This window comes from Oceanobacillus bengalensis (assembly GCF_003628445.1).
GTDB lineage: Bacteria > Bacillota > Bacilli > Bacillales > Amphibacillaceae > Oceanobacillus > Oceanobacillus bengalensis.
Genome location: NZ_RBZO01000032.1, coordinates 1 through 44,418, shown reverse-complemented (window position 1 = coordinate 44,418; position 44,418 = coordinate 1). Strand labels below are relative to the sequence as shown.

38 protein-coding genes and 1 pseudogene are annotated in these 44,418 nt (G+C 35.8%); 6 read left to right on the top strand and 33 right to left on the bottom strand.

Annotated elements, in window-relative coordinates; translation table 11 throughout:
• Positions 1-692: 692 nt before the first annotated feature.
• From D8M05_RS16555 to D8M05_RS16530, 6 genes are all read right to left on the bottom strand, one after another.
• On the bottom strand, positions 693-1,592 hold the full coding sequence (locus tag D8M05_RS16555) for a sensor histidine kinase (RefSeq protein WP_121133800.1): 900 nt from the start codon (positions 1,590-1,592) through the stop codon (positions 693-695).
• Between the two features lie 24 nt (positions 1,593-1,616).
• The gene (locus D8M05_RS16550) at positions 1,617-2,384 is read right to left on the bottom strand and encodes an ABC transporter permease (RefSeq protein ID WP_121133798.1); all 768 of its coding nucleotides are present in this window, start codon (positions 2,382-2,384) and stop codon (positions 1,617-1,619) included.
• The gene (locus D8M05_RS16545) at positions 2,377-3,300 is read right to left on the bottom strand and encodes an ABC transporter ATP-binding protein (protein WP_121133796.1); all 924 of its coding nucleotides are present in this window, start codon (positions 3,298-3,300) and stop codon (positions 2,377-2,379) included. The genes D8M05_RS16550 and D8M05_RS16545 overlap by 8 nt, the downstream gene beginning before the upstream one ends.
• 83 nt (positions 3,301-3,383) lie before the next feature.
• Positions 3,384-4,076 (bottom strand): response regulator transcription factor, encoded by a 693-nt coding sequence (locus tag D8M05_RS16540; protein ID WP_121133794.1) that lies wholly within the window; start codon positions 4,074-4,076, stop codon positions 3,384-3,386.
• A gap of 41 nt (positions 4,077-4,117) precedes the next feature.
• The gene (locus D8M05_RS16535) at positions 4,118-4,696 is read right to left on the bottom strand and encodes a hypothetical protein (RefSeq protein ID WP_121133792.1); all 579 of its coding nucleotides are present in this window, start codon (positions 4,694-4,696) and stop codon (positions 4,118-4,120) included.
• Between the two features lie 190 nt (positions 4,697-4,886).
• The gene (locus D8M05_RS16530; protein ID WP_121133790.1) at positions 4,887-5,780 is read right to left on the bottom strand and encodes a 3-hydroxyacyl-CoA dehydrogenase; all 894 of its coding nucleotides are present in this window, start codon (positions 5,778-5,780) and stop codon (positions 4,887-4,889) included.
• 513 nt (positions 5,781-6,293) lie between these two features.
• Here D8M05_RS16530 and D8M05_RS16525 point away from each other — a divergent pair.
• A complete protein-coding gene (locus D8M05_RS16525) occupies positions 6,294-7,499 on the top strand; it encodes an Nramp family divalent metal transporter (protein WP_121133788.1) in 1,206 nt (401 codons plus the stop codon).
• Between the two features lie 90 nt (positions 7,500-7,589).
• Here D8M05_RS16525 and D8M05_RS16520 read toward each other — a convergent pair whose 3' ends face one another.
• The 4 genes and pseudogenes from D8M05_RS16520 to D8M05_RS16505 form a co-directional block, all read right to left on the bottom strand.
• Positions 7,590-8,543 carry a tRNA dihydrouridine synthase gene (locus D8M05_RS16520; RefSeq protein ID WP_121133785.1) on the bottom strand — a complete coding sequence of 318 codons (954 nt, stop codon included), beginning with the start codon at positions 8,541-8,543 and terminating at the stop codon, positions 7,590-7,592.
• 230 nt (positions 8,544-8,773) lie between these two features.
• A pseudogene (locus tag D8M05_RS16515) lies at positions 8,774-9,523 on the bottom strand (SDR family NAD(P)-dependent oxidoreductase).
• A 206-nt stretch (positions 9,524-9,729) separates the two neighbouring features.
• A complete protein-coding gene (locus tag D8M05_RS16510) occupies positions 9,730-10,152 on the bottom strand; it encodes a GNAT family N-acetyltransferase (protein WP_121133783.1) in 423 nt (140 codons plus the stop codon).
• Positions 10,153-10,185: 33 nt separating this feature from the next.
• Positions 10,186-10,944: a TrmB family transcriptional regulator gene (locus D8M05_RS16505; RefSeq protein ID WP_121133781.1), complete on the bottom strand. Its 759-nt coding sequence runs from the start codon at positions 10,942-10,944 to the stop codon at positions 10,186-10,188.
• 153 nt (positions 10,945-11,097) lie between these two features.
• On the opposite strand from D8M05_RS16505, the gene D8M05_RS16500 reads away from it, so the two are divergent.
• Positions 11,098-12,276, top strand: coding sequence for an MFS transporter (locus D8M05_RS16500; RefSeq protein WP_121133779.1), 1,179 nt, complete (start codon positions 11,098-11,100; stop codon positions 12,274-12,276).
• 239 nt (positions 12,277-12,515) lie between these two features.
• On the opposite strand, the gene D8M05_RS16495 is transcribed toward D8M05_RS16500, so the two are convergent.
• The 13 genes from D8M05_RS16495 to D8M05_RS16440 all read right to left on the bottom strand — a co-directional run bounded on the left by D8M05_RS16495 (position 12,516) and on the right by D8M05_RS16440 (position 25,623).
• Positions 12,516-12,755, bottom strand: a complete 240-nt coding sequence (locus tag D8M05_RS16495) for a hypothetical protein (protein ID WP_121133777.1) — start codon at positions 12,753-12,755, stop codon at positions 12,516-12,518.
• A 46-nt stretch (positions 12,756-12,801) separates the two neighbouring features.
• Positions 12,802-13,371 (bottom strand): hypothetical protein, encoded by a 570-nt coding sequence (locus D8M05_RS16490; RefSeq protein WP_121133775.1) that lies wholly within the window; start codon positions 13,369-13,371, stop codon positions 12,802-12,804.
• Between the two features lie 131 nt (positions 13,372-13,502).
• Positions 13,503-15,194 (bottom strand): methyl-accepting chemotaxis protein, encoded by a 1,692-nt coding sequence (locus D8M05_RS16485; protein ID WP_121133773.1) that lies wholly within the window; start codon positions 15,192-15,194, stop codon positions 13,503-13,505.
• Positions 15,195-16,017: 823 nt separating this feature from the next.
• The gene (locus D8M05_RS16480; protein ID WP_121133771.1) at positions 16,018-16,923 is read right to left on the bottom strand and encodes an AbiJ-NTD4 domain-containing protein; all 906 of its coding nucleotides are present in this window, start codon (positions 16,921-16,923) and stop codon (positions 16,018-16,020) included.
• A 70-nt stretch (positions 16,924-16,993) separates the two neighbouring features.
• Entirely contained in the window at positions 16,994-18,061 is a 1,068-nt protein-coding gene (locus D8M05_RS16475) for a hypothetical protein (RefSeq protein WP_121133769.1), read from the bottom strand.
• A gap of 168 nt (positions 18,062-18,229) precedes the next feature.
• Complete coding sequence (locus tag D8M05_RS16470) at positions 18,230-18,730, bottom strand: hypothetical protein (RefSeq protein WP_121133767.1); 501 nt, start codon at positions 18,728-18,730, stop codon at positions 18,230-18,232.
• A 12-nt stretch (positions 18,731-18,742) separates the two neighbouring features.
• Positions 18,743-19,720: a hypothetical protein gene (locus D8M05_RS20425; RefSeq protein WP_220667596.1), complete on the bottom strand. Its 978-nt coding sequence runs from the start codon at positions 19,718-19,720 to the stop codon at positions 18,743-18,745.
• Between the two features lie 280 nt (positions 19,721-20,000).
• Positions 20,001-20,387 carry a DUF262 domain-containing protein gene (locus tag D8M05_RS20420; RefSeq protein ID WP_281271927.1) on the bottom strand — a complete coding sequence of 129 codons (387 nt, stop codon included), beginning with the start codon at positions 20,385-20,387 and terminating at the stop codon, positions 20,001-20,003.
• A gap of 110 nt (positions 20,388-20,497) precedes the next feature.
• Positions 20,498-21,253 (bottom strand): HNH endonuclease, encoded by a 756-nt coding sequence (locus tag D8M05_RS16460; protein WP_121133766.1) that lies wholly within the window; start codon positions 21,251-21,253, stop codon positions 20,498-20,500.
• Positions 21,254-21,258: 5 nt separating this feature from the next.
• Positions 21,259-21,774: a hypothetical protein gene (locus tag D8M05_RS16455; RefSeq protein WP_121133764.1), complete on the bottom strand. Its 516-nt coding sequence runs from the start codon at positions 21,772-21,774 to the stop codon at positions 21,259-21,261.
• 212 nt (positions 21,775-21,986) lie between these two features.
• Positions 21,987-23,186, bottom strand: a complete 1,200-nt coding sequence (locus tag D8M05_RS16450; RefSeq protein WP_121133762.1) for a hypothetical protein — start codon at positions 23,184-23,186, stop codon at positions 21,987-21,989.
• Between the two features lie 111 nt (positions 23,187-23,297).
• On the bottom strand, positions 23,298-23,873 hold the full coding sequence (locus tag D8M05_RS16445; protein ID WP_281271928.1) for a recombinase zinc ribbon domain-containing protein: 576 nt from the start codon (positions 23,871-23,873) through the stop codon (positions 23,298-23,300).
• Positions 23,874-24,954: 1,081 nt separating this feature from the next.
• Positions 24,955-25,623, bottom strand: a complete 669-nt coding sequence (locus tag D8M05_RS16440; RefSeq protein WP_121133758.1) for a hypothetical protein — start codon at positions 25,621-25,623, stop codon at positions 24,955-24,957.
• 699 nt (positions 25,624-26,322) lie between these two features.
• Here D8M05_RS16440 and D8M05_RS16435 point away from each other — a divergent pair.
• The 4 genes from D8M05_RS16435 to D8M05_RS16420 all read left to right on the top strand — a co-directional run bounded on the left by D8M05_RS16435 (position 26,323) and on the right by D8M05_RS16420 (position 29,655).
• On the top strand, positions 26,323-26,871 hold the full coding sequence (locus tag D8M05_RS16435; RefSeq protein ID WP_121133756.1) for a hypothetical protein: 549 nt from the start codon (positions 26,323-26,325) through the stop codon (positions 26,869-26,871).
• A gap of 24 nt (positions 26,872-26,895) precedes the next feature.
• On the top strand, positions 26,896-28,059 hold the full coding sequence (locus D8M05_RS16430; protein WP_121133754.1) for a hypothetical protein: 1,164 nt from the start codon (positions 26,896-26,898) through the stop codon (positions 28,057-28,059).
• A 49-nt stretch (positions 28,060-28,108) separates the two neighbouring features.
• Complete coding sequence (locus D8M05_RS16425; RefSeq protein ID WP_121133752.1) at positions 28,109-28,312, top strand: hypothetical protein; 204 nt, start codon at positions 28,109-28,111, stop codon at positions 28,310-28,312.
• A 287-nt stretch (positions 28,313-28,599) separates the two neighbouring features.
• Positions 28,600-29,655: a hypothetical protein gene (locus D8M05_RS16420; protein WP_121133750.1), complete on the top strand. Its 1,056-nt coding sequence runs from the start codon at positions 28,600-28,602 to the stop codon at positions 29,653-29,655.
• A 654-nt stretch (positions 29,656-30,309) separates the two neighbouring features.
• Here D8M05_RS16420 and rlmD read toward each other — a convergent pair.
• The 10 genes from rlmD to pcrB all read right to left on the bottom strand — a co-directional run bounded on the left by rlmD (position 30,310) and on the right by pcrB (position 43,778).
• A complete protein-coding gene (rlmD, locus tag D8M05_RS16415; RefSeq protein WP_121133748.1) occupies positions 30,310-31,686 on the bottom strand; it encodes a 23S rRNA (uracil(1939)-C(5))-methyltransferase RlmD in 1,377 nt (458 codons plus the stop codon).
• Positions 31,687-31,820: 134 nt separating this feature from the next.
• Positions 31,821-33,038, bottom strand: coding sequence for a DUF819 family protein (locus D8M05_RS16410; protein ID WP_121133746.1), 1,218 nt, complete (start codon positions 33,036-33,038; stop codon positions 31,821-31,823).
• Positions 33,039-33,221: 183 nt separating this feature from the next.
• Positions 33,222-34,142, bottom strand: coding sequence for a diacylglycerol kinase (locus tag D8M05_RS16405; RefSeq protein WP_121133744.1), 921 nt, complete (start codon positions 34,140-34,142; stop codon positions 33,222-33,224).
• A gap of 148 nt (positions 34,143-34,290) precedes the next feature.
• Entirely contained in the window at positions 34,291-35,721 is a 1,431-nt protein-coding gene (gatB, locus tag D8M05_RS16400; RefSeq protein WP_121133742.1) for an Asp-tRNA(Asn)/Glu-tRNA(Gln) amidotransferase subunit GatB, read from the bottom strand.
• Entirely contained in the window at positions 35,721-37,187 is a 1,467-nt protein-coding gene (gene gatA, locus D8M05_RS16395; RefSeq protein ID WP_121133740.1) for an Asp-tRNA(Asn)/Glu-tRNA(Gln) amidotransferase subunit GatA, read from the bottom strand. The genes gatB and gatA overlap by 1 nt, the downstream gene beginning before the upstream one ends.
• A gap of 15 nt (positions 37,188-37,202) precedes the next feature.
• Positions 37,203-37,493 (bottom strand): Asp-tRNA(Asn)/Glu-tRNA(Gln) amidotransferase subunit GatC, encoded by a 291-nt coding sequence (gatC, locus tag D8M05_RS16390; RefSeq protein ID WP_121133738.1) that lies wholly within the window; start codon positions 37,491-37,493, stop codon positions 37,203-37,205.
• Between the two features lie 183 nt (positions 37,494-37,676).
• Complete coding sequence (locus D8M05_RS16385; RefSeq protein ID WP_121133737.1) at positions 37,677-38,825, bottom strand: CamS family sex pheromone protein; 1,149 nt, start codon at positions 38,823-38,825, stop codon at positions 37,677-37,679.
• Position 38,826: 1 nt separating this feature from the next.
• Positions 38,827-40,842 carry an NAD-dependent DNA ligase LigA gene (ligA, locus tag D8M05_RS16380; RefSeq protein WP_121133735.1) on the bottom strand — a complete coding sequence of 672 codons (2,016 nt, stop codon included), beginning with the start codon at positions 40,840-40,842 and terminating at the stop codon, positions 38,827-38,829.
• A gap of 13 nt (positions 40,843-40,855) precedes the next feature.
• Positions 40,856-43,081, bottom strand: coding sequence for a DNA helicase PcrA (pcrA, locus tag D8M05_RS16375; RefSeq protein WP_121133733.1), 2,226 nt, complete (start codon positions 43,079-43,081; stop codon positions 40,856-40,858).
• Positions 43,082-43,097: 16 nt separating this feature from the next.
• The gene (gene pcrB, locus D8M05_RS16370) at positions 43,098-43,778 is read right to left on the bottom strand and encodes a heptaprenylglyceryl phosphate synthase (RefSeq protein ID WP_379542955.1); all 681 of its coding nucleotides are present in this window, start codon (positions 43,776-43,778) and stop codon (positions 43,098-43,100) included.
• Positions 43,779-44,418: the final 640 nt, after the last annotated feature.

Below are 44,418 nucleotides of genomic sequence, written 5' to 3'. Positions count from 1 at the left end.
TCCATGTTTATATTTACTTGGATGTACACAATATCACCTCTAGAATATTATGTGATTATTCATCCAAATTGTACATTCTTAAACAATCATTTCTGTACATTCTTAGACTAGCATTTATACCTTTGCTCTCCATTTCCTCTTCCTTTCGTCGTTGACAGCCTTTATCAACTACCTTTTTACTCTATTTCCTGTTCCTTCCGTCGTTGACAACCTCTATCAACTACCTTTGCTCTCCATTTCCTCTTCCTTCCGTCGTTGACAGCCTTTATCAACTACCTTTTTACTCTATTTCCTCTTCCTTCCGTCGTTGACAGCCTTTATCAACTACCTTTGCACCCTATTTCCTCTTCCTTCCGTCGTTGACAGCCTTTATCAACTACCTTTTTACTCTATTTCCTGTTCCTTCCGTCGTTGACAGCCTCTATCAACTACCTTTTTACTCTATTTCCTGTTCCTTCCGTCGTTGACAGCCTCTATCAACTACCTTTGCACCCTATTTCCTCTTCCTCCCGTCGTTGACAACCTCTATCAACTACCTTTGCACCCTATTTCCTCTTCCTTCCGTCGTTGACAGCCTTTATCAACTACCTTTTTACTCTATTTCCTGTTCCTTCCGTCGCCTGACAGCCTTTATCAACTACCTTTGCTCTCCATTTCCTCTTCCTTCCGTCGGCTGACAATCTCTTCTCCATTCAGGACAACCATTCACACACAATCAACAACTGCCCATCTTTTAATTCACTAGTTATATTCCCATCCATTTTCTCCATAAAACGCTTCACAATGGACAAGCCTAATCCAGTATTTTTACCTGAACGGGATTCATCTGCCATATAAAACCTGTCAAAAAGGAGTGCTACATCCTTTTCCGTTAATGCATGTGCTTCATTTTGGACAATAAGTCGAACCACTTGCTTTTTCTCCTCAAGGCGAACAGTAACTTTATTTCCACTTGAATGTTTGATTGCATTAGAAATCAAATTTTCAATCACTCTCGTTACAGCTGATTGATCAGCTGTAATGAATACATTATGCTCTGGTATATTGATAATTAGTTCCATATCCTTATCATTAAAACGGTCGAAAAAACTCATTAACACATCTATGGTTACATTCTTTATATTAAATCTCTCTGGCTTAAGCTGATAATCAGCAGATTCAATTACTGACAGCTCAAAGAAATCATTTAATAAGGCTTCAAGCCTTTTCGCTCGATTCTTTGCAATCGATACATATTCTCTTCGCTCATCATCCGGTAATTCGTTTGATTCTGCCATTTGGATATATCCTAAAATAGAAGTTAGTGGCGTTCTCAAATCATGTGACATATTAGCAATGGTCTGTTTCAACTCATTTTCAGAGCGTATTCTTTCTCGTTTTTCTTTTACATGCATATCAATAAGTTGATTTATCTCTATCCCTAGGTTTTCAATACTCTGATCCAAAAGAGCCATATCTATTTTTTTGTTTGTTTTTTGTTGATTATACGCTTGCAGTTGTCTACCTATTTTCTTCACTTCATTCTTTATAGAAAATAAGCGAGTGGAAAGATAAACAACTATCAGGGATACAATAATTAATAGATAGACCACTTTTTTCACCTACTCCGTTAAACGTTATTTGATTTCCTTTTTATTAAAAACAATAACGCCACATAATGTTATGATGATTAACGTTACCAATGCTATTAAAATAGACTTTAGTATTTCTCCACTTGTCATGGAAAACGTAAAAACTTCGCTAAATTGATTAAAAATCGAGTTATTATAAATCATACTTACAATTGGTATATTAGGTAGTTTTTCAATTACAAACATCACTATTGTTAATACAATAGAGAAAATAATGGTTTTCCCACTATCTTCGGTAATAATCGCAATCAATATAAGAATTGCTGTATAGCCTAAATATTGAAGGGTAAATAAACTATAGGCTCTACCTAAATAAAGCATGGTAGAAGGGGTCAAAATATCTCCATGTCCTAACAAAATAACCTCAATGATTGCAGTCATTATTGGAATAATAATCGTTAATACAATTGATCCTATAGTAAATACGAGATACTTCGACAGGAAGATATGACTTCTTTTGCTACCGCTTATTATTTGATTTTTAATGACGCTACTATTCGAAAATTCATTCGAGATATAAAAGCCTGCTAACGGACTGATTATTAAGTTAAAGAATAATGGTACTGTAAAGGTAGATATGGCATTAAATTCACTCAGCCCAGCACGATCAAAAGCTGTATTCTGCATTTGCCACCACTCAATAATCACTAAATAATGTAGCAATGCGCTTATGCCTGTAGAAATTAGTACTAATACCCAAAACGTCTTATTTCTTTGTAATTTAAATAATTCTGCCCTAATCTGATTACTCATCTTCCACCCCTCCAACTAGCTCCCTAAAATAACTTTCGAGGCTGTCACCATTTTGCGAAAGATGTTCGATTACAAGATCATTGTCTGTTAAAGCCTTTGATACCTTTCGAACATCATCAAGATAAGCATAAAGCTTCATCGTACCATCTGGCATTACCTCAAAGTCAGTAGTAGATAAAGTAGATTCAAGTATGGTGGCGCCTTTCGCTTGTTGGTCCACTTTAATCCGCAAATGTTGTCTGCATTTCTCATCCAACTCTTTTGCTGAGATTTCTTCTAAAAGTTTTCCTTGATGGATAATCCCGTAACGACTTGCTAGTTGATGCAGTTCACTTAAGATATGACTGGATATTAAAATCGTCAGTCCCTTCTCACGGTTTAACTTTTTAATTAATTCCCTAAGCCACGCGATCCCCATTGGATCAAGTCCATTTGTCGGTTCATCGAGGATCAATAATTCTGGATCACTTAATAGTGCAATTGCAAGACCAAGCCTTTGCTTCATTCCAAGTGAAAAGTTTTTCACTTTCTTATTTCCTGTTTCACTAAGTCCAACAAGCTCCAAGGTTTTGTTGATAGATTCTCTTCCTGGTATACCTTTTTGCAAGCGATGAACTTCTAAATTATCATGTGCTGTCATATTTGGGAAAAGTGCAGGACTTTCAATGATGGCTCCTGTTCTTTTCTGTGCATCTGATAACATACTTGGATTGTTCTCACCAAATAACTCAATGGAGCCTTTTGACGAAAAAGATAACCCCGTCACGATGCGTAACAACGTGGACTTACCCGCTCCATTTTGACCAATAAATCCATATATTTCTCCCTTTTTAACCGATATATTAACATCATCAAGGGCTAAAGTATTTTTGTATTTTTTTGAAAGTTGACTGGTTCTTAAGATATATTCGCTCATTCAGCTTGCCTCCCCTTAATTACTATAATGTTATTATGGAGCCTAAATCATAAGAAAGACTTAAGACAAAACTTAAGAAAAGCTTAAGTTTTAAGACGATAGCCCATTCCCCAAATCGTTTCGATATATTCCACATCAGGGTTTGCTTTAGAGAGCTTATTTCTTAAATTGCTCATATGAACATTCACTGTATTGTCATCCCCATGAAAAGGTTCATTCCAGACACTTTCGAATAAGTTCGATTTGGAAAATACCTTATTAGGTGATGTCATCAGTAGCACAAGAATCGCATATTCACGAACTGTCAATGTAATTTCTACCCCATTCACGTAAACGACCTTTGCTTCCAAATCAATCTCAATATCTTTATGCGTAAGCACTTCTTGTTTTGTCGGTTCATTCGTATGGTTGTATCTTCGTAGTAGTGAATCAATACGAGCAGATACCTCTTCCACGTCAAATGGCTTGGAAATGAAGTCATCTGCGCCAGATCGTAAAGTATTTATTTTTGTTTGTTGTTCATTTTTAGCTGATATGATAATTACTGGAATAGATCCTTTTTCACTTAGCTTTTGAAGAATCTCCTCTCCAGTCATACCCGGTAGCATTAAATCAAGTAGAACTAAATCCCACTTCTGGTTTTCCAAATACATCATTGCTTCTGTACCAGAATAAGCAGGTTGTGCTTGGTACTCGCTCTTTTTGATAATTTTACATAACAATTGGTTTATATCATTGTCATCTTCAACAACTAAAATATTAATCGCCTGATTCACATTAAATTCTCCCTTATCTAAAATTGTAAAAGGAAAATGTTTCACATTCCAACTGGGATGAAATGAGTTGGAACAGCCATTTCTTCACTTACGTCTTTATTATGATAAGCCTTTACCTTTCCTTCATACACGAATTGGAAATTTGTTATGTCCTCAAAGTCATTTGGTGCTATTAGTGCCGTTGATTTTTCAAAATGAATCCTGTTACTTTCCTTTAGCACGGATGCAACAAACTCTGAACAAAAGAATGCATTTTTTCTTTTTATTGGCTTATTTAATAGAAACCCAAATAATCCTAAGAAATTATAGCGATAGGATTCCTTATTTTCTTCCATTCCCATTACATATCTTCTCATTCGTCCCATTTCTTCTGCTGTAACGGTAAAAGAATATATCGCACAGTCTGCTTGTTTAAACAAACCATTCGTAACATCTTCTTTTACAAATCCACCATTAAATGGATTATTAATCTTTTTCCTTCCGAAGCTATAGACCTCTGATAACTCAGAATCGAAGGATATCGACGCGTGATTATAGGCCTTCTTTGTATATAGCTTTATCAATTTCGTTAATAGTGAACCCGTGTCTGTTAAAAGAATATAAACCTTTTTTTCTGCCATAAACCTTCTCCCCTTCTGTTATCAAAGTAACAATTCTATTCTCAATATACTTTGGATATCTTAAGAAGAGCTTAATAGATTCCTTAAGAAAACATTAAGATTTGTTCATTGGCGAAAAAAATGACTAGACCCCTATTGGATCTAGTCATTTTTTGTTTTAAATCTTAGATTCTAATGCATTGTTCAACGATTATTTCAGAAAATCAGGATCTTCAAATTTAGGATTTGGATAGTCATAAAATCCCTTTCCATTCTGTTTCCCAAGTCTTCCTTTATCTAAGAACTCCGTTTTCAAATATTCTGCAACCTCAGCAGCATCCTTATCTCCAGCTTTAGCTTTTGCAAGAGAAAGGTTATAAGGTGTGTTAATGCCAACCACATCTAAAATAGCAAATGGACCTTTTGGTGCTCCAGTTGCAATCATCCAGGTTTTATCAATAGTTTCTGGGTCGGCAACTCCTTTCACTAATAGTTGCTGTCCAGCATCTAAAAATGGAACAAGTAAAGAATTTAAGATATATCCTGGTTGTTCTTTATGGAGTGGTAAAGCGACCATTCCGATTGCTTTTGCAAATTCAAGAACCTCTTCAAAAACTTTCGAATCTGTTCCAGAATGCCCCATTACTTCAGCTGTATTATTTTTCCAAATTTCATTAGCAAAGTGTAAATTTAAGAACTTTTCAGGACGACCTGTTACTTCTGCAAATTGACTTGGCAACAATGTGGATGAATTTGATGCAAATACTGTTTTTTCTGGTGCTACTTTTGCCAAACTTGTGTAAAATTCATTTTTTATTTTAACAACTTCAGGCACAGCTTCAATTACTAGATCTGCCCCTTCTACTGCTTGTTTTAAATCGGAATAAAAAGACAGGCGATTATAAGCAGCATTCACATCTTCTTTTGTAGCGCCTAAGTCTTCTTGATACACCGGCTTTAATTGATGAAATCTCTCTTTTGCCTTTTCTAATGCTTCATCATTAATATCGTATACAGATACATTAAATCCTTTATAAGCAGTTTGGAAAGCAATTTGACTTCCTAAAACGCCACTACCTGCTACAGTAATATGTTTATAATCCATAGAAATTCTCCTATCTAATTTGGAATCACTTTAACTTTATACCTATTATAACTGTACTTAAAGAAACTTATCCTATATTGTCGAAAGATCTAAATTCCCTTTTTTTGTTTAACTGGTAACTCGCATCTATCTATTGTGTCCCCAGCTTTAAACAACAAACCATCCGCCACCATTATTATTTTTTATATAAATTCGAATTAGCTTGAAGTATTAAACTTTTATTCTTAGAGCAATTTTAGCTAATTAACAAGTGACAAGTATCATTTTACGATGTTATTATGTGAGTTATGTGTTTTTAGGGAGAAATAGCGTTTCCCATAAAAACAGTAAAATCCATTACAGGGGTCCCAAAGTAATTCCCAATAAATAGTTAATACTAATGAGACCGCTCATTATATTATTTGTTATTTAAGCTAATTGCATTGGTTCCTGTAAATAAAGGAGTTGTTATTACGGAAAGGATTGGACAAGCAACTTAGAATGAGAAAAATTATCACATAACAGGAGGGAAATATGCATAAAAAAGGATTTTTAGAAAAATTAAAAAATGTTGGACCGGGAGCAATTGTTGCAGCTGCGATTGTTGGACCTGGGACAATTGCTACAGCATCACAAACTGGTGCAGAATTTGGCTATGCTCTTATATGGGCTGTTGTCTTTTCCATTATTGCAACAATGTTCTTACAAGAGATGTCTACCAGACTAGGTGTCGTATCACGTATCGATTTAGGTACTGCCTTTCGTCGGCAGTTCACAAACCCAGTATTAAAGACGGTAATCATTGTACTAATTATTTCAGCTGTTACCATTGGTAATGCCGCATATGAAGCAGGTAATATTACTGGTGGTGCGATTGGCTTAGCAACGATCACAAACATCCCCGTTAATATATGGGGAATAGTTGTAGGTCTTGTTTCTGGATTGCTTCTTTGGTTTGGAAATTATAAAACAATTGAAAGAATATTTGTTGTCCTAATACTAATAATAAGTCTAAGCTTTTTCCTAACAGCTATCGTAGTTAGGCCTGACTTAAGTGAGATGTTAACTGGTTTTGTACCAACAATTCCAGACGGGACAACATTACTTGTCGTTTCCTTAATCGGGACAACGATTGTACCGTACACCTTATTTTTACAGTCATCTACCGTACAGGAACGATGGAAAGATAAATCAGGATTAGGAGAAAGTCGTTTTGACATTATCTTCTCCCTTCTAATTGTTATGGTAATTACTGTTTCGATTATGGTATCTGCTGCTGTTGCTTTCCCATATGGTACAGGTATAAGTGATCCAACTGAAATGGCCGTACAATTAGAACCATTATTAGGTTCATGGGCTAAGTATGTATTTTCAATCGGGATATTTGCTGCGGGAGTAACATCTGCTATGACTGCACCATTAGCAGCTGCATATGCGACAACTGGTGTCCTTGGTTGGAGTAGTGATCTTAAATCTCGTGGATTCCGTTTTATTTGGATAACCATTTTAGCAATCGGAATTATATTTTCAGCAATTGGCTACAGTCCAATTGAACTTATATTATTCTCTCAATATGCAAATGGACTCATCTTACCTGTAATTGTTTTATTATTAATGTTCGTTATGAATAATAAACGTTTACTTGGCGAGAATACGAATCCATTATGGGTTAACATTGCTGGGTGGGCAATTTTTGCTGTTACGTTACTACTATCACTTAACTCTTTCGGGATATTGTAAAGTAAAAAAGCAAAAAGTAGCAGGGTAATCTAGGTACCCTGCTACTTTTTTTCAGTTAGTATCTACATTTCATTTCTCACAACATTTCTCTTACTCAAAGTTATCGAGCAATGCACGTACTTCATCTGTTGTCTCTGTACTCATCAATTCATTTCTTAATTCACTTGCTCCTCGAAACCCTTTTACATATATCTTAAAAAAGCGACGAAGCGGTTTGAATTGTCGGGGTTCTATTTTTGAATATTTGTCAAAAAGATCCAGCTGCAATCTCAAGAGATCAAGCAATTCCTCACTACTGTGTTCTTTTGGCTCTTTTTCAAAGGCAAATGGATTTTTAAAAATACCACGACCAATCATAACCCCATCAACACCATATTTATTAACAAGCTCCATGCCAGTTTGCCTATCAGGGATGTCTCCATTGATTGTAAGAAGTGTATCTGGTGCCACTTGATCACGTAGTTTTTTTATCTCTGGAATCACTTCCCAATGCGCATCGACTTTACTCATTTCCTTTCTTGTACGCAGATGAATGGAAAGGTTAGCAATGTCTTGCTTCAATATATGTGTCAGCCAATCACGCCATTCGTCTACATCCGTGTAACCGAGTCTTGTCTTCACACTTACGGGCAGTCCTCCTGCTTTTGCTGCTTCGATCAATTCAGCTGCTACTTCAGGATAACGAATTAGACCCGCGCCCTTCCCTTTTGATGCTACATTAGGTACAGGGCATCCCATATTAATATCCACACCTTTAAATCCTTCTTCTGCCATACCAATACTCATTTCACGAAAATATTCAGGCTTATCCCCCCATATATGAGCCACAATTGGTTGTTCATCTTCTGTAAAAGTCAAACGTCCACGCACACTTTGCTTTCCTTCTGGGTGACAATAACTCACTGTATTTGTAAACTCTGTGAAAAACACATCAGGTCTAGCTGCTTCGCTCACGACATGACGAAAGACAACATCCGTCACATCTTCCATTGGTGCTAGTATAAAAAACGGTCGTGGTAGATCACGCCAAAAATTATCTGTCATATTTAAATTCAAATCCTCTCATGATGGGACCCTAGTTCAAATTCCTGTCCCAAAATTAAAAGTAAAAATATCTCCGTTACTTTTACACTTATATCATGCTTCAGTACTTTTTATCAAACTATAGTAAGTTTTGTCATTAAAAACGATTAAAAAACACAAAAAATCCCGGGTTATTATTGAAAAACCCGAGAAATATTGTCAAACCTCAAAATAAAAATACTCACTTTAAATTATTTTGTATTTGTAAATCCACCATCAATACGAATAACTTCTCCATTGATGTATTGTGCTTTAGAAGTTAATAGGAATGTTACAAGTTCAGCTACTTCTTCAGGTGTACCTAAACGTTTTTGTGGTATACCGCTTGTTGCATTAGCTTTCATTTCAGGATTATCTTCATAAAACTTTTTAACCATTGGTGTTTCAGTTGGCCCTGGAGCAATCGCATTTACACGTAATCCGTCTTTCGCATACTCGGCAACCATACTCTTCGTTAAACCAACAATGCCATGTTTTGTAGCTGAATAAGTCACCACAGAGTCTTGTCCTATCACACCAGCACTGGAAGCTGTATTAACAATAGAACCTCCACCATTTTTTAACATTACTTATGAAACATAACGGACACCGTATAAAGCTCCAAGCAAGTTAATACCAACGATTTGGTCAATTTCTTCTACTTTCGTATTCAAGAAGAATTGCCCACTACCAGAGATCCCCGCATTATTAAAGAAATAATCGATTGTACCAAAGTGTTCAACTGTTTTATCAACATAATTCTTCACTTCTTCTGCTTTTGATACATCGGCTTTAATGAAAATAGCATCTGCTCCCGATTTTTTCACCATTTCTACCGTTTCGTTTCCGCCTTTTTCGCTAACATCGACTACAGCAATGTTAACTCCCTTTTCTGCTAATTGAACTGCAGTAGCTTGTCCTAAGCCACTTCCAGCACCTGTAATAATAGCAACTTTATTCATGTAAAATGCCTCCCATGATGTTATTTAAGAATAAAACCCTTCTTTTACATTATATACCTTAAAGTTACAAATCAAAAAAAATCCGTATTAATCTATTTCTTATCTATTTTCACACTGTTCCCCAAACGATTCGATTATCATACCTTTTTCCATGATTCTACAAATTGCTCTATTTAGATCCTAAGAACGAGGTGATCCAATCTTTTTCATTTATCATATCTTTTCTGTAAGAAATATTGATTAAATCCCTTTGGATGATTTTCAATCGTACCGAAAACTTCATATCCATTTTTTTTATAAAATTCAGGAGCTTGGAAGCTAAACGTATCTAAATGTATAAGTCGACATGCTTTGTCTTGTGCGAAGTCTTCCATTTTCCTTAGCAATTTACTTCCATAACCCTCATTTCTAACACTTTCATCTACCCATAAGAAATCAACGTGCAAGCTATGCCAATACATATTGCCTGTAATTCCACCTACTATTCTTCCTTCAACATCTTTCAAAACAAAACTAATAGCTTCATTGGGAGTTTTAAGCTCATCAGGAAGTTGTTCCATATTATACTCGATTAATTTCTTCCTGATAAATTCACTATCATCTTTTTTCCACTGCTGAATTATCTCCATTTCTTCATCCCCTTTGCTTTTATTTGTACACCTTTAATAACGAAGTTTCAGAAGCATTTTTTTAATGTCTTCATCTTCCATCACAATATTATGATAGCGCTCCGTGATTTTAGTTAGAACAACATCATGATAGAAAAATTCCGTAAAAAACTTTACGAGTGGTGGCGATTGTGTCCGAATGGCTTGCCAACTTCCCTCTTCCATTCCCGCAAATAACATTTCACGATCATCAACAATCAAAATTCTGCCTCGTTCTAGCATATTATGGCTTTGATTAGGAATCAGCGTGTAAACCGTTGGGATAATGGTATTAATTTTTCCAATTACGTGAATAACCACTTCCAAACCACCCTGATATTTTTTTTCAAGTAAAGGCAAGTAATTTTGTAAATCATCTGCCCATGCGGAGATAAAAATTGATTTTGTCGCTTCCTTTGACAATTCCTTTATTACAGAGGTGATTGATTGATTATCTTTTAATGTCCAAACTCGATCATCCACTTCCACTTCCTCTACTTCTATTTTCCTCAGTTCTTCTATATTTAGCTCAAAATCTGTTTTTAATTTCTCAATCAACATCTCCATCGGCAGTGCCGTGTATTGGCGCTTCTTCTCAACAGTCGCCTCTAACACAATACCCCTAACTACAAGTCTATTTAAAACCTCATAGACTTTTGAACGAGGAACGCCAGACCGCTTTACAATAGCTGTTGCATCAAGAGCCTGATTAATCGTAATAAGCGATGTATACACTTGACTTTCATATTGTGTAAAACCAAATTGTTGAAGCATTGAATCCCCTCATTTGTAAATTGATATAGTCTCTTCACTTAGCATAACCAAACTATATGTTTATTTCCACTTGTTTTTCTAAATGCAAAATGTTATTCTGATAAACGTTACCCTTTTAGTGGTAACTATACATTATTAATAATGAGGTGTTTTATGGATAAGCGTGTGTACCTACTGACAATTGTTTCTTTTGTTGTTGGTTTAGTAGAATTAATTTTAGGGGGTATTCTCCACTTAGTTGCCCACGATCTCAATGTCTCACTTGGAAAAGTAGGCATGTTAATTTCAATTTTTTCCTTTGCGTATGCCATTTCTGGCCCAATTCTTTTATCGATAACTTCTAAGGTAGAAAGGAAAAAGCTCATCCTATTCACATTGCTCGTGTTTCTTTTTGCGAACGTTTTAGCCATGCTAAGTCCAGGCTATACGATTCTTTTACTTGCTCGAGTGTTATCGGGGATGAGCGCATCATTACTTATTTCATTATGTGTGACTATTGCATCAAATATTGTATCGGAATCCTATCGTGCTCGGGCAATTGGAGTCGTATTTATGGGAGTAACTGCATCACTAGTACTTGGTGTCCCGTTGGGTTTAGTGCTCGGTAATGTCTTTGGCTGGCGTGCTCCATTCTTACTAATCGTTATTCTTACCGTTCTGTCCATTACTTGCATCTATTTCTTCATGGGCAAAATGGAGCCTAAACCAGGCATTCCATTAAAAGAACAGTTGCGGTCATTGAAAAGTAGAAAAATTATATTGATACAGCTAACGTCCCTTTTATTCCTATCAGGACATTTAACGCTATATGCTTATCTCACACCGTACTTGCAAACGACTTTTGGACTAGAAGGAAATTGGATTAGCATCATCTTATTATTGTTTGGAGTAGCAGCAATCATCGGCGGCGGTTTTGGAGGATTCTTATCGGATCGCTTCGGTCCGCAAAAAACAATAATTGGGGTAATCATTATTTTCACAATATCGATTTCTTCCATTCCATTTACGTTAGACTTTTTCCCTGCATTTATCATTGTTATGATGATTTGGAGTATGCTGAGCTGGGCAGTCACACCAGCCATACAAAGCTACCTAATCGACTCTGCACCAGAAACTTCTGATATTCAACAGAGCATAAATAATTCCGCACAGCATTTTGGAATTGCATTTGGTTCTATGATCGGCGGAGTTGTCATTGAGCGTGCTGGTATCGAGATGAATCCCATAGTTGGTGGGGTATTTGCATTATTTGCCCTTTTTGTTGTGTCTTTATCCATGGTTAATAGAAAAGAATCTCGAAAAAACATTAACAGTGCTAATATTGCAAAATAAGTTAAATAAACAATTAGAAATGTGAAAATCGCAGTGGTTGATTGCGCTGGTAGGAAATTAACAGGAAGATTTAAGAAAGACTGAATTACGAGGGGCTTATTTTACAGCTAAGAAGGTGGGGTATTTAATCGCTCTGATTAGCGAGTCTCCTCCCTTATAGGGGGATTGCACAAATCGTAACAGACTGATCTGGATGACTATACCCTTTCACCTCCACTTTGCTTCTATCTATATATCTCCTATTGACTACAACTACACTCATATTCATTAAATTTATATTCTCTATACAATCTGAACGCTTTAAAGTCACTTGTATCTGATACATAAACCTTTATTAAGGGGGCAACATCCATTTTCGCGAATTCCCTTATTTGCTTATCTATATCTATAGACATATCTAAAGGATATTCATTCAAATCTTCATATAGATTATTATGATTGCAAACATCATACGTCACTGCAATATAATTTCGTGTCATCCTATCACCCCAAAATTCAAATAAACGCTATTAAGTCCCTCTTGGATTACTTTTTAGAATGTTTATACTTTAATCGCTTTATAAACAATGTAAACCAGTAGGATATAAAGACTACTGCAAGGTCAACAAGGAATATATGGAAATTATTTGCTCCCTTATGAAACTCTAGTAAGCCCATCCATTCTTCTATCATTGCAAAACCAAATGCAAATACTGCACTTAACAGAATGGAATACATATAAAAATTCCTCTTATGTTTTGTTGTATACTGATATAAAAGCAAAAATCCCACAGGAAGTACGGATGCCGTTATATTCAAAGAATATGGCAGAGTAGGTAAAAGAAAGTATGTATGATTCATGAAATTCATTCTTTCAAGAAACATACTGGCGTAAGTCCATAAGATATGTACCGTATAGCCAAAGAAAAGGACTTCAAATATCCTATCTCGATCAACTGTAAAGAAAAGTAAAACCAATGGAAGAACAAAAAACAGCAAAGTTACCCAAAACTGCCATGTACCAATATTGGAATAAGTATTCCAATAGGCTGATATTAGCTCATTAAATTGCTCTGTTTTCACATAAATTTCATCCCAATATTCTCTATAATCCACAAAATGGCCTCCTAATATATTTAGTCTTATTTTGTGGATAAATGATTAATTTATGTAGCTTTATTTAGGAAGGAGATTAAAGCAACAGTAGTGTAAAATTAGCAAGAAAAATTCACTATATCACTACAACCTTATAATTTAAACAGTCTTACCAGTTCATTTAGTTCCTCTGCCAACTTTGCAAGATGCTCAGAACTTCCTGCTACTTCTTCCATCGAGCCACTAGTTTGCTGTGCAGATGCTGCTGTTTGTTCCACACCTGCCGCTGCTTCTTCAGAAACAGAAGCTATTTCTTCGACAGAACTACTCATCTCTTGACTACCTGCCGCAATTTCAGAGAGATTCTCAGATACGAAACGAATGCTTTGTACCATCTCTGTAACGGCTGAACTAATTTCATTAAATGTTTCACCTGTTGTTTCAATTCGAGATGTTCCTAGTTCTACTTCAGAATATCCATTTTTTAGTGAGTCAACTACAATACTAGATCCAGTTTGTATATTATTAACAATTCCAGTAATTTCGTTAATGGATGAAGCAACCTGCTCAGCTAATTTCCTTACTTCATCTGCAACAACAGCAAAGCCTTTCCCATGTTCACCTGCTCTTGCGGCTTCAATTGCCGCATTTAGAGCCAAAAGATTTGTCTGATCTGCAACATTTTTTATAACAGAGACAAGTGTAGAAATTTCCTGTGAATGTTTATCTAAACTTTGCACTTTCTCTACAGCATCTTTAACTATATGATTTATCTTATTCATTTGTTCGGTTGAGGAGTTCATTAGTTGACTTCCCTTAGTTGTCATCTCTAATACTTTTCCTGAATTCTCTTGAATACGTTCCCCATTTTCATTTGCTTCTTCAACTCTATTAGCAAATGTTCCCATAATAGTTGTCAATTCACTTGCACTATTGGCCTGTGTTTCAGACCCTGTTGCTAGTTCCTCCATTGTGGTTGCAACCTGTTCTGTTCCAGCTTTCACCTCGCTAGCTGCCTGGGTTAGCTCTTCACTTTGACTTGAGACAGATTCTGATACTTCAGCAATTCTACTTAGAAGGTTTCTATTATTGTCACTCATTGTATTCGTTGCTTTAGCAAGTTGTGCTATCTCATCTTCAGCTTCGGTTTTTAACAGTTCTTTACTTAAATCACCTTTTGCCAAATCATTCATTCGTTTCATAATTGCCAAAATAGGATTTGTAAGAGACTTTGTAGTTTTAAAAGCAATAACAATACCAATTATTAAAACTAAACCGGAAATGATTAAAATAAAAATAACGGTTGATTTACCATACGAAACAATTTCTTCGCCTTGTTCCTTCAAGTTATCCTCTCTACTTGAAGACAATTTTTCACTACTATTCATTATTTCATCGGAAAGTGACATGGATTCTAATAATATTTCTTTAGCCTTTTCACTGTTACCAAATTCATATTCGTTTATTGAGTCGATTACTAAATCTTCCCATTTTGCTTTTTTGTCTAATAGAGATTTTATATTTTCTGAATCACTTCTACTCAACATTTCCTTTTCTATTTCTTCACCTTTTTCCATATTAGCCTCTAATCGTTCCTTTATCTCCTTATCATCATATAGAAAATAACCACGAACCATTGATAAACTCTGCGACATATTATAAGTAAAATTTTCATCAATAATTAGTAATGGCACTTCTTTTTCAATAATTTCTTTTGTATTATTATTCAATTTGTCAATAGCTAGATAGCTTAACGTACTTAATATAAATGTTAATACGATAAGTAATCCAAAACCAAACATTATTCTTGTACTAATTCTTTTAAATTTTAATAGTCTTTTCATGCTAGTCCTCTCCTGTCAGTTAAAATATTGAAATAAATAGGTATGTATTGACCCCCTAAATTTATAATTCCTTTTATAAAATCAGACTGTTCTGATGCACATCAATCTCAAACATTTGACCTCTTAGCTTAAGAATTAAATTTTTTAACATTCTGTATTTGTTCTCCTCCCTAGCAAGATTCCAACTTTTATGTTCGAACACTAATATCATCGGTAAATTACATCGATTTGTTAGCAAATTGAGGGATTTATAACTGTCAAAATTATGTAAAAACATTCTCCAGAATTATTGTCAGACTTGAACAAATTTAATATTCCCATTAAACCCTTGCAGTTCTTGACCTTTCCAACTTTTCTCTTCTTCCTAGATGAGCAAGTCTAGGGGAGGCATGAAAAGACCCCGAATTCGCAAATGATTATTTTAGCGAAATCAGGGTTGGATTAGCAAATGTTTATTTTAACAGCCAAGGGTTATTTTAGTTAGACAATTTTCTCTCCAACAATACGACCGTCTCCACATGGCTCGAGAGGACAGAATGAATGTCATTTGAGTATGCCCATTCTCGGAAACATATCCACTGAGTTTTTGGCACTATCGGTAGACGGGAACATATCCACTATATCCGTAACAAAACACATTATGCTCATAAATTCATCGACAAATTGGAATTTATCTAAAGAATTTCCTTTCCAATCTTTCGTAATGTCATCACATTGTAAATGTAAGAATATGTAGTTTGATTTTCATTTCAGCCTAACAACACATCTACGGTTTTGCCGAATTTTCCTTTATCAAATGAATATTACATAATCAGTATTTCTTTTACTTCAAATATTGTATAGCAAGTGCAATTAGTGATAAACAACGATTGAAAAGATAGTCGTAATAACGGACATCAGTTATATCAATCCTATTAGTTTCATGATGCCGTATACGATATTTATTTCCAATATCCGTCAACATCTTAAATTCATTATTAAACAAATCGGCAAAATCATCATTTCCTTTTGCCATATCATTTACTATTTTTTCTGATGAATGTTTCTTATCTAATGTTGTATAGTAAGTTTTTAGACGTTCTAACGCATCCCATATCTTTTCCACTGAATCTTGTCGTGCTGTAGGATTTGGTGTCTTATATAATGCAACAGCATCTTTCAACAACTCTCTTGTGCCTACCTCATGTACTGCTGCTAAATTATTTTCAATTTCCGTTGTAAGTGGACTGTTCTCAACAATTCTTTCTATAATCTTTTCACCCGTTAGTTCATAAAGTAATCCCGACTCAGTAAATATTTCATTTATTGCCTCTTGGAAATTCTTAAATATATCTGAAGAATTAAGGCAGTCTATCGTTTGGTAGTTTCGGTATCTCTCATTATTCCATCGTTCAGAGATATCCTTAATATTTTGTGCAAAGAACTCAATAAGGTCTAAAAGTGCATACTGATCATATTCATCGTCATATGCCGGCGTGCAAATCCTATCATACTCATTCCGAAAAAGAGACGGGATTCTTATTTTAATTCTAGTTATAAATCCTTTTTCATCAAATGCAACATAGTCACTATCTGTAAAGTCATGGTGACAATTTAGAGTGAAAATATGTGTTAAGTTTTTTTGATATCTTTTACAGCAATCTAAAAATAATGAATACATATCTCTGTTAATAGAATATGTCTTTTCCAGTGGTGCTCTTATACCATGTCTTTCAGAATATAATTTCATAAGCCATCTCCTTAAATTCCAATTTATCATTTATTAAATAGGTAACTTTCATTTCGGCGATTTAATACATCTACACATATGGATCTAAAAGGAGTTTCTTTGTCCCTTTTTTATTTTCCTCATCAATAATTAATTCACAAGTCAATTTATCTATATCACTAAAATCCATATCTGGTTTAAACCCTTTATCTGGTTTTAACCAATGATTCATCATCAATCTGTCAAACGTTGCTTCACAACTTCTTCTAGGACATCTTCCTATTGTTGTTGTGAAAAAATTGGAATGGTATGAATAATGATGCGTATGAATAAAATCATCCCACGATTGGATAACCCCATCTTCATCACGCAAATCAACTATTTCTATTTCTTCAAGATTTCTATCTTTCACCGCACCCCATGCTTTTTTCAACATGGCTATAGCTTCAACATCACTTTTTGGTGCGCTATATCCAAAAATAGTAACCATATATGCTACCTCTAACGCATTATTCAATGATTTCCATGACTTTGATATAGCTGTATCACTAGAATAATCTTTATTCTTTATTGGAAATAAGAGTTTTGTTGGAGCAAGGGGTTCACCGCATCTACACGGCATCCCTACATTGCCCATGACATTATCCTCTACACAATATCCTACTGCGACATTTCCATGTAAAAAGGCTAACTGTGGCAAATTGGTAGTATAAGCCATAGCACGAGCATAAGCCTGCACTAATAGTGGATCCCAATTAAAGGTTGCAATTAAATCCTTTGAAGTTAGTCCCATAATCAAATAATCATACACCGTAGGACTATCAGGCAACTTGAAGTCTAACATGTAATCACGGATGACTTCCTCTAATTTTTGCTTGGCATCCATGCAATTGGGTTCTGCTTTACTACGCTCATCAAGCTCCATATAAATATCTTCTAAATTGTTAGAAGAAGTATGTAGTGTTATTTTTTCTAGTATATCTTTCAATCCAAGCTTTTCAATGAAACCATTCATTGCGGATATTTTCCTACCATACTTGTCACCATTTGGGATAGTGGCACAACTCGCACCTGCGCCCAGTATAACAACGTGTGGTCTACTTTTCATGTAATACTCATAATCATGCAAATCCTTTGCTGTTGGATAATCTTCCTCCATTCTCCATTCCATCCCCCTTAAGTTAAATTTCTATTATGTAATATTAACGACCCACGCTTAAGTCCTGCCAGATGAAATCGTATATGCCAAAAAAAGCAAGTAAAAAACAGTATGACTATTGGGAGTTCTTGAGTCAAAATTATACATTTAACTGACCTTCTGTTAGAATCATAGCTTTGATTTTGGCAACTTGATACTAGTGTTACCGCCAAGAATGCTTGCCCCTATACCAACAACCGTAAAGACAGCCACTGTACCTAATGAAATCATTTTCCAGTTGAATCCCTTGTTTTCTGTATCCTTACTTTCGGCCATTTTTGCAATTTCCATCATTTTTTCGATGTAATACTTTTTCTCCTCAAAAGGCAAATCATCTTTCGCTAGGCAACTCTTTAGGGCATCCATCACTTCATTGTATATGTCATAGCACTGCTTGCTACTCACTGAATTTTCATCCAGAGTTTTTTCCATGATCCCTTTATAATCTTTCAATACTTCCAAAGTCATTTTTGCAAACTCTGGGAATTGCTCTAATGCTTTCTTTGCAACTTCTGGGTCCATATTCTGCAACATAGTTGCAAAAGTCATAACTTTATCTTTTGTAATATAACGAAAGTCAGGAATATTCAACTGTTGTAATACTTCTTGCTCTGTTAATTGGTTGCTCATTATGTTATCCTCCTATCCCAATAAAGCACGAATTTTCTCTGTTAAAATAGCTTTTCGCATTTCATAGAATTCATCAAAATTCTCTAATTCCAAAGAAACACCATCCGGGATAATTGCCTCCTTGCAGAATTTTGCCTTTTGTTCATTATTCATATCATTATAATAATCTACCAGACGCATATCATTTTTACTGCCGTTAGCTCTCCCTTCGAGAAGTTGTAAATTCGAGAGTCTATTGCGGTTGCCTCTCCATCGTCTCCAATCTTCCATAGAAGCGGATATCGGCTTACTGCCATCAAATCTATCAAACGGATGGAGATGGTCTTGTTCATACTTGAAATTTTTATTTCTCCAATCAAGACTCAAATAGTATAAAGCCTCTCCTGCAACTCTGCTTCCTTTTTCTGCATTCAGAATATCTTCTATTTTGCCATCTGTTACTCTGAGGTCATTCATCTGCTCAAGCATATCAACCGTGATTTCCTGATCATTACTGTTGATGTTGCTCTTCATCTGCTGCAGTTTCCCTGTTGTGCCGGATTGGAAATAGGTGAACAGCACTGCTCTAACCAAGTAGGCACGGATACCCTCAAGATTGTTATTATAATCAGGATTGTAATAAATGAAATAGACGATTGGAAGTAGTACGTTCCAGCTACTAGAAAAGCGGCTGACCTCAATCTTCATGCCTTTCAGCACAATTTCCAAGGTCTTAAATGCTTTTTTGAAATCACTCCAGTTATTTTTAAGTTCCTCTGCTATCTGCTTACTAATATTAGATTTTACAACATCACCATAAAGCATAAGGGCAGAACGTATAATAAAATCGGATCCAAATCTGGCATAGGAATCAGTAAGCAGTTTCCCAAACTCAGTCTTAGCACTTGGCCAGTAAGCCTCAAGAATAGACATCGTTATTTCAGATTTACGGAGTGCTTTACCACCGCTGTTAAATCTTACGAACATTTCCAGAGCATCATCCTGCTTCATATCCTGAATTTCTGTATAGCGAATCAGCTTTTCCACAAATATTTTATTGTACTGCTTATTCAGAATTTCCCTTGCATACTCTTTGCTGTCTGCCAGAACATTAACTATGGCCGTCTCGATAGCTTGTGGTCTTGTTGTTTCATCCTTAAATTTCTTATCCAGGATGTTTTTAATTTCAAACTATGTCGGACTCAACTTGCCAACTTTCTCACTGAACTTGATATCATATTTTTTACTATTGTATTCCTCTTCATCAACAGTCAACTTATTCTTATTCAGTTCAATCAGTAATTTTGTAACCACCGTTATTATTTCTTCTTGCAAATTTTTGACGGATATATGCATTTCCCAAAAGGGAAAGGAACAGGGATGTTAATCTTTGTTGTCCATCAAGTACTGCTGTATCTGTAATCTTTACATCAATATTACTTAGTTCATAATTTACGCTATCCGCCTGTTTTCTACTATCAAAGGTTACCTCAGACAGGAAGTTGCAGAAGTATGTATCCCAAGTCACATTATCATCGTCCACATGCCAGAACAGGAATGTGGCAATTGGGTAATCAAGTAGAATAGAGTCCCACAACTTTTCTATCTGCTCCATACTCCAAACATACTGTCTTTGAAATGCTGGCATAACAAACTTGCCGTTTTTGATATTTTGCAATGCCTCGTATATCGTTATGCTATCATCAATCAGCTTACTAATCGTGATTCCTCCAAACTATACTTAGGTAGTTTTCCGTTGTTTCTACATAACATTGTTTCTATCAATATTTAATACGCACTTTGATACAATGTGCTTGTTTTACTGCTATCTGATTTTTTTAAATTACAATCTTGACATGATAATTGAATGTTACACACGTCATTTATTCCACCCTCATTTAATGATACAATATGGTCAAAATGTTTTTCATTATCTTCTAACAATGAATATAATCCCGTTAAATCCCTTTTACAGAAAACACAACAGCCCTTGTCCCTAAATAGTGTTGCACGCTTTACCCATTCTGGAATATACACCCTTTTTCTTGGGTTGTCCTCAAATGCAACAGCCTGCTGATTATTAAATCTTAGTAGGAAATCTCTGTTTTGAAACAAGATATATTCCACTTCAATGGCAATATCATAGATGACACTAGTAAACATCCCATCTTCATGTCTATTAAGGTATTCTATATATTCATTGTATGTTTCCAGAAAATCCTCATGGTCAATTTTAAAATCATTGCTCAAAGAAATATCTATCCCTCTATATTTTAGAATAGCTTGATTAATCCAAGAGATAGGATTAAACTCCACAATTTCTCCTGAATTTGCTATATAATTTGCCTGCTCATAAAAAACCCTATCAATAAGCCATGAACAATATTCCCTCAATACAGATACTTTCGGAAACTCTTCTGGCTCTATTTCAAACTGCTGTTCCATAAATTCAGCATTAGTGGTAACGTATTCAAACTTCCCCATACTTTCATTAGCAAGATGACAAAAATAGTACACATTAAAAAATTTCATATCTATAGTCATGATCGCTACACCTCTTCGTTATAAAAACTTGATTTGTATTTCATCAGTGTATTTTCAACCTCGTGCCAAATTGTTACCGTTTCACCGTCATCCTCAAATACTTTACCGTGGCTCTTAGGTCCATCCAACTTCATCTGTGAGTAATTATTCTTAAAAGTAGGCACATACAGCTCAGGGGTGTTTTCGTCACTGCATAAACGTTCCATCATATCTATGGTAGCATGACCTGTGGCAGCAACCGCTTTAAAATAAGCACGGATGATTTTGTGGTTATATTGATTCGGCTTTAAAGCCCATACCGGGATTCGTTGATTTGCTTTTCCGTAAAAATCCCTGTTTGCATCCTCATTCTGTCTTGTTTTTGGGTTATAGGCTTGTGATGCTTTTTCAAAAGTTTTTGCAATATACCAACGCATACAGCTTTCCACTGCGGTGTCTTGTGTTTCACTTGTTAAATTCAATGCGATGCAAAATTTCTCATACACATCTGCATCCACTGTAAAGGTAACGCTCTTATTCACCGTTTATACCTCCATAATTTACTCTATAAAAAAATCATATCACTAATTTGTATTTTGTAAATACTAATAAACTAATTTACATTGACTCATCGAAATAAATATGAAAACACCCTGCATTTCAGCAAGGTGTTAGACCCTAATAACATTTTCTTTTCAATTTCAATATCTCTACTAATGAACGACTTAAATTCCACCTCATAACTTAGCTCGTTTCACAAAATATATTTGTTTGGCATTTTTCTATCGAGTAATTCCCTTTTTTCATTTTCTGTTAATAGATCATCCGGGTGTTTACTAGAGTCTTGAATCCAATTCGCTTTATTCATAGCCCACTGATATTCATCTGTTGATTCATCTAATTCACTAGAAATATATTCTTTTATAATTTTTGAATAAAAATAGTTCATCGAATTATTCAGCAAATCCTGTGTTCTTTTATACTCATTTTCTTGCCGCTCTCTGAGTAATATCCGCTCCTTTTCTTCCTTTAGTCTTTTCTCTTCCGCTATTATATGAGCCTTTTCTTCTTCGTCAATGATTTGTGTCAGTGAAAAGATATAAATAAATACCTTTCTTAACAAATCTTCAACTGACATAGTTTTAGTTTGATTGATCACCTTTTCATTTCTACTCCAACGATACCAATAAGCTTTATACCCAACTTCAACATTAATCGTTCCTTTTGTTTCATATTCAAATGTATGATAAGTTGAATAATTTTTATCTTCTGGAGTAAGGTTTACTTTTTTACAAGGTAGCTTGAAATTTAATGTGAAAGTATACTTCTTAAATATTACCTCCGTTTCATCAAACTTACATATAATCTTTGCTCCAGCTTTTTCAAGTGCTTTAAATAAACTATCAATGAAAGGTAATACTTCAGGAAAGATTTCACCTGATGCGGATTTAATTCTTAGTCTATCTTCCCTGTAAGATTTTGTTTTTTTACGGTATTTTAATATTTCCTTATGTGGCTTAGTAGATAAATTTTCATTAATTTTTAATGAATTATAAATAACAGTCAAATTTTTTTGTTCAGATTCTAAATAAGAAAAATAATGAAGTTCTTTCATTTCAATTGGTAAATTCTGAGCATTAACCTTTGTAATTTCATTATCACCTTTATTACTATCAGTTGTAATGATTTTTTTTGGTGCAGTGGTCACACGTTGTTTCTTCGCTTTTTCAATAGAAACTATACGGTTATCTTCTGACCTTGGTAACGGTGGTTGAACTGGTTTTTCATTTCCCATATGTAACTTGCTCCAATAGGAGGCTGTTGGTAGTGGTATGTCATTATTAACACACGCTTTTTTTAATTTATTATAAGGTGCGTTTAAATCATTTGCTGTTTTTGTTATTCCTATTGACCAGAGCCTATCATATAAATCTTTTCTAGAGATTGATATCATCCTTACACGCTCCTCAGCATTTACTCCATTTTATATCTCCAGTAATTTTCAGTCAATTTAACACAAAATAAGCCCATGCCTTAATTGACATGAGCACGTAAATACTATAATTTATATTAATTTTTTGATTGCAATTCCCGACTTAAATTCAATTGTTAATTTCCTACCATGAATCGTTATCTTTTCAATCAACCTTCTAACAAGCAAGTCATCATATACTTCAATCTGCTGCGGTTGCTCTATTGAAAACTTTGTCATTTCTTCGACCCGTTGTCGCATTCCCTCACGTTCTGCATTTTTCAATAAGACATCTTGTTTCAATTCCCGCAGTCTATAAATCTCTTCTGCCACTTCATCATAATCTGCTTTTGAGTTAGCAAGTCTGAGCAGTTCCATTTGTAGTTCTTTTAGCTTTTCATCAATGTCAGCTGTGGGTTTATCTGCATTTTCATTTAAAACTGTTTCAATATTTTCTACCAATATACTTAAATAACTATCTTTACTGCCCAGCACTTCATTTATTGCTAGTACAATTGCATTTTGCAAATCATCTTCTCTGATGGTTTCTGCATTACATAGATGTGTTTTTCTCTCCAATCTGCTAACGCATCTCCAAACAATTGATCTGTAACCTCTGTTGTTCCAATGCACCCTTCGAAAAACATCTTCACATTCCGCACAAAACACAATGCTCGATAATGCGTATTTACTGCTATACACTCGTTTCTTTCCAGTTTTTCCGTTTCTAATATTTGACAGTAAAGCTATTGCATAAAAAGTAAAAGATATATTTCCTTTTATTTACCTTTGCCATTTTCCACGCAAGTTGCTCAAATGTCATAGCTTCCCCCCCTAAAACCATTTTGAAAACTGTATTTTAGTACTATTGTAACAAACAAATGGTGTTAATTGGTATTTCCCAAATGGGTATTAAGGTAAAATTGATGATTTATTTTGGTATAATTTTTAAGTAGATTACCTTTAATGGAATAATGAGATTGGGGAGTTAGTAAAATGGAATCCGACATTGTAACTGAGTTGGTAGCGATAATGGAGAGAAGAAAAAGCCCCGAAGAACTCTGGATTTATATTGTGTGGAAAACAACTGAATAGCAATTGGATGTCCACCGGACCCCGAACCCCAGTACTGACAAGGGATTGGGAGGTTGTTGAACAAAGGAAAAAGACTGAATCCTTATAGATCCAGCCTGAATTCTTATTGATTTTTGATTGGCAAAACCGATTGGTTAACAATTGAAAACCATCGGGATACATATTCGTTTTCCCGTTCTTCTCTCCGTTCTCTTCCCGCTTAGAAACCAACTTAGTTCCAACACAGGGAAGAACAAAGTTACGTGGGGAAGAAGCGAGTTATAGGGAGATACTTGCTTAGTCTAGCCCTGGAGCGTTTTTTTATCAACATGGCTTTGATAATTATGAAAATCTTGTAGAGCAAGGGAAAACAGAAGAGAAATGATGTAACGAAGGCCCTAGGTCTTCGTTATTTTATTTGTAGTGTGGTTCCACTCCCTATAAGGTTACAGACAGCAAAACGGAAATATTGTACGTTAAGACTGAAACCATTGATATAAAAGGAATGTTCCAATAACGACCGTTTATGGTCCAACTTCATTTTGAAATAAAATGATACAAAATAGTAGCACCAAAATGTGTTCCAAAATCAAAGTGTCAGTAAAAACCTTTTTGAAACTTTCTTAACGTACAGAAATAGCCTTTTTTTCACTTCAAAACTTGCTTAGGTACATAATTATAAGTTTCGTGCTCTCTTCGCAGCTTCATTAGCCTTGATTTGCTTTGAATCTGCCCTATTAAGTCTGCTTTTAAAATGAGGCGATTTGATATTATATTGAGCTTGTTTTTCTGCATGTTTATAAGCGTAATCAGCTTCTTTTTGCAATTGTCTTGCTTTCCATTCTGATTTCTTTTTTAATTCCTCTCTACTATTCGAATTGTTTGAAACTCCGCCAGAAGCTCCCCCACTAGAATGATAACTACCTCCACCAGAAGAAGAACGGCCACCACCATCAGAAAATAAACTTGCGATAATAAATGCGAGATATACTACACCAGCCCCTAAAAGGGATACAGCTTTCCATAGCAATTTGATCAATTTTAGCAGGAATACTATGACCTTATATGTAGTCAATCTTGGGAAAAACCTGTCTCTTGTTTTGACCAACACTATTACAATCAATAAACTAAGTAATGCTGCGGGAATCACAAGTATGAGACCCGTGGCACCAAATGAATAGTTGTATGTATAAATTGTTTCATTATTAGCATTCAACAGTTTGGTTAACTCTTTATCTGCAATGTTATTAAAAATGGTAGCAAAAATCCAAGTATATACTATAAAGTGTAACGTCTTACCATTTCCAAATTTCTTCCATATCCGTGATTCATATATGCTATTCATACGTTACCTCCTAATTTGCTTCATATTTTACCAGAAACTTCAATCGAAGACCTTTCTATAGTACCATATTTATCCACTTGTAACGCATTAAAAAATTCTACGCATCAAATGTTTCCGCTACACGCTATGGTCCCGATACTATCCTCTATTGCTCAATTAACATAACCCGTATAATGTTGCACATTGTAACCGCACCCAACTTTCAGGTGTTGCAAAGACTTCTTCTTTTGTAGTGCGGCTTCAAAAAAAGCCCAATATAACTATTTCCAGTCGCTATGCGTTGCTGGATTGCCTATTCTTCCCCGCCTTATTTTCATGTTTTTTCTAAAGAGATCCCCCCTACCTTCCATGGTTCCTTTTTTCTATTCTGTATTCTTTCGAACTGTAGAGAAAAAGAGGTTAAATCACTATTGGCCCCGTTGAACCAAGTCCCTACAGAGGTTTATTCTTTGGTTCGATAAGTTTCGTTTGATAAACCGTTGGCAATATTCTTTACTTTTATTCAGCAATTTCCCCAAGAAATGGCATGCCCAAGGGTGAATTGCATCTAAAACAAAATTCCCACAACCCCTTGACACAGAACTAACTCTAACATATATTATATATAATAATTGGTACTAAATACATACTTACTAAAATACAATACTTGGTACTAACTCTAAATAATGAATTAGTACTCACCGAGGAAAGGGGGATAGAATGAAAAAAGTTATTGATGGTGCGGTGTATAACACACAAACGGCTAAAAAAATCTGTGAACAACTAACGAACGAAGCTAATCATGAAAAAGGAGTTTATGTAAAACAATTAAAACAGCTTTATAAAACAAAAAGCGGAAAATATTTCTTTTTCATTAAAAATGAATTTCCTGCTTACGTTGATGTGAACGATGATGACTTAAATCCAAAATTCGAACTCACGGATGTGGAAGAAAAGAAAATCATACCAGTCTCTTATGAATTAGCTGTTCAATTCGCAAGTGAAATGATTACTTCTAACCCAGAATCAAAAAAAGTCGTAGGTAAGTTTTTTCCCGAACTCATCCGGAATGAAATGGACGAAAATAAAAAAATCCAAAAAAAGATTTATATCTCTGAAAAAGCGAATTGGTATTTAGAAATGATGCTAACAGAAAGCAAATATACAAACAGCAGCTTTATTGAGAATCTAATCGTTGACAAATATCGAAGCCTTTATAAAAAAGGGATGATGCAAGGGGATCCATATTTCGAAATGGAAGATGATTAAATATCTATGTAGGGAGAGATTCATATGAAAACAACAGTTAAAGATTTTATTTTGGATAACTTAACAGATAAAAATTTTGAAAAGCTAGTCAACACGTTAATTATAGAAAAAGCAAGGTTTTATCATGGCGGCTTTGATGATGAATTAATTGATACCGTAGAAAATTACTTAAGTAAACAAAACCCTAGTTACCCGAAAGGCAATACATTCGAAATACTAAATGAGATTAAGAAAGTTTCTACGGTTTATAAATCTAACTACAAAGATTTCCTTCTAATTGAAGAGTTGCAGGATTTGGAGGCATTGAATGACACATCGACATCATGGATGCCATCGCCGGAAAATACTCCAGAAGAGAATCCGAAAAAGGTGAAATATACAACGAGAGAGGAAACCGAGAACTCCACCGCTGAACCACTTGAAATGGAATTTGATCTTTCTGAAGCAGCGACTGATGATTTTTTAAGTGATGATTTCCTGGAAATGTCAGATGATGTACTGGAGACATCAGATGATGAAACACAAAAAGACAATTCAGAATATACTTTCATACAGGATATAAACATTGCTTTAATACCTAATGGATACGTGGGGTATGAGGATAGATTACATGAAATGAATATGGAGAACTATAAAGAATTTCTTCACGAGGAAAAAATTCAAACGGCTCTAGCACTGGCTAACTTTATCTATGAAGTGTTGCATTATTCAAATGAAAGCAAATTGGAAAATAATTTTGAGGAATTTTCTAATGAAACATCACATGTGAAAATAACGAATGATCATGAATACATAGACAGTTACGGAGTACAATTTCTCCTTGACAATAGATCACGGTATGTATCTGATAAAATGAAGAAAGCATTTTATAATATGAGCCGAAGTTTAATTATTGAAGAGGAATTATCCTATTATAATGACTCATTTTTTGAGTTTTCAATACTACCACCTAAATTTTTGGAGTACGAGGAATTAATAGAAGACCTAGAAATGGAACCGACTTATATCCTGGCCCCATTCACATTCTATCTGAATGAAGAATTATTCGTTCCAAAGGTTTCGGACAACGTTCTGAATGATATTCTTAGTCAATTAATCCACGTGCTTACCTTTCAAGGATTTACAAAAGAAGAACAAATAAGTAACATTAAATATTTTAATAGAGTATATGAACATAGGATCGTGTAACAAAAGCAGAGGATTTTTGACATAAGGATAAAAAAGTAGGAGTGACATTATGACTGCTCAAATTGTAGTAATGAATACAGGTGGGATCGCTTTGGCTTCGGACAGTGCGGTTACAATAAGAGGAAAAAAAGTATACAATTCAGCAGACAAGTTATTTGGTTTCACGGATGATCATACAATCGGAGTCATGATCCAATATTATTTCTTATTTCTATACCTGTACTTAATAAAAACGGACTGCTGGAATATATAGAGAAATAACATTTCTTACATATACTAAATCGTTATTTGTTAGTGTGTTCTAATAAAACAAACTTTAAAAGTCGAATCAGTAGGGTGGTGTTTGTAATGGCGAAGAAAACAACGCTGGAATGAAATAGGCCTGCTCGCAATCTTGCAGACCAAGATAGGCATATCAATAGTGCAAATAAGGAAATTGTTTTTGTTGATCTGATTACAATTACTATGTAAAATATATATTACTGTTTGTATCGCAAATGGTAAAATTATCCTGATAAAAGTCACCTAGGGGGAGATACCATGAATAAGCACAAAGGTCTAATTATGTTTTTGATGTTAAGTTTTGTATTAGTTTTAGCAGCTTGTGGAGACGAGGAGAAAGCCGAACAAACAGCCGGGGATAATCCACGAAACCATACAGCAGACGATTTTATGCCGTTAAGTGAAGGATTTGAAGAGTACCCTGTTTGGATTGAAACGGATGAAGACCCTGTTCGAGATTCAGTAATTAATAATATATACGTATTTAAAAAGGGCAAAGTAACGATGTATAACTTGGATGACGGTGATATAGGTGCAAGTGGAGTTGTAATCGAAGATATACTAGATATGTCTGATGATGAACTCATAGAATTTGCCCGTGAAACATCTAATAAGTTATATGACGATTACGAAAAGGAAGTTAAAGATAAAAAACTTTTTGATGTAGAAACGTATAATGAAGCCCAGAAGGAGTTTCATTGGGTTCTTGAAGATTTCTTTGGAAAAGACTACAAAGAATTCTCTGAGGCCTATTTTAAAGACCAAAAACCAATGACTGAAAATATTTATTACAACGTTGAAGGAGAAAGGCTCGAACAATCGTCAAGAAAATATACTCTTGATATAAAGATAGATGATTTAGGACAAAATACTGAAAAAATGGATCTTATCATACCAAACGCAACTTCTAAATTAGTGAATAATTCTGGTTCCAGTAGTTTGGGTGATTATATTAATTTCTTATTTTTTAATAAAGATACAATTCTTTTAAAAATGGACAACAAGGAAGGTTTTATTGAGCAAAAAGAAGGCTTCATTGAGCAACTTAAACAACACGGGAGTTTTGTAAAAAAGGATGGTTTTGAGCTATACCATCCACAAAACTTTGTACCTAATCCATTTGTTTGGGAAGAAGCAGACAAAGAACTCTCTATTGATGGAGTGAGCTTTAACCAAAAGGTTTTCGATACAACTTTTTCAGGTATAAAAACAGGTAGTGGAAGTATCTTAACCCGTGTAGATGATTCATTTGTTGGTTTTAGATTAGATGATCCAGATACCGATAAAGAAAATGTTACAATCGAAGGGAAATAAAAAGAAAGCATTGTTACATATCCATATAATCTATAACACTAACAGAACGTCATATTGGCGTTCTTTTTTATGCAATAATTCTTGTATAAAGTGTAATAAAAGAGTTAAAAGAATCAGGAGAAAAGAATGGAAATGTAACAGATGTGCCCGAATAATAAACAATTGATTTCTCCCACCCCTCAAACCCGCATTCCACCGTTTCCGTTAAAATAAAGTTTTGCTACGGAACCACCTTTTTGAAGGTTTTTCGGATCAAAAATGACCGTTTTTCGGACCTTTTTCCACCTGTTTTTTCACCTTTTTTTCGAAGTTGGAAAATAGTTTTGGGAATGGAAGAAAGAGAAAAACGAGAAAAGATTATTGAAAAAAAGACGAATATATATTGAACAATGATTCTTTTTATTATTGTACCACAATCAGAATGGATTATTGAACAAATCCTGTAATGATAAGGGTTGTGGCGATAGTTAATTTATGAAAAATCTATTGAATAGATATTGAAATGTATTGAAAATAGACACAAAAAATCCCGGGTTCTTATTGGAAAAAACCCGAGAATTTATTGGATTCTGGATGGAAAAGCAAATGTTTATTATTACGGAATTGGCGTTGGACTATCAAATATTTATTTTGACGAGCAAGAGTTTAATCTAGTTAGACAAATTTTCTCTCCAACAATACGACCGTCTCCACATGTGGTGTCTGTGGGAACATATCTACTGGCTGCACTTCCATTGTCTGATAACCGCCATCTTCTAAAATCCTTAAATCTCGTGCTAATGTCGATGGATTGCAGGAAACATACACAATTCGCTTAGGTTCTGAATCAATCATTGCTTGTAAGAAGTCTACTTCACAACCTTTGCGTGGTGGATCGACGATAATAACATCAGCTTTAAGCCCCTCTGCCTTCCACTGTGGCATTACTTTTTCCGCCTCACCTACATAGAATTCAGCATTGGTAATACCATTTAATTCAGCATTCATCTTGGCATCACGAATTGCATCTGGCACAACTTCTATACCATACACTTTCTTGGCCTTCTGAGCTAAAAATAATGATATTGTTCCTATACCACAGTACGCATCGATGACGACATCATCTTTATCAATCTCAGCATATTCTAGCGCTTTTTCATAAAGTACTTTCGTCTGTACAGGGTTTACTTGATAAAAGGATTTGGCAGATATTGCAAATGTAATGTCACCAATCTTATCATGGATATATTCCTCGCCCCAAAGTACTTTTGTCTTTTCACCTAGGATAACACTTGTTCGCTTATTATTTACATTTTGTATAATAGATTTAATATGAGGGAATTTTGCCGTAAGTTCTTGTATCAGTACATCCTTATTTGTAAGTTTATCTGTTTTTGTTACCAATACGACCATCGTTTCATTTGTAACAAAACCTGTACGCACCATAATATGGCGTAATTCTCCACTGTGTTTTTCTTCATTATACGCTTTGATTCCAATTCTACCTGCGATTTGTCTCGTTGCTTTTACAATTTGATTAATCTCTTCGTTTTGAATACTGCACGAATCTAAGTTCTCTAGGATACGATGACTGCGCCTTTGATAAAACCCAGTTATAAGTTCGCCATTTTTTTCACCGACCGGAATTTGTACTTTATTGCGATAGTTAAATGGGTTGTCCATCCCAATTATTGGGTGTATTGGAACATGGTCAAGATGAGCAACTTTCTTCATGACATTTTTCACCTGATTTTGTTTCATTTCAAGCTGTAGCTTATAGCTCATATGTTGTAACTGACATCCCCCACAATGCACATGACATGTTGGTTCAATTCGTTCTGAACTTTTCTTTGTGAGTTCCAGTAATTTGCCGTATCCAAAGTTTTTATTTGCTTTTACTACCTTTACGACCCCTACTTCTCCGGGTAATGCATTCGGAACAAATAATGGATAACCATTAATTTTTGTAACCCCATTTCCTTCATGGGTCAAATCTTCAAATGAAAGTGTAAGCTCCTCATTCTTTTTTACAGGTATTATATGTTTTGCCATAGGTATCTTCCTTTTACAGTCATTATTGTGCCTATAATCTTACCATATCTTTTGTAGAAAAATCATTCCTTATTACCTTTTATAAGAATAAAGAAGACTGCATACTAATCAGTCTTCTTCGCAATACCATAATTTTATAAATTACTTAGCCAAATTCCTATAGCAGTTCCAGCATAGTTTCCGATAATATAACCCATCGTACCAACTAATAAGATTGGTCCAACTAGTTTTGACCAACCTTTTGAAATAGCCATCGCAGCGGCTGTCGTTGGGCCACCTATATTTGCATTACTTGATAGAATAATTTCTTCCAATGAAAACTTGAATAATTTCCCGAGAACAAAAGATATCAACATATTAATGGCAACCATAATCATTACAAAGACCAAAATTAGTGGAGCATGCTGAATAATAAGTGGAAGCGATGCTGGAACACCAATTACCACAAAGAAGATATAAATTAAGTAAGTTCCAATTTCCTGAGCACCATTAATATTATCAAAATAACGAGGAAATAAAGTTACAACTAACATAGTAATCGTTGTTAACATTAAGTAGTTATCTCCAAATATTCCATTCAACACATTTAGTAAAAAGTTAACATTCTCACCTGAAGGAATTAGATTATCGAAGACCTCTGCTATCTTAAAGGAGACTGCCACAATAACAAATGCGGTACCAACTGCAAGGGCAACGTCCTTTAAGGATACTTCCTTTCTATTCCAATAAGAGGATGCCATATTGTCGTTACTGTTTGTACCACGTTCCATTTCATCCATATATGGTGTGTTATATTTTTTTCTAAAGAAGCTGAGTGTTGGAATAAGAATTAATACAAGGAAATAGATTGCCATTAACAAATTATCTGCAACAACAGTAGCCGAAACAATTTCACCTGGGACTTCAAACTTAGCTGACATTGCAGCAAAGTTTACTCCTCCTCCAATATAGGAACCAGTCATCATTGCCGCTATTTTGTCAAGACCAGGAATGATGTCCTTCAATAAGAAAAATCCGATTATTGCACCTGCAACCGTTCCAATCGATCCTAACAAGAACATAACTAATAATCTTCCACTCTCGTTCCATATCTTTAAAATATTTGAACGGAATAACAAAAGTGGAATAGATAATGGCACGACATATGACCATACCGTATCATAAACAGGGGATGCTGTTGGAATAACATTTAGATTTGCCAAAATCATAGCACCGATTAATGCAATAATTGCTCCCGAAATTTTTGAAGCCCAGCTATATTTTTGTTCTAAATAAATACTCACAGCTGCCCATCCTGCTAAAATTGCCCATAGTATCCACGTATCATCTGGTTGGATAATAGAATAAATCATGTTTATCTCCCTCACTCCCTTAAAAAAAACAAATTTATCATAATACTCAATCTTTAACTAATCATATAATATTAACTACTATGTGTAAACGGCCAGCAAAAAGCCTTTATCATTTTTTTCAACTACCATAAATTAACTGAGCTGAGACCAAAAAAGCCTGATTTACTAAATCAGACTCTAGCATTATATATATTCTGCCGATGCTTCCTTTTGAACAAACTCCTCTGGCACCATGAAATCAATATGCTGCTGCAGATTAATGAATTCTCCTGGTAATAATCCACCATATTCCCCGTCAATATTCAGCTGCATCTTCTCTTCAGGGATAACTTTGATATGCTTCGCTTGCGTATAGATTATTTTATCATCGTCTAAGTGAGCTCCACGCAATGCCAGGGTTGCAATCCGAACAAACTCTGCTAAATTCACTTTGCGCAAAATCATTAAATCAAAGTAACCATCTTCCAGGTTTGCATCTGGTGCTAGTTTTTCAAAACCCCCAACCGAATTCGTGTTGGATATGAGGAAAATCATAATGTCTTCTTCAATCACATTCCCATCATACTCGATTCTTACCCTAGCTGGTTTTAAGGAAGGAAGCATCTCAATCCCTTTCACATAATAAGCCAACTGTCCGAGAACCGTTTTTAATTTGATCGGAACATCATACGTTAATTCAGTGAGTTTACCGCCACCAGCTATATTAATGAAATAATGCTCATTTACTTTTCCGATATCAAGTAACATAGAGTGACCGCTGGTAATTACATCGACAGCCTTCATTATATCACGTGGAATGTGCAGTGCCCTTGCAAAGTCATTGGTTGTTCCTGTTGGGATAATTCCAAGCTTCGGTCGGTTTTCCTGTTCCGCTAGTCCATGAATCACTTCATTAATCGTACCGTCACCACCTGCAGCAATTACTAAATCGAAGCCTCTTTCAATCGCATGTTTTGCTGCCTTAATTGCATCTCCCTCACCAGTAGTCGCATGGGTAGATGTTTCATATCCAGCATTTTCCAGTTTCTGCAAAACCGTTGGTAGTTCCTTTTTAAAGGCTTCTCTTCCAGAAGTTGGATTATAAATAATACGGGCTTTTTTCATCTGTTTACCTCCCCACTAATCCCAGAATTAGGGTCTATGTCAGGCTTTATATAGCTTATGCTATTTTGTAGAAAAAGTCTAGACTACGATTCCAAATAGTAATCGTAGTCTTAGTAATAGTTTCGCTTAGAGAAACCCCTAGCGTTAATTATCTTTTTTCAATTTCTTCTTTAAGAATCTTATTAACTAATGGTGGGTTAGCTTGTCCTTTTGAAGCTTTCATGATTTGTCCGACTAAGTAACCGAGTGCTTTCCCTTTACCAGCTTTGAAATCAATGATTGATTGTTCATTTTCATCTAATACGCCATTTACAATTACTTTTAATTGTTCAGGGTCAGAAATTTGAACAAGCCCTTTTTCTTTTACAATCGTTTCAGGGTCTCCGCCTTTATCAACGAGCTCAGCAAATACTTTCTTCGCAATCTTAGAAGAAATTGTCCCATCTTCAATTAGGTTAATCATTTTCGCTAACGCTTCTGGTGTAATCGCTAATTCTTGAAGTTCCTTATAATGCTTGTTCATATAAGCTGAAACTTCACCCATTAACCAGTTCGATACTTGTTTAACATCCGCACCGTGTCCGGTAGCTTCTTCAAAGAAATCTGCCATTTCCTTTGAGCTTGTTAACACACTTGCATCATATTCAGATAACCCTAACTCCTTGATATAGCGTGCGCGGCGTGCATCTGGTAATTCAGGAATCTCAGCACGTACACGCTCTTTCCATGCTTCATCAATATAAAGTGGAACCAAGTCCGGCTCTGGGAAGTAGCGATAATCATCTGAACCTTCTTTCACACGCATGAGAATCGTTTCTTTAGTCTTCTCATCATATCGACGCGTTTCTTGAAGAATTTCTCCACCTGTTAAGAGTACTTTCTCTTGGCGTTTTTCTTCAAATTCTAACCCTTTTTGTACATAAGTAAACGAGTTCAGATTTTTCAATTCCGTTTTTGTACCGAATTTTTCTTGACCGATTGGGCGTAAGGAAATGTTCGCATCACAACGTAATGAACCTTCTTGCATCTTCACATCGGAAACACCTGTATACTGAATAATATTTTTCAACTTCTCTAAATATGCATATGCTTCTTCAGGTGTACGCATATCTGGTTCAGATACAATCTCAATTAATGGTGTCCCTTGGCGGTTAAAGTCAACATAAGAATAACCATCATCACCGTGCGTTAGTTTTCCAGCATCTTCTTCTAAATGAAGTCTAGTAATACCAATTTTCTTTTTCTTACCATTTACTTCAATTTCAATCCAGCCATGTTCGCCAATCGGTTTGTCAAATTGCGAAATTTGATATGCTTTTGGATTGTCTGGATAGAAATAGTTTTTACGATCAAATTTCGTATCTGTCGCAATTTCACAATTAAGTGCCATTGCTGCTTTCATTGCAAAATTAACAGCTTCTTCATTTAAAACGGGAAGGGTTCCAGGATAACCCAAATCAATTGGATTAACATTCGAATTAGGGTCTGATCCAAATGCATTTACACTTGGACTAAAGATTTTTGATTGTGTTTTTAATTCTACATGTACTTCTAGACCTATAATCGTTTCGAAATTCATTATTTGGCACCTCCTATTTGAGGTCGTTTTGTATGATAATCTGTTGCTTGTTCAAATGCATGTGCCGTACGATAAACGGTACTCTCATCAAAATGCTTCCCAATAATTTGTAATCCAATAGGCAAACCATTTTCAGAGAATCCACAAGGAACCGAAATTCCTGGTACACCAGCAAGGTTCACCGGAATGGTTAGAATATCATTTGCATACATGGTTAGCGGATCATTGATTTTTTCTCCGACCTTAAATGCAGGTGTTGGAGTCGTTGGTCCAATGACAACATCATAGTCTTCGAAAATTTTATCAAAGTCATTTTTTATTAATGTACGTACTTTTTGTGCCTTTTTATAGTAGGCATCGTAGTAACCAGAACTTAGGGCAAACGTACCTAGCATAATACGGCGTTTTACTTCCTTACCAAAGCCCTCACTACGAGACATTTTGAACATATCAATCATGTTATCCGCATTCTCAGAACGTACCCCGTAGCGTACGCCATCAAAACGTGCTAGGTTAGCAGATGCTTCCGATGAAGATAATAGATAATACGTTGCTACCGCGTATTTAGAATGAGGTAAGGATACTTCTTCCCATGTTGCACCAAGTGATTCATACACTTTAAGTGCATTCATCACCGCTTCTTTTACTTCAGGATTAACTCCTTCTGCAAGGTATTCTTTTGGAACAGCGATTTTTAGTCCTTTTACATCATTCGTTAAGCTTTGCGTATATTTCGGCACATCAACATTTGCACTCGTAGCATCCATCTTGTCATGACCAGCAATTACTTCTAACACTCTAGCATTATCTTCTACAGTGCGAGTTATTGGTCCAATCTGATCAAGAGATGACGCAAATGCAACTAAACCGAATCGAGAAACACGTCCATATGTAGGTTTCATTCCAACAACACCACAGAATGCTGCTGGTTGGCGAATGGAACCACCAGTATCAGATCCAAGAGAGAATAATACTTCACCAGCTGCTACCGCTGCAGCTGAACCACCGCTAGATCCTCCTGGAACATGGTCTGTATTCCATGGGTTACGAGCCCCTGTATAACTTGAATTTTCATTCGATGAACCCATTGCAAATTCGTCCATATTTAGTTTACCGACTGTAACGATTTTTTCGTTATTTAACTTTTGCATCACTGTAGCATCATATAATGGATCTTCAAAGTTATCTAAAAACTGACTTGCACATGTTGTGCGCAGTCCTTTTGTCATGATATTATCTTTAATACCCGCTGGCATTCCGAACAGACTCGCTCCATGGTCTTTTGCATTATCTAAAGCTTTTGCTTTTGCTTTCGCATCTGCTTCATTTAATGTTAAGAATGCATGAATTTGATCATCTACCTCTTCAATACGCTTATAGGATTCTGCAACTAAATCCTCTACCGTTATTTCATTATTATGTAATTTTTCTTCTAATTCTTTAATTGTATGGTCAAATAACGCCATTATTAGGTTCCCTCCTTATTCTAGAATTGATGGTACACGGAATTGCCCGTCTTTTTTGTCTGGTGCATTTTTTAATGCCTCTTCTTGTGTAATCCATTCTTTCGATTCATCTTTACGCATGACGTTTTTAAGATCTAATACATGTGTCGTTGGTTCTACGTTCTCTGTATCAAGCTCATTTAATTGTTCTGCATATTGAATAATCGCACCTAACTCTTCGGTCAATTTCTCTACTTCCTCATCAGTCACTGCTAGTCTTGCCAAATGTGCAACATGCTTTACTTGTTCCTTTGAGATATCCGCCAATTCGTAACCCTCCAAACTGTTATCTATATTCAATATAACCATAATTTACTATTATAACACTACGATAATAGCAGAGAAAGTCGCATGTTGGCAAATTATGTTATAGAATGCCCTTCGCTCCTAAACCTTAGAAAAAGCTACTCTTCCTAGGGAATGATTCCGTAAAAAAAATAGCTTGTTCCATTAATCATAAATATGAATCGTAGGGGATTCGTCGCCGGCATTTCTAAAAATTAAACTCTCCGCTCCATTGCTTGAGGTTACATTGATTTCTAAATCGTAATAATTACTAAACATGTCTTGTACTAAACCATACGTGTATTGCGTGAAACCAGTAACCTCTGTTTTACCATAAAATTCAAGAGGTATATCAATGACCAATTTCTGTAATTCCTTATCAATATAAAACCCTTCACCAATAAAGCCAACATAGTTAGGGAAAAATTGAGCAATTTCATTTCCGAAACTATTTACAAGCTCATAATCATCCAAATATTCCTTGCTAGCCTCATCCGATGGAAAGAGAATATACTCTTCATTGATTGTTTCCCACTCACCAATCACGTCTCCAGTATTTACTGTCGTCTTCGCAACAAAGTTTCCCGGAACAGGGGAATTTTGATCTTCTTCTCTATATAGAGCTACCATGATTGGTATATCTGCTAATCCCTCTTTTTCTCGAATATTTGTTACGAGCGTTTGGGCATATTCCTTTCCTTTTTCAAGCATTTCTTTCATCGGAATGTCCTCATAATAGTAAGGTCCTCCGGTTTCTGTCTGGAAGCGATAAACAGATTTCAACGCAATTCCAATTGACATTCCTTCTAATTCAACTTCAACGGTGTTATCTTTCTCCTTTCGTTTTAAATAATTTTGCTCTAAAATATGTGACAGGTATCGTGGATTTTCTTCGTAATAATCGATTTTTTCCTCCTGATCCATATCTTCTTGTTCCTCTTCCGTTAATCGTGCGGGGTTTAACCCATCTATCCAGCTAAATAAGTCATCTGTCGTTAAGTATTGTCCTTCTTGAAAGTATAATTTTTCTGGATCAAATACTTCTTTTGAATGACGCATTAATCCTTGCTCCATCTCATCGATATCTACACGATTTGCCATTTGATTCGTAATAACCCCTCTAGCCTCACTCGTCTCATATGGCAAGATAATTGGGTACGTCTCGTTCGATAATTGATTACTCGGAACAATGAATGTCTGTTGCTCTGTGCCTTCTTCATCATTTTGCAATACTTCTTCATCTTCACTGTTATTAGGTACACACCCAGCAAGGAGTATAATTGCACATAGAAGAGCTATAATCTTATTTTTCATCTTACTCACTCCTCATGCTATCTACGGCTTCTTTTAATTGTTGTTCATTCCAAATCATTATTCCAAGTTTTTCTGCTTTATCATATTTAGAACCAGCATCTTCCCCAGCAATTAATATATCCGTTTTTTTACTAACGCTACCTGTAACTTTTCCACCCATTGATTCTATAAATTCCTTTGCTTCATTACGAGTGAAAATCTCCATTTTCCCTGTTAGTACAACTACTTTCCCAGCAAAAATGCTATCACTACTTCCTTCAGCCTTCTTCGGACCTTTGTAAACCATATTCACATTTAATTCTTTCAGTTCATTTAATAAATCAATTACCTTCTGCTCTTTAAAGTATTGGACAATGGAATCAGCCATTTTATCACCAATCTCATCTACAGCAACAAGTTCCTCATATGTCTGTTGTTGTAGCTCTTCCATCGTTTCAAATTCCAATGCTAGGGTTTTCGCTGCTTTTGCACCAATAAAGCGAATCCCTAAACCAAATAACAATCGTTCAAGTGAGTTCTCTTTCGACGTTTCAATCGCATTCAGTAAATTATCAACTGACTTTTCACCCATTCTTTCTAGTCCGAGTAGTGCATCCCGCTCTAGTCGGTACAAATCAGCAATTGTGTGGATTAATTTTTCCCCAAACAGTTGAATAATTACTTTTTCGCCTAATCCATCAATATTCATGGCATTTCTTGATACAAAATGTATGAGCCCTTCCATCAATTGTGCAGGACAATTCGGATTCATGCAGCGTAAAGCTACTTCTCCCTCTAATCTAACGAGTTCATTCCCACATGCTGGACAATCTGTTGGCATATGAAATTCTTCTTCTTCACCTGTCCGCTTTTCTTCCACAACACGGACAACTTTCGGTATAATGTCCCCCGCCTTTTTAATCACAACGGTATCCCCGACACGTAAATCTTGTTCACGTATGAGATCTTCATTATGAAGCGTCGCACGCCCAACCGTTGACCCAGCAACTTTCACAGGTTCCAATATAGCAGTAGGTGTAATGACCCCTGTCCTGCCGATACTTAATTCAATATCCATTAGCTTTGTCATCACTTCTTCAGCAGGAAACTTATAGGCAATTGCCCATCGAGGACTTTTGGCTGTATATCCTAGCTCTTCTTGTTGGTCTAAATTATCTACTTTTATCACGATTCCATCAATTTCATAATTTAGATTCGGACGTTCTTTTGTCCAATAATTGATAAACTCAAGAACCTCTTCAATTGTTTCACATTTCTTCCACTCAGGATTCGTCTTGAGTCCAAGTTCCTTGAGCTTCTCTAAACGTCCACTATGGGTTGTTAAGGTACTTGATGGCCACTGCCCAACAGCATACAAGAAAATGTCAAGACTGCGCTTAGCAGCAATTTTTGGATCTAGTTGCCTTAATGAACCGGCTGCCGCATTCCTAGGATTTGCAAAAAGCTCCTCACCATTTTCACTTCTTTCTTCATTAAGCTTTGTAAAGGATTTATGAGGCATAAATGCTTCCCCACGAACTTCTAGCGTTTCCTTTTCAGCAATCGTTAATGGAATGCTTCGGATTGTTTTCAAATTATTTGTTATATCCTCACCAATTGTTCCGTCTCCACGTGTTGCCCCGCGAACGAATTTCCCATTTTCATACGTAAGGGAGACAGCCAGACCATCAATTTTTAATTCACAGACAAATGAAATTGGACCATCTACTGCTTCACTAGCCCGTCTTGCGAAATCACGTACGTCCCCTTCATTAAAGGCATTTCCTAAACTAAGCATTGGGACATTATGTTCAACTTTACTGAAACCTTCTAACGGTTCTCCCCCAATACGCTGTGTAGGAGAGTCTGCTGTAATGAGTTCAGGGAACAGTTCTTCTAATTTTTTTAGTTCCTGAATTTTTTCGTCGTATTCCGAGTCAGGAACAGTTGGCTTATCTAAAACATAATATTCATGGCCGTACCTGTTTAATATACTTCTTAGTGCTTCCACTTTTTCGATTGCTTGTTGTTTATCCACGATTTTGCACTCCTTATTGTTTCGTTATTGGAGCAAATTGTGCTAGTAATCGCTTGATACCTACTGGTGCTGGGAATGCAACGTCAATTTCCATCTTTTCTCCTTCACCTGTCACTTTCACAACGGTACCAACACCCCATTTTTTATGCAATGCTTTATCCCCTGGCCCCCATGCTTCACTTTCAGCACCTGTCGTTTTTTGCATGCGCTCGGCTTTACGTTTCACTAGTGCTGGTCTATCTTTTGCTTTAAAGGTTGGGGTTGGGGTCCCAAACATAATTTCTTTCGCTTGCTCAATTCCATCGATAAGATCTTCGGGGATCTCATTAATAAATCTACTAATTGGATTCATGTTCGTTCTACCATATAATGTACGCATTTTCGCATGGGTTAAGTAAAGTTCTTTTTCAGCACGCGTGATTCCAACATATGCTAGCCTACGTTCCTCTTCCATCTCATTCTCATCAGTCATTGACCTGCTATGTGGAAATACATTTTCCTCAAGTCCAATTAAGAATACGATTGGGAACTCTAAACCTTTAGCAGCATGTAACGTCATTAATGTGACTTTTGCTTCATTATCATCCTCTTCATCGTCAACACGGTCAATATCCGCAATTAATGCAAGATCCGTTAAGAAAGCAACGAGTGTTTTATCTTCGGCATTCTTTTCAAAGTCCTTTGTAACTGTCATGAATTCCTCTAAGTTTTCTAGACGGCTTTGTGATTCAATCGTATGCTCGTTTTTAAGCATTTGTTCATAGCCTGTCCGTTCTAGAACGGCTTCAACCATATCTGTTGCCGTTAGAAATTCCTGTTGTTGTGATAGTGTCTGAATCAGATTTCCGAATTCTGCTAATGCATTTGCTGCTTTTTTCGATACACCTGTAAAATCTACTTCTTTAACCGTGTCAAAAAAGGAAAGATCATGTTCTGCTGCATACGCACGCAACCGTTCAATCGATGTTTTTCCAATTCCACGTTTCGGTTCATTTACCACACGTTCAAAGCTAATATCATCATCTGGATTCGTAATCAATCGTAAATATGCGAGCATATCTTTAATTTCTTTCCTGTCATAGAACTTTGTTCCACCAACCATCTGATACGCCGTACCTGATTTTACTAGCGTATCCTCGATTGCACGAGACTGAGCATTCGTACGATAAAGTATCGCGACATCATTCGGTGAATAACCTTCTTTTCTTGTTAGGTCCTGAATTTTATCTGTTACAAACAAGGCTTCTTCTTGTTCTGTCGTTCCTTGATAGTAATGAATCTTTTTCCCATCTGGGTTTTCCGTCCACAGATTTTTAGGTTTACGCCCCGAATTGTTTGCAATCACTTTATTTGCTGCTGCTAGAATAGATTTCGTTGAACGGTAGTTTTGTTCAAGAAAAACAGTTTTGGATGCTGGATAGTCATTTTCAAAAGAAAGGATATTTGAAATATCTGCTCCTCGCCATGCATAAATCGACTGGTCAGAGTCCCCTACTACACATAAATTCTGATAACGACTCGCTAATTGTTTAACGAGAGAATATTGTGCATGGTTCGTATCTTGATACTCATCAACATGAATGTACTGAAAACGACGTTGATAGTATTCCAATACTTCAGGAACACGTTTGAATAAATGAATGGTCTGCATAATCAAGTCATCAAAGTCCAGTGACTGGTTTTTACGAAGCATTTTTTGATACCCTTCATAAATTTGAGCAACTTGTCTATCATAGAAATTTCCTGCTTTTTTACTGAACTCCTCAGGGGTAATGAGTTCATTTTTTGCAGAACTTATTTGTCCAATCATTGCTCGTGGGTCCATCTTTTTCGGGTCAATATTTAAGTTCTTCAACACTTGTTTCACGACAGATAACTGGTCACCACTATCCAAAATAGTGAAATTACTATTATAACCGATCCGATCAATATCTCTACGTAGAATACGTACACACATAGAGTGAAATGTTGATACCCACATATTCCCGCTGTCTGGTCCGACTAGTTTGCTAACACGGTCCCTCATTTCTCTTGCTGCTTTGTTGGTAAATGTAATTGCCAAAATACTTCTAGGGGAGACGTCCTTTTCCCCGATTAAATAGGCAATGCGATGTGTTAACACTCTTGTTTTTCCACTACCTGCCCCAGCCATAATAAGAAGTGGCCCTTCTGTTGTTTTGACTGCTTCTTGCTGCTGTTTATTTAATCCTTTTAATAAGTCATCCATCGTCTGACTCACTTGCCACACCTCCAAATTAATTCTCTTTTACTGCACGTACTGTTTCTATTGCCTGTTCATAATTCGTATATATACTATTGCCGACGACAATTACATCAGCATGTTGTTTCATTTCTTTGGCTTGTGAAGGGGTCTCAATCCCTCCCCCATAAAATAACAGTGTTTCATTCAACTGATTCTTCACCTGTTTTACTAATGTTGGATCACCGTACATTCCACTATACTCGACATAGAAGATTGGTAAATGAAATACATGTTCTGCCATATAGGCATAGGCTATTGTATCATGTATATCTGGTAAATAACTATTTGTATATTGAAAAGCCTTTGAATCCTCATTTAAGATGCAATATCCTTCAAAGATCATCTCAGGGTAGTGTAAAAAATCCTTATATTCTTTAATTGCTTGATGATGGACATCCATCATCCATTTCTTTTCTTTGGAATTCAGCACCATCGGAATAAAGTAATAATCAAATCCAGGGGTAATTGCTTCCATCGAGGAGACTTCTAAAATACATGGAACCGTACTGACCTTGTCAAGTCTTTCTTGTAGATTTATGATACCATCTTCCGTTATATTATCCGTTCCACCGACAATAATTGCATCCGTACCCGATTCACATACACCTTTTAGATGGTCACTAGAAATTTCTTTTGCTGGATCGAGCTTGAATACATGCTTCCATTCACGCATTTTATTTATCAAATAATTAGTCCTCCATTGTTCAAATTCCATTAACTCATTATATCAAAAATCACTGTTGAAATTTAGCGATATGAGCAATTATTTTTGGGTTGTGTTGTGAGGGGGTGGAGGGTCCTCGGGGAATACACTCTCTTCTCGGGATATGCACTTTCTTCTCGGGATATCTGCTCTCTTCTCTGGATATCTGCTCTCTTCTCTGGATTTCTGCTCTCTTCTCTGGATTTCTGCTCTCTTCTCGGGATTTCTGCTCTCTTCTCAGGATTTCTGCTCTCTTCTCGGGATATCTGCTCCCTTCTCGGGATATGTGCTCTCTTCTCAGGATTTCTGCGCTCTTCTCAGGATATCTGCGCTCTTCTCGGGATTTCTGCTCTCTTCTCGGGATTTATCCTCTATTCTCGGGATTTCTGCTCGCTTCTCGGGATTTATCCTCGCTTCTCGGGATTTCTGCTCGCTTCTCGGGATTTATCCTCTCTTCTCGGGATTTATCCTCTCTTCTCGGGATTTATCGATTAAGCCCGTATAATTGTGTAAAAAGAAAAGGGCCAATCATCAACCCCATGTTACAATGTTTTTAACCACAAAAATATCGTAATAGGAGGAATTGATGATGACCCAACTTAATTTTACA

Coding starts and splice junctions, on each gene's coding strand:
- D8M05_RS16550 (WP_121133798.1), bottom strand. CDS start 2,384: ATGAGTAATCAGATTAGGGCAGAATTATTTAAATTACAAAGAAATAAG.
- D8M05_RS16545 (WP_121133796.1), bottom strand. CDS start 3,300: ATGAGCGAATATATCTTAAGAACCAGTCAACTTTCAAAAAAATACAAA.
- D8M05_RS16535 (WP_121133792.1), bottom strand. CDS start 4,696: ATGGCAGAAAAAAAGGTTTATATTCTTTTAACAGACACGGGTTCACTA.
- D8M05_RS16530 (WP_121133790.1), bottom strand. CDS start 5,780: ATGGATTATAAACATATTACTGTAGCAGGTAGTGGCGTTTTAGGAAGT.
- D8M05_RS16525 (WP_121133788.1), top strand. CDS start 6,294: ATGCATAAAAAAGGATTTTTAGAAAAATTAAAAAATGTTGGACCGGGA.
- D8M05_RS16520 (WP_121133785.1), bottom strand. CDS start 8,543: ATGACAGATAATTTTTGGCGTGATCTACCACGACCGTTTTTTATACTA.
- D8M05_RS16510 (WP_121133783.1), bottom strand. CDS start 10,152: ATGGAGATAATTCAGCAGTGGAAAAAAGATGATAGTGAATTTATCAGG.
- D8M05_RS16505 (WP_121133781.1), bottom strand. CDS start 10,944: ATGCTTCAACAATTTGGTTTTACACAATATGAAAGTCAAGTGTATACA.
- D8M05_RS16500 (WP_121133779.1), top strand. CDS start 11,098: ATGGATAAGCGTGTGTACCTACTGACAATTGTTTCTTTTGTTGTTGGT.
- D8M05_RS16495 (WP_121133777.1), bottom strand. CDS start 12,755: ATGACACGAAATTATATTGCAGTGACGTATGATGTTTGCAATCATAAT.
- D8M05_RS16485 (WP_121133773.1), bottom strand. CDS start 15,194: ATGAAAAGACTATTAAAATTTAAAAGAATTAGTACAAGAATAATGTTT.
- D8M05_RS16480 (WP_121133771.1), bottom strand. CDS start 16,923: ATGAAATTATATTCTGAAAGACATGGTATAAGAGCACCACTGGAAAAG.
- D8M05_RS16475 (WP_121133769.1), bottom strand. CDS start 18,061: ATGGAGGAAGATTATCCAACAGCAAAGGATTTGCATGATTATGAGTAT.
- D8M05_RS16470 (WP_121133767.1), bottom strand. CDS start 18,730: ATGAGCAACCAATTAACAGAGCAAGAAGTATTACAACAGTTGAATATT.
- D8M05_RS20425 (WP_220667596.1), bottom strand. CDS start 19,720: ATGAAGCAGGATGATGCTCTGGAAATGTTCGTAAGATTTAACAGCGGT.
- D8M05_RS16460 (WP_121133766.1), bottom strand. CDS start 21,253: ATGACTATAGATATGAAATTTTTTAATGTGTACTATTTTTGTCATCTT.
- D8M05_RS16450 (WP_121133762.1), bottom strand. CDS start 23,186: ATGATATCAATCTCTAGAAAAGATTTATATGATAGGCTCTGGTCAATA.
- D8M05_RS16440 (WP_121133758.1), bottom strand. CDS start 25,623: ATGAATAGCATATATGAATCACGGATATGGAAGAAATTTGGAAATGGT.
- D8M05_RS16435 (WP_121133756.1), top strand. CDS start 26,323: ATGAAAAAAGTTATTGATGGTGCGGTGTATAACACACAAACGGCTAAA.
- D8M05_RS16430 (WP_121133754.1), top strand. CDS start 26,896: ATGAAAACAACAGTTAAAGATTTTATTTTGGATAACTTAACAGATAAA.
- D8M05_RS16425 (WP_121133752.1), top strand. CDS start 28,109: ATGACTGCTCAAATTGTAGTAATGAATACAGGTGGGATCGCTTTGGCT.
- D8M05_RS16420 (WP_121133750.1), top strand. CDS start 28,600: ATGAATAAGCACAAAGGTCTAATTATGTTTTTGATGTTAAGTTTTGTA.
- rlmD (WP_121133748.1), bottom strand. CDS start 31,686: ATGGCAAAACATATAATACCTGTAAAAAAGAATGAGGAGCTTACACTT.
- D8M05_RS16410 (WP_121133746.1), bottom strand. CDS start 33,038: ATGATTTATTCTATTATCCAACCAGATGATACGTGGATACTATGGGCA.
- D8M05_RS16405 (WP_121133744.1), bottom strand. CDS start 34,142: ATGAAAAAAGCCCGTATTATTTATAATCCAACTTCTGGAAGAGAAGCC.
- gatB (WP_121133742.1), bottom strand. CDS start 35,721: ATGAATTTCGAAACGATTATAGGTCTAGAAGTACATGTAGAATTAAAA.
- gatA (WP_121133740.1), bottom strand. CDS start 37,187: ATGGCGTTATTTGACCATACAATTAAAGAATTAGAAGAAAAATTACAT.
- D8M05_RS16385 (WP_121133737.1), bottom strand. CDS start 38,825: ATGAAAAATAAGATTATAGCTCTTCTATGTGCAATTATACTCCTTGCT.
- pcrB (WP_379542955.1), bottom strand. CDS start 43,778: ATGCGTGAATGGAAGCATGTATTCAAGCTCGATCCAGCAAAAGAAATT.